Source organism: Secundilactobacillus yichangensis, from assembly GCF_016861565.1.
Taxonomy (GTDB): domain Bacteria; phylum Bacillota; class Bacilli; order Lactobacillales; family Lactobacillaceae; genus Secundilactobacillus; species Secundilactobacillus yichangensis.
The window spans coordinates 287,715-345,385 of record NZ_BOLK01000001.1 but is presented as its reverse complement, the minus strand read 5'-3'; the positions used below and the strand labels follow the sequence as shown (position 1 = coordinate 345,385).

Below are 57,671 nucleotides of genomic sequence, written 5' to 3'. Positions count from 1 at the left end.
CCGCCTTTAACACTTATAAGACGGACGCCAATAACTATAACTCTCAAGTTACAGCGTATAATGCGACGAACCCAGCTCAACAATTAACGCCCGTGGCGCTTGACGCAACTACTGGCACGCCATCTTATAATAACGTTAAACTTGGCCTAACCGCCATGGCAGCTGAGACAACTGCTAACCAAGCAGCTACTAAGGTCAAAGGTGATACTGATGCAGTCAACTCAGCGATGACTGCTTTAAATACTGAGGTCAATGCTTATAACACTTTGATCGGTGGCACACCTACTGCTGATGCATTAACTGCCGAAACTGCGAAAGTCAAAACTGATCAGCAGAATTTAAAAAATACGATTAGTAGTCTGCTCACTGATAACACGGCTTATACTACGGCCATGACCGCCTATCAAACTGCCAGTGATGCTTATGATCCAGCTAAACCAGAAGTTGCTGCTGGGATTAAAACACCAACTGATGCTACTAAAGCTTGGGGCGCTTATCAAAAAGCAGTCACTGATCTTAAGAATAATTACTCAGCCTATACTGGTGATGGTGATACCGCTTCAATCACCCAGTTAGCGAAGAATAATGCAACAATGGCTAAAAACTTAGCTAACGTCAATGGTGCGTCTAGCTTGACTGGTGTTCAGCAAGCTCTTCAAAAGAAGATTGATCAGATCAATACGGCTGCAACTGAACTCAATCAGGATGCTACGGATTGGGCAGCTTTGATTAAAAAAGCCAAAACAGATGGTCGCTGGTCACTTTTCCTCAATGACTATAATGATGATAATAATCAAAAACAGCCAGGACTAGTTACCGAGTATAACAAGTTGATCACTGCAGCTTACAAGTATATCGATGCCATTAATGGGACAACGACCAAGATAACCCCAAAGGATGAATTCAATAATTATGACAACAAGAATGTTATTTATAAGCTGAATACAGTTGATGGTGTTACTCCTAATAGTGCTGATGAGTCATATCAAAAGGTTTACGATGATTATCAAACGGCTTTAACTGCTTATAATCAAAATGCGTCAGATAGTCAAAAGATCACTGCTACAGGATTGATTGCACCGGATCAAATGACAAATTTCCAAACTGATCTAGAAAAAAATGATGGACTGATCAAACAAGTTGCCACAGCTTTCCAGCAGATTAGTGATATGGCACCAGACCCAGTTTATAATCAAGAAATTAGAAACCGTTTGGACCCTAAGTCAACCAGCTATACGGGAACTACCGATGGCGTAACGCCACCTAATAACTACAACTATTTTCCAACTAGTATGAGTGCTTTTCTAGACCCAGTACCAGAAACTGATCCGACCAAAATGTGGCAGACGACCGTGGCAACTGGAACTAATGATTATCTCACTTCAGAATCGCCTTCGACCCCTAATGGACGGGGTGTTCCTACCAGCGATGCTATTAGTTTTAGTGCACATACTGATTATGCTCCAACTGCTACTGATGCAGCAGGAAATTCATATACTCCTTGGAAAAACCCACATACTGTAGCTGATAAAATATTAAGTCCCGACCTTGGATTTTATGATAACCGGCCGGATCATCAAAGTGATCCTGCTGTCGCTAATGGTCTACCTGAAGTCTTTAAATGGGACGGCAAGGACTATTATCTGGCCGGCCTTGCGTTTATGACGCGTGAAAATGATAAAGGAATTCTCCAGCCCGATGATATTTATCAGGTTGACGGTACTTCAATTAAAAACTTTATGTATTCGGAACAATGGAATTTGCCACCGGATAAAGATGATAATGTCCGTTTTGTCTTCTTCTACTTCCCAGAAATTGATTTTTCAAAGTACTTTGTTGATTTACCGAAGGCCGAAACGCCTAGTTTAAAGACAAATAATGTTACTACAACTATGGATAAGATTGTTGGTGGTAATAAGGTTACTGAACCAATCAATCCCTTAACAACTACCCTTAAAGATTATGATGGACCAGTTGGCCAAAAAGTAACGTCACAATTTGAGAGCCGCTTTAAGGCGCCTAAAGTACCAGAATTGTCAGTGACAACACCTAACCAGCCAAATCAAACAAAGCCGGATTTAAAAGGTGCGTCGTTAACCCCAGTTACTGTGCCAAATGTATCTTATAAGAAGACCAATCACTTAACGGGTGTTGGCCAATTATCACTGAACACGCCGGTTCAGCCAACGAAGCCAACAGAGGTTAAGAACCCAACGCCGCCAACAAAACCATCAGTGCCATCCGTACCGTCGATTTTGCCGGGTGGGCCTAAAGATATTAATTTAGCTGTTACTGGTATAACTGATGTCACTGCACCAGCTAAACCTAATATTCAGACTCCGAATAAGCCAGTTGAACCAACGCGGCCAAATATTTCGATTCAGACACCAACGCCACCAGTAGGACCTGAAAAGCCAGCAAATCAGCCGGAAAAGCCGGGCAAAATTCAACCGCTCAATGGTGATGTGCCACCATTGGCATTGAATTCAGTGACACCACCTGATCCAATGGACAAACCGGATCAGCCAGTGACGCCTTGGACGCCACTGAAGGGTGTCGTTCCGCCAACTGAACCAAACCGGCCGACGACACCAACTACGCCACCGGCGACACCTCCTACTGTGCCGCCGACAACGACAACACCACCAACTCCAATCGTTCCGGGGACGCCTGAGCGTTCGCAGGTTCCGCCTGAACCACAAACTCCAAGGAATCCTGAAGAACCTGGTAATCCTATAGAACCAGGTACACCGGAAGAAGGTCGGGTTGTCGAAGAGGACGCTAAGGCCTCAGTAACACCAGCGCAATTGCAGAAAGCTAATGCCGCAAAGACGGCATCAGTTAAACTGCAAGCCGCTCAAAAGGCTCAGCAAAATGCCGCCACTAAGCACTTGCCACAGACGGGTGAAAAGCCTGAAAATGGTTTAGCAGCTCTTGGCTTGGCACTCTTGAGCAGTCTCGGATTGTTTGGCTTTGGCAAGAAGAAGCGTCAAAACTAGGCTATCTGAAATAGCATCAACCCTCAATTTAAGCAGTATCCAAAATCAGATTAGATTTTGGATACTGCTTTTTTGGCTTTTCTAGGGAAATAAAATATAGGTGATTTTAAACGCAGTTACATTTCAGAAATGTTGGTGTAAGCGCTTGACGCGACCATTGCGATGCTTTAACATCTTCCGTAGTACTTTAGGGTGCTACATGTAAATTCGGTTTATTGGTATGTGCTATAAGTACTTTTAACTTTAATATATTGTTAAGGGCATTAACTTAAGGGAAGGGAGAAGCGAAGGTCAGCGGTTATACAGGTAAGGTTGAATTAAGTATTTTAGGGAGAGAGTAGTTTAATGACAGTTAAAGATAAGATTTTGGGAACGCTGTACGGTCAGGCCATAGGGGACGCTATGGGCATGCCGTCAGAGCTCTGGCCGGTGCAGCAGATTCAGCAGCAATTTAACGGCCGGATTACAACCTTTTTAGACGGACCAGAAAACAATGATATCGCTGTGAATTTCACTAAGGGTGAATATACGGATGATACCAATCAAGCGTTAGCCATTTTAGACTCGCTGATTGAGACTGATTGGCAGCCTAATCAGCAAAACCTGGTTCAGCACATTATGAAATGGGCCGATGAAGTGGGTGCCTGGGAGAACAATATTCTGGGACCCAGCAGCAAAGCGGCGTTGACCGCCATTAAAAAGGGTGAAGATCCGCGCCCGGTAACCGACAAGGCATTGACTAACGGTGCCGGCATGCGGATTGCACCCATCGGCGCGCTGTTTGGCCCGCAGGAATTAAGCGGGTTGATCAAAATGGTTTACGAAGTTACCCGAGTGACGCATTCCAGTGACGTAGCAATGAGCGGGGCTTCTATGGTTGCTGGAGCTGTGACGGCAGCGATGGCAGATTATTCATGGGAAGAAATCATTGATTTTGCGCTAAATTGCAATGATCAGGGTTTCAAGATGGGTGCACCGACCTGGGCAGCTAAGACACATGAGCGGCTGAAATTGGGCATTGAACTAGCGAACCGGTATCCAAGCGACGAAGTTCGTTTTAGTCAGGCTATTTACAACGTAGTCGGCACCGGAACCATGATTTCTGAAAGTATCCCTGCAGCTTTATCGATTGCCTATTATGCTAAAACGGTCCGTAGGTCGGCGTTATTGTGCGCAAATTTAGGCGGTGATACCGACACCATTGGCGCCATGGCAACGGCCATTTGCGGTGCCAAGAACGGTGCTTCATCAATCGACCAATCGTGGATCAATTTGATTGATACTAAGAATCCACAGCATCATTTTGACGAGTACGCTGACCAAATGCTGCAGTTTCGGACAACCCAAAAATAGGATGGTATACCATTATGGACGATAAAATTATTAAAATCCCTGAGGCAGATAAGACACTGACACCAAGCAAGTTATTTTATAACTGGTTTGCAGCCAACATTGGCATTATGGGTTTCGTGTACGGTGCCATGATTGTGAGCTATCATTTATCCTTTTTACAAGCCATTGTTGCTTCGTTAGTCGGTTCGCTATCATTTCTGGTTCCCGGCTGGGTAGCTATGATTGGTCAGCGAGAAGGAATTACCACTTTCAAGTTAAGTCGGGCAGCCTACGGGACGTACGGCAATAAGATTCCAAATGCTATCGCCTGGTTTAACATGGTGGGGTGGCTGTCAGTCAATATCATTACCGGGACGTTACTGTTAGTTTCATTATTCAAAGTGATTCACGTTCAAAAAAATCCGCTGACAACCGCCATCGCTTTGATCATCTTTGGTGGTCTCGTCCTGCTTTCCGGTCTGCTGAAGGAAGCAACATTAGCTAAAATTCAAACGTGGCTGAGCTGGATATTCGGGGTTCTCACCGCGGTTATTCTGGTTATTTTTCTGATGAAAGCCAACTGGCACGAAGCGTTAGACTTGCCAAGCGGCAGCTGGATCACCGGTTTTCTGCCCGCTGTCAGCATTGTGGCGGCTGGTTCCGGAATTTCCTGGTCCATGGCGGCGGCTGACTGGGGTGCCTACGTCAAGCCCAACACGAAACCGGCGGCGACTTTTTGGAACACTGCTATGGGCGGTGCTGTGCCACTGTTCATTTTGATGGCAGGCGGGGTCTTGTTAAGCACCATCGAGCCGCAATTAGCAACAACGGGTAATCCCTTTGATGTTATGTACAGTGCTTTACCAAGCTGGCTTGGGGTGATCTATTTCTTGGTGGCAGCTGGCGGTTTGATCCCGCAATGTATCGTTTCACTGCGCTCAGCGCGGATCAATCTGTCGACCATCGGAATCAATGTGTCACAGCGGACTTCGTTGATTGTGCATGGCTTAATCGTTATCTTAATTCCGGTATACGTGCTGTTTATTTCCGGTAATTTTCTCAGCAACTTCGAAATTTTCCTTAACTTCTTAGGTATTTGCCTAGCCAGCTGGGTTGCTATTTTCCTGTGTGATAGTGTGATGTTTCGGGAAAACGGTTATGATACCAAGCTAGTGGATCCGCAATCCAGCACGCACTATAACTGGGGTGGTATTGTCTCGTGGCTGATTGCTACGATCACCGGTTTTCTCTTTACCAATAATGCGGTTTGGACGGGGCCATTTGCTCACGGCATCTTTGCCAACAACAGTTTAGGCGTGTTTGTTTCAGCTATCTTAGCAATTATCTGTATGTTCATTGTGAAACTGATAAAGGGCGGTCATCATGAGAAGGTGGCGTAATGAATAAAGCCTTGATTCTGGGTGCAGCATACGTCGACGTGATTATCAACGTCCCGCAACTGCCGTTTTCCGGTGGTGACGTCACTGGTGATCTGAAGGATTACATCGTTGGCGGATCAGCCTTTAACGTGTATGGCGCCATGCATGCTGCTCAAGCTGACGCAGATTTTTTTGTTCCAGTGGGCAAGGGACAGTATGCGGATATTGTTCGTGGCGAACTGCAGCGCCGCCAGATTCCTGAACTATTACCGGTGACTGACGCAGACAACGGCTGGGATATTTCCATGGTGGAGCCATCTGGTGAGCGAAGTTTTTTAACGATTCCGGGTATTGATCAGGTTTGGCAGGATAATTGGTTTGATTGTATTGATTTAGCGGATTACCGTTACTTCTATATTAGTGGTTACCAAATTGAGAATGAACAGATTGCTGCTCAGATTCTGGGACGATTAGCTCAACGTCGCCCAGACGCCTATATTCTGTTTGACGCCTCGCCGCGAATGAGTCATTTAACTGCTAAAACGGTGCGGCAGCTCTTACAAAACCACGTGATGATTCACTGCAACGAAGATGAAATCGGTTATTTTGGTAAACCTGGTGTTTCAATGGGTGATATTGCCCACGATATTTTTCAGCAAACGCACAGTCCGGTACTGGTGACGCTGGGAGCGCGAGGAACCTATTATTATGATGGTACTCATTCTGATATCGTTCCTGCTGATCAAGTCAGCGTGGTAAACACCATTGGTGCCGGCGACACGCACTGCGGCGGTCTTCTAGCCGGGTTAGCAAGCGGTAAAGATTTAGTTGATGCAATTCACCTGGCCAATCAATTAGCAGCTCAAGTGGTGGGGCAGGAAAAGAGTAGTTTATGAATTAAAGGCACTGTTTTTACAGTGCTTTTTTGATGGCCTAAAATCGGTGAAGAAATGTGTGAGACAGGTAAACAGCACGTCCTCAACAATTACTGCCAAACTGATTTTTAATTGTTCAATTTGTCTGGTAAACTAGAGGTAATACAAATTGCGGAGGCTCTATCAATGACTGAATCAAAACGATTATTACTTATCGATGGCAACAGTGTGGCCTTTCGGGCTTTCTTCGCGCTGTATACGTCATTGAATAGTTTCACGAACGCGGACGGCTTGCATACCAATGCAATCTTTGGTTTCAACCGGATGCTGGATATTATGTTAGAGGAAGTTAAGCCCACCGAAGCCCTAGTGGCTTTTGATGCCGGTAAAGTGACCTTCCGGACGAAGAAATACGCCGATTATAAGGGTGGCCGTGCGAAGACGCCGCCAGAGCTTTCCGAACAGATGCCGGTGATTCGTGAGCTGTTAAAGGCGCGGGGCATCAAGTCTTATGAACTGAAAAATTACGAGGCTGATGACATCATCGGCACCATGGCCAAGCAGGCTGAAGAAGCCAATTATCAAACCACCATTTTTACCGGAGACCGTGATTTGACTCAGCTGACTTCCGACAAGACCAGCGTTGCCGTGTCGAAAAAAGGGGTCACTGAAGTTGAAACCTTTACTCCCGCACACGTGGAAGAAAAGTTAGGCGTGCGGCCAGATCAGATTATTGAAATTAAGGGGCTGCAGGGCGACACCTCTGATAATTACCCGGGTGTCACCGGAGTCGGTCCCAAGACTGCTGTTTCACTGATTCAGAAGTACGGCACCATTGACGGTGTCTACGAAAACATTGATAAAATTACGGCCAAAAAAATGAAGGAACATTTGATTGAAGACAAGGACTCTGCCTTTCAATCACGGGACCTGGCTACTATTCGGCGAGACGCACCAATTGAAATCAAACTCAGTGACCTGACTTACAAGGGTGACCAGCGTGACGAACTGGTCAAATTCTATCAAGACATGAATTTCCAATCCTTCTTAAATAAGATGAACGCTGATTCCGGTGATGAAGATGTTCTCGGGTTAAAACCAGTGGAGTTTACGGTTTTGACTGCAGATAATCTGAGTGACCTGTCACAGTTTAAGGATCACGTCTCGTTTTATCTGGAAATGCCGGATGCTAACTACCACACGTCAACCTTTGCGGGGTTTGTGATTGGTGAAGGTGACAAGTGGTTTGTTTCCCGTGATGTGGAACTACTGAAGCAAGCGCCATTAAAGGATTTATTATCCAGTGATAAAGCTCAAAAAGACGTTTTTGATTTGAAGCGGACCTACGTTGGGCTGAACCGTTTAGGGATTCATTTAACCAACGTTGATTTTGATTTGCTGTTAGCTTCATACCTATTAGATACTAATGAAAATAGTAATGATCTGGGCCGACTGGCGTTTCAGCATGGCTATCATCAGATTCAGTCTGATGAAGAAGTTTACGGTAAGGGTGCCAAGCGGGCCATCCCAGATGATGACCAAACCTTCTTTGAACATTTGACCCGTAAAGGGATCACCATCGAATCCTTAAAGAAATCACTATTTAAACAGTTAGACGAAAACGAGCAGACGAAGCTGTACCGTGACCTTGAAATACCGATGGCTTATGTATTGGCCCACATGGAAATTGCCGGAATCATGGTGGATACCGATCGTTTAACAGCGATGCAAAGCGAGTTTACAGAAATGCTGGCACAAACTCAGCAGACCATTTTCCAAGAAGCCGGCGAAGAATTCAACATTGGTTCGCCAAAACAGCTGCAGCACATTTTGTTTGAAAAATTGGGGTTAACGCCGATTAAGAAGACCAAGACGGGTTACTCCACTTCAGTTGACGTGCTGGAAAAGTTGGCTGCTGAAGCGCCAATCGTGGAGAATATCCTGAAGTACCGTCAGATTTCGAAAATTCAATCGACGTATGTTGAAGGCCTGCTAAAAGTCGTTCACAGTACGGATCAAAAGGTTCATACCCGTTATCTGCAGACGTTGACGCAAACCGGCCGCTTGTCTTCAGTGGATCCGAACTTACAAAACATTCCCATCCGGACTGAAGAGGGCCGACGGATCAGACAGGCGTTTATTCCCAGTCATAAGGGCTGGCAAATCTTTTCATCTGACTACTCGCAAATTGAACTGCGGGTATTAGCACACATTACCCATGATAAGAACCTGCAGGAAGCCTTTAGAGAGGGCGAAGATATTCATGCTTCGACAGCTCGCCGGATCTTCCGGTTAGGGCCGGATGCCGAGGTTGATCCTAACATGCGGCGTCAGGCCAAAGCGGTGAACTTTGGTATTGTGTACGGCATCAGTGATTTTGGCCTGTCACAAAACATCGGTATCACCCGGAAGCAGGCCCGTCAGTTTATTGACACCTACTTCGAGGAATACCCTGGTGTTAAGCAATACATGACGGACATCGTGGCTTCCGCTAAGGATAAGGGCTACGTTGAAACCATTGCTCATCGTCGGCGTTATTTGCCGGATATTAACGCACGGAACTTTAACCAGCGTTCATTTGCCGAACGAACAGCTATGAATACGCCGATTCAAGGCAGTGCCGCCGATATCATCAAAATTGCGATGATTAAAATGGAAGATGCCATTAAAGACTTGCAGGCCACCATGCTGCTGCAAGTCCACGATGAACTGATCTTTGAGGCGCCTGCTGAAGAGATCCCAACATTGGAAAAATTAGTGCCGAGTGTCATGGATTCAGCCGTTAAACTGGAAATTCCGCTGAAAGTAGAATCCCATTACGGCAACACCTGGTACGAAGCAAAGTAACGATACAAGGAGGCTTCGCGGATGCCTGAATTACCCGAAGTGGAAACGGTGCGGCGCGGGCTGACGCGATTAGTTGGTCACGCGAAGATTACGTCCGTTGATGTTTATTACGAAAAAATGGTCTCACCAGAGGCCGCTCAATTTAAAAAAATGCTTGCCGGCAAAACGATTGAACGCATTGACCGGCGGGGAAAGTATCTTCTATTTAGATTCAACGATGAGCTAACCATGGTGTCGCACTTGCGGATGGAAGGCAAGTACGACGTTCAGCCAGCTGGCAACCCCATCACCAAGCACACGCACGTGGTGTTTCATCTTGACGATAACCGCGATTTAAGGTATACCGATACCCGGAAGTTTGGGCGGATGCACCTGTTAAAGACAGGCGAGGAGACTAAGCTGGTTTCCGGTTTGAAAAAGATGGGGCCGGAACCGACTGCCGAAACGCTCACGGTGGACTACATGAAAACCATTTTCAGCAAGAGTAAGAAGGCGATTAAGCCGTTTTTGCTGGATCAAAGTAACATTGCTGGTCTGGGAAACATCTACGTTGACGAAACGCTGTGGTTGAGCCGGATTCATCCCGAACAGCCCACTAATACGATTCCAGAATTTCAGATTCGTCAGCTCCGTGAAAATATTATTGCCGAAATCAAGCGTGCGATTGACGGGCACGGGACTACCGTTCATTCCTTCTCCACCGCATATGGTGAAGCTGGTGAATTTCAGAACCATTTAAACGTATACGGCCGCAAAGGCGAACCCTGTTTCCGCTGCGATACCCCCATTGAAAAAACGAAGGTGGCACAGCGCGGGACGCATTTCTGTCCTGATTGCCAAGTTTTGCGGAAGAATCCGGGAGAAACTATGGTACTAGGCCTTACTGGCGGCATTGCTACTGGTAAATCAACCGTTAGTGAGCTGTTTAAGGCCTATCAGATTCCGGTGATTGATGCTGACGAGGTTGCCCGTAAAGTGGTTGAACCAGGTACCACGGGGTTAAAACAGATTCAAAGTACCTTTGGCTGGCAGATGATTCAGCCGGATGGTACGTTGGATCGGCACGCTTTGGGGACTTTGGTGTTCAGTCAGCCGGATAAGCTGGCACAGCTGAACGCGATTACCAATCCGCTGATCAAGAAAGCCGTGGTTCGCAAGCTGCAGGGCTACCGGCGGCGGAAAACCCGGCTGGTGGTTTACGATGCACCAACGCTGTTTGAAGCGCACGCGGCATCTGGTGTGAATGAAATCATGGTGATTGACGTGCCGGAAAAGGTGCAGTTAGAGCGCTTGATGGCACGTGACCAGCTCACTAAAAAAGAGGCGCTGGAGCGGATCAACGCGCAGTTATCGTTAGCTGAAAAGGCTAAACGGGCTGATGTGGTGATCGATAATAGTCGTTCAGTTGATAAAACGAAAGCGCAAGTGGTAAGATGGCTGAATGAAGCCGGATTTGGCTCATTAATAACGGATAAAGCTAATCAAGTTAAAAAGTAAACAATTCGCAGAAGGATAAGAGGTGAGACTATGCACTGTCCACACTGTCACCACAATGGGTCACGGGTCGTTGACAGCCGGCCGACGGATGAAGGCCGAGTCATTCGACGACGCCGTGAATGTGAAAATTGCGGTTTTCGGTTCACAACGTTCGAGCGAATCGAAGCAACACCATTATTGGTGATTAAGAAAAATGGTACCCGTGAAGAATTCAACCGTGAAAAAATCTTACGGGGAATCATTCGCTCGGCGGAAAAACGGCCGGTTGGCATGGATGTCATGACCAAACTGGTTGACGAAGTTGAAAACGAAGTTCGTTCGCTGGGTGAAAATGAAGTTTCCAGTCAATTGATTGGTGAATACGTGATGAAGCGGTTGGCGGATATCGATGAGATCTCCTACATTCGTTTTGCCAGTGTTTACCGTCAGTTCAAGGATATGAGTGTCTTCCTAGAAGAACTCAAAGATGTGATGAACAAGGATAAGAAAAAAGGGACTTCATCTGATAAAAAGAAATGAAACGGGGCTTAATCATGGCGGAGTCAATGCAACCACTCATGCCCAAAACAGCTGTTGCGATCGTTGCAACAACTCGGCTGCAAGATGAACGGCGACGGGTATTGGACCTTCTATACCAGCCAATTTTAGGCGTTTCAGCATACAGCCTTGCGACAGTCATGTGGCAACAGGTGTCCTTAACAGCTGACTTAAAGGTTGAAGTGACCCATACTGACCTGTTAGCACTGCTTAACATCAGTATGTCGACACTGGAAGACTCCCGTCAGCGGCTGGAAGGTGCCGGGCTATTACGTACGTTTGAAAATCAGCCAGACCGTTTGCCTGAACTGATTTACGAACTGCAGCAGCCAGTCAGCGGTGAAATGTTTTTCAAGGATGATCTGCTGAGCCTGCTATTACTGGAAGTCGTGGGTGAGCGTCAGTTTGACCGGCTGCGGCAAGTCTTTCTGCCGCGGCGACTTAAACGGGAGAAGTGGCACGAAATTTCCAAGTCATTTCTGGACGTTTTTTCGCTGGACAACCGGCTAATTGCGTCACCGCCAAAACTGATTGAAGCCACTAAAGCGGCTTTTGAACAGGAAACAGATACTGCCCAGCACGAGCAGCCCACGGCACCCGACTTTGATTTTGGCCTGCTGTCGGAACTGCTTAAACGCTCGTACATTGATATGAACGATTTGCGGCAGTACCGCCAGCTGATTATCAACGAACACCTGCTGTACGGCATTGATGAAACTGAAATGGCCCGCTACATAGGTGATGCCACGAACTTAGCCACCAATAAACTGGATGCTGATCAGTTTAAACGGGCAATTGCCACGGCTTATCAGTCGGAAACTCAACCGGTAGTGGCGCGGCAAAAGACGGTTACCGCTGAGAAGAGTAGTGAAAGTCAGGAAGAGGCTGCGCTAATCACTGCGGCTAAGCAGTACGAACCGATGGCATTTCTGGCTCAAATTAGGCAGCAGCAGGGCGGCTACGTGGCCAGTGGCGAACAGCGAATCGTCGAACAAATTGCCAATAAGCAGATTTTTTCTAGTGCGGTGATCAATATTTTAATTTATGAAGTGTTGATTGACCTGGATAATTCGACGATCACGCAACGGTTAACCGATACGATTGCTAACCGTTGGGCGCAAGACGGTGTAAAGACACCAGAAGACGCCTTGGCAAGTATTCGTAAATTCAAGGCTGACCGGGACAAGCCAAAGACTACTCGGCGACGAACTGGCACCAAGAACATTAAGGAAACCTTGCCAGACTGGGCTAAAAACGATTATCAGCCAAGACAGAAAAAAACGTTGTCACAGTCTGACCAAGATCAATTTAACGAGCAACTGAATAAACTTAAAAAACTGCGAGATGGAGGTGATTAGTATGGAAAATATCAGTGAGTCTATGAAACGATACATGGACCAACACCAACTCAATGCTAATTACCAGAAGCTGATGAATACCGTGTATCAAGATGCCGATGTTCAGGCTTTTTTGAAGGAACATGCTGACCAGTTAAACGCTGAGCAGATCGACCGGTCGTCAGCTAAGCTGTACGAGTATGTCAACGAACGTAATAAACTAGCCAAGGGGGAAACGACCTTTGCTCCTGGTTACGAACCGAAATTAGTCTTGAACGATCACTTGGTTGAGGTATCTTATCAGCCAACGGATGAGCAAAAAGAGAAGCTGAAGAAGGCGGCCTTAAAACGGCGGGTAAATGCGATCATGATGCCGAAGCTGATCAAAAATGCCACCTTCGATAATTTCATTAATGACCCGGACCGGGCACAGGCTCTCCAGGCTGCCGTGGCCTTTATTGAAGCCTATTCTAAAGATTCCAAGCACTTCCATCAGGGACTCTACCTATATGGCAGTTTTGGTGTGGGCAAGACTTATTTACTTGGTGCCATTGCCAACCAACTGGCGGACATGGGTGTGAAGACGACCTTGGTTCATTTTCCGAGCTTTGCCGTGGAGATGAAGAACGCCATTGCCAGCAATCAAGTTGCCGGACGATTAGACGACGTTAAGCAGGCACAGATCTTGATGATCGATGATATTGGGGCTGATGCCATGTCAGCTTGGGTTCGCGACGACATTCTCGGAGTTATTTTGGAATACCGGATGCAAAACGAATTGCCGACGTTTTTCTCGTCTAATTTCTCCATGCAACAGCTAGAAACTGAGCACTTGGCAGAGACGCAAAAGGGTGACGTGGAGCCGTTGAAAGCCAAGCGACTGATGGAACGGATCCGCTTCTTAGCTCAGGAAATCGAAATGATCGGTGAAAATCGTCGACAAAAATAGAGTTGACACTTATTTTTTAAAGTGGTTTAATGTGAATTGTAATCAATTTCAAAGAATTTTAAATGTCTGAAAGACAAGACTTAGTTAAACTCTCCAAGAGAGAAGCACCACTTCTGGAAGTGCTTTGTGAGCGATTCTAAGTTACCACTTTCTCGAATGTGTGGTGGATAATACCGCATCGGCTGTCCCGTTATCACTGAATGAAGGTTTGGTTCGCAGTGTGAATCAGATGAATTTCGGGTGGAACCGCGTAGAGACGTCCCGGTATGTACAGTAATGTGCATGCCGGGATTTTTTAGTTTCATGAGTTTGTTGGGTTTCAGCATTTAAAAAATGTAAATACGAGGAGAAGAGTAGAATGGCAGATATTACGATTGAGTTCCCAGACGGTAAAAAGAAACAGTTTGATGCCGAAGCAACGACCAAAGACGTCGCACAATCAATCGCTATTAGTTTAGCTAAAAAGGCTGTTGCCGGTAAGTTAGACGGTAAGCTGATTGATTTAAACGCCCCTTTGAAGCACGACGGTAAGATTGAAATCGTTACAAAGGACAGCGAAGATGGTTTGGCAGTGTTACGTCAATCCGTTGCCTTATTAACTAAGGTTGCTTTGAAAGAAACCTATCCAGCAATCCAGTTTGGTGCCGAAGTCGGCGACAAGGACGGTTTTTACGTTGATACCGATAAGGAAGACGGCCAAGTCAGTGCTGATTCATTACCAGCTATTGCCGATAAGGTTCAGGCTTTCATCAACCAGAAATTGGCGATCAAGCACGTCCGTTTGAGCAAAGCTGATGCCTTGAAGAAGCTTGAAGGGACTTCATACGAAGCTAAACTCGTTGAAGACAGCGACGAAGACGAGTTTCCATTTTACGAAATCGATGGCGTTTCCGTCTTGGCCAGCGGTGTTAGCTTTGCCAACACTGGCGACATCAAGTTCTTCCGTTTGCTCTCAGTTGCCGGTGCTTACTTCGAAGGTAAGTCATCCAACCCGATGCTGCAACGGATCTACGGGACCGCATTCTACAAGCAAGCTGATCTTGATGCTGACTTACAAGCCCGTCAAGAAGCCCGCGAACATGATCACCGTGTAATTGGTAACGATTTGGACTTATTCTTTGTTGATCCTAAAGTCGGTGCCGGTTTACCATACTGGATGCCAAACGGTGCTACCATTCGTCGGACTATCGAACGCTACATTATCGATAAAGAAGTTGCCGATGGTTACAAGCACGTTTACACCCCAGTGTTAGCTAACCTGGACCTTTACAAGACTTCTGGTCACTGGGCTCACTACCGTGAAGATATGTTCCCACCAATGGACATGGGTGATGGTGAAATGCTTGAATTACGGCCAATGAACTGCCCAAGCCACATTCAAATTTACAACCACCACATTCGTTCATACCGTGAATTGCCATTACGGATCGCTGAACTGGGTATGATGCACCGTTACGAAAAATCGGGTGCCTTATCAGGGTTACAACGGGTTCGTGAAATGACCTTGAACGATGGCCACACCTTCGTTGCCCTGGATCAAGTTCAAGACGAATTCAAGAAGATTTTGACTTTGATCATGGACGTTTACAAGGACTTCAACATTAACGACTACAGCTTCCGTCTTTCATACCGTGATCCTGAGAACACTGAAAAGTACTTCGATGATGACGAAATGTGGAACCGCAGCCAGACCATGCTGAAGGGTGCCATGGATGACCTTGGCCTTGACTACTACGAGGCTGAAGGGGAAGCTGCCTTCTACGGTCCTAAGCTGGATATTCAAACTAAGACTGCTTTAGGTAACGACGAAACCATGTCAACCATTCAATTGGACTTCATGCTGCCAGAACGCTTCGACTTGAAGTACGTTGGTGCCGATGGTGAAGATCACCGTCCAGTTATGATTCACCGTGGGATCGTGGGTACTATGGAACGGTTCATTGCTTACCTGACTGAAATCTACAAGGGTGCCTTTCCAACTTGGTTAGCACCTAAGCAAGTTAAAATCATCCCAGTTAGCGATGACAAGCACGGCAAGTACGCTGAAAGCCTGTGCAAGCGTTTGATGGCTGCCAATGTTCGTGCCGAAGTTGACCACCGTGGCGAAAAGATGAACTATTTGATCCGCGATGCTCAAACTCACAAGATTCCATACACCTTGGTTGTTGGTGATCAAGAAGTTGCTGATAACGCCGTTAGTGTTCGTAAGTACGGTGAACAGAACAGTGAATCCATGAGTGCCGATGATTTCGAAGCTGAAATCTTAAAGGATATTGCTAATTACAGCAATAACTAATTTGTAAAACCGGCTTGACACACGAATTAAATAGGCTATACTTATTATTCGTGAGCTTAAAGCCAAGTGATTTGACTAATATAGCATGTCATGGTATATTGGTTAAGTTGAATAAATGTAAGTAGAAGCACCCGCTTCTCGCCTCGTGGTTAACACTGCCTGGCTGATACGTAAATAAACTGAACCTGGGAATGGTTCGGGTATTTAACGGGTGCGCATTGCGTGCCCGTTATTTATTTGGGTAAGACTTACACGTTTCATTGTTTTCAAAATCACTCGGAGGTGAATGACCATAGCAAACGATATGATGGTTAACGAAGGAATCCGCGCTCGCGAAGTACGGTTGATCGGTAATAATGGCGAACAACTGGGCATCAAGAGTAAGCGGGATGCGCTTCAACTGGCTGAAGATGCAGACTTGGATCTTGTTTTAGTGGCAGCGAAAGCAAAGCCACCGGTTGCCCGGATCATGGATTACGGGAAGTACCGTTTCGAGATGCAAAAGAAGCAGCGTGAAGCTCGTAAGAAGCAAAAAGTCGTTAGCGTTAAGGAAGTTCGCTTAAGTCCATCAATTGATACGAACGATTTCAATACTAAGCTGAAGAACGCTAAGAAGTTCTTGGGCAAGGGTGAAAAAGTTCGTGTTTCAATTCGATTTAAGGGTCGGGCAATTACCCATAAGGATATTGGTCGTCAAGTCTTGAACCGGATGGCTGAAGAAACAAGCGATGTTGCAACCGTTGAACAGCGTCCTAAGATGGACGGACGGAGCATGTTTCTGATGCTTGCACCAAAAAAAGAAGACTAGTTGTTTAGTATTTGAGGAGGATTTTCGATTATGCCAAAGATGAAGACAAACCGCGCCAGTGCCAAGCGTTTTAAAGTAACTGCTAAGGGCGGCATTAAGAGTGCGAATGCTTACACGAGTCACCGTTTCCACGGTAAGACCAAGAAGCAACGTCGTCAATTACGTGGGACTTCAATGATGAAATCTAACACGATTAAGAAAACTTATCGTCAATTACTGCAAAAGTAATTCGAAAAGTCGTTTCATGAATTTAATCGTTTAAAAACGATGATAACCGTAAGTATTAGGAGGAAATTAATATGCCACGAGTAAAAGGTGGAACAGTTACACGCGCACGTCACAAAAAGATTCTTAAATTAGCTAAGGGCTACCGTGGTTCAAAGCACCGTTTGTTTAAGGTTGCTAAGGATCAAGTAATGAAGGGTCGCCAATACGCTTACCGTGACCGGAAGGCCAACAAGCGTAACTTCCGTCGTCTTTGGATCGCTCGGATCAACGCTGCAGCCCGTATGAACGGTTTAAGCTACAGCAAGATGATGTTTGGTTTGAAGCAAGCCAACGTCGAAGTTAACCGTAAGATGCTAGCTGACTTAGCTGTTAACGATGCTGATGCTTTCAAGGCATTAGCTGACGAAGCAAAAAAGGCATTATAATTTAAACCTAAACGAGGCTGGATGAAGACTTCCAACCTCGTTTTTATTTTATTCGAAGAGATGCGCTATAATCGTAGTAATATCGGCAAAAATCTCGTATAATAAACTCTCAGTACAGGATAAAGGAGCTCGTAATGTTAGCACGATTTACACCAACTTGGATGATCAACGCGACCTATGACATCAACCCTAAGCAGTTAAAGCAGCTAGGGATCAAAGTCGTTTTGACGGACCTGGATAACACCCTGATTGCATGGAACAATCCTTATGGAACCGAAGAGCTCCGGGACTGGATGACATCACTGAAACGTGAGAACATTCAGTTGGTGGTTGTGTCAAACAATTCCCATCGTCGGGTCAAAAAAGCGGTGGCTGCCTTACAGCTTCCCTTTATTTCACGCGCGCTAAAACCATTTTCGGGTGGTATTCGGCGGGCGATGCGTCAATATCGGGTTTCTGAAAATGAAGTTGTGATGGTTGGCGATCAATTGCTAACGGATGTTGCCGCAGCAAACTTTAGTAAGATTCGTAGTATTTTGGTCAGACCCATTATTGAAAGCGACGCGTGGAACACTCGGATCAATCGGTTCTTCGAGCGATTTGTGATGCACGCAATGCTTAGAAAGCACCCAGAACTCAAGTTTCGAAAGGACTTAATTAATGAGCGAAACAAATAAAGATGAAGTATTAGTTGATGGCGAGACCGTTTATTGCATCGGTTGCGGCGCCCAGATTCAGACCACTGACAAAGATCGCCCCGGTTATACGCCAAAGTCCGCGTTAGATAAGGGCTTGGAGACCGGTGAACTGTACTGCCAACGCTGTTTTAGATTACGGCACTACAACGAAATCGTTCCCGTTGGGTTAACCGACGACGATTTTCTGCGGTTATTGACCCAAATTCGTGATGCCAACGCGCTGATCGTTTACGTGGTCGATATTTTCGACTTTAACGGCTCAATTATTCCTGGTTTACACCGGTTCGTTGGAGATAATCCCGTGATGCTGGTGGGGAACAAGGAAGATCTGCTGCCAAGTTCACTGCGCCGTTCGAAGTTGCGCGACTGGTTACGGCAACGGGCTAACGAACAGGGTATTCGGCCAATCGACGTTTCCTTATTATCGGCTAAGACTAATCAATCCGTTGACCAGTTCTTAGATAAGGTTGAAAAACACCGTGGTAACCGCGATGTCTACATCGTTGGCGTTACCAACGTCGGTAAATCAACGTTAATCAATCAAATTATCCGTCGCAGTACCGGAGCTAAGGACGTGATCACGACGTCCCGGTTCCCAGGGACCACGCTGGATAAGATTGAGATTCCGCTGGATGGCGATCATGTTTTGGTGGACACTCCAGGGATCATTCATCCGTCACAAATGGCGCATTACCTATCAGGTAAAGAACTTAAGATCGTGACGCCGCAAAAGCAGATTAAGCCAAAGGTCTATCAGTTAAACGATCAGCAAACGATTTTCCTAGCGGGTGTTGCCCGGTTCGATTACGTTTCGGGACCCAAGCACGGCTTTACGGTCTACGTTGAGAATAATTTGCCGCTGCACCGTACCAAACTGGAAAACGCCGATAACTTTTACGGTAAGCACGTTGGTGATTTACTGACGCCACCGGAAAGTCCGGATAATGACCTGCCACCGCTGACCAGACACGAGTTTAAAATCACCGAAAAAAGTGACCTGGTGTTTGAAGGTTTAGGCTGGATCACCGTTCCTGCAGGGGTAGTCGTTGCCGGCTATGCACCTGAAGGCGTTGGTGTTGTCGTTCGGCGAGCAATGATATAAGGAGAAATTAATTTGAATTTAAAAGGTAAGCAAAAACGGTTTTTACGTGCCCAAGCACACCATTTAAACCCGATCTTTTCGGTCGGCAAAAACGGACTTAACCAAACTTGGTTAGCCCAATTGGACGGTGCTCTTCAAAAGCGTGAACTCATTAAAATCAATCTTCAGCAGAGTGCTGACGAAACGGTTGAAGAAGTTCAAGCCTACATTGAAGACAACACGCCAATTCAGGTTGTCCAAACCATTGGTCGGGTACTGGTTTTATTTCAGCCAGCATCTGAGGAAAAATATCAGGATCTTTCATTACAAGTAAAAAAATTAGCATAATCATTTTGAAGTAAGGGGAAATCACGATGGTTAAGGTAGTTGAACAGACGAAGACAAAGGTTGTTGAACAGCTGGCAGCCACTATCAAGAAAAAAAGAATCGGTATTCTCGGTGGAACGTTCAATCCACCTCACATCGGGCATTTAATTATGGCCGACCAAGTCATGACACAGTTAGGGCTTGACCGGGTCTTATTCATGCCGGATGCCAATCCGCCTCACGTTGACCGGAAGGTAGCGATTGATGCTTCCGACCGGGTCAAAATGGTATCGGCCAGTATTGCGGATAACCCTAATTTTGGGATTGAATTGGCTGAAATTCAGCGGGGCGGCGTCAGTTACACCTATGACACGATGCTGGAGTTGAAACGCAAGCACCCTGAAAATGAATACTACTTTATTATTGGCGGTGACATGGTCGATTACCTGCCCAAATGGCACCGAATTGATGATTTAGTCAAGCTGGTACAATTCGTTGGTATTCGTCGTGAAAACTATCCGGTAACCTCCAAATACCCAGTACTCTGGGTGGATATTCCTTTAATTGATATTAGTTCCACGATGATTCGCAGCCGGGTCAGGCAGGGACAATCTATCAGATACTTTGTGAAGGATCCGGTAGCAAAGTACATTAAGGAGCGACAGCTATATCATGAGTGAAATAGTAACGTATACGGGCCGGTATACCGCTGACAGCCGTGATCAATTACTGACTAAGATTTCCAAACAATTGAAGCCAGGGCGATTTGCTCACGTTCAGAGGGTGGAACAAACGGCAATTAAGTTAGCTAAGGAATACGGTGTTGAGGTCGAAAAAGCTTCAATTGCCGGTTTAGTCCACGATTACGCTAAACAGCGTCCTGATGAGGACTTTATAGCAGCCATTCACCACTATCAGCTAGATCCTGATTTAGTGAACTGGAATAACGCTATTTGGCATGGACTAGTTGGTGCGGAGCTGATTAAGGCCGAGCTGGGAATTGGTGACGAAGACATCCTGGATGCCGTGCGTTATCATACCACTGGGAACCGCTATATGACAAAATTGGCACAGATTATTTACATGGCAGATTACATTGAACCTGCCCGGGACTTTGACGGGGTCGAAAAAGCACGTTTGCTGACCTCGCAAAGTCTTGAACTGGCAGTTGCTTATCAAACGAAGCATACGCTGCTGTATCTACTGGAAAATAATCAGCGGATCTACCCGAAAACAATTGATACTTACAACGCTTGGGTTCCCCAAAGCGGATTGAAAGATTAACGGAGGAATTTAATGAATAGTAAAGATATTTTAGAAGTTGTTGTTAAAGCCGCTTCAGATAAGCGCGCCGAAGATATCGTTGCCTTAGACATGCAAAATGTCAGCCTGATCACAGACTACTTCATGATTACGGATGCGACTTCCGGCCGGCAGGTACAAGCCATTACTGATAACGTTCAGGAGGCTTGTGAAAAGGCTGATATTCCGGTTAAACGGATTGAAGGCCGCGACGCAGCTCGCTGGGTATTGATCGACCTTGGCGACGTCATGGTTCACGTTTTCCAAAAGGACGAACGTGCACACTATAATTTGGAAAAATTGTGGTCAGAAGCACCGCTAGTTAACGTTGATGACTGGGTCGAAGCATGATTTATCAGACTTTTGCCAAATTATACGATGAGCTGTTCGACAGCGAATTGTATCTTGAATGGCGTTCGTTTGTTGAACAGCAAGTAACTGACAAACAGCAGCCACTGCTGGAACTCGCCTGCGGTGCGGGGCGTTTAGCAGTACTGTTAGCGCAGGACGGTTATAATGTGACTGGTTTTGACTTGTCGGATGAAATGCTGAGTCTAGCTGACCAGCACGCCAGAGAAGCTGAGGTTACGCTGCCTCTGATTGAAGGTAACATGCTTGATCTCAGTGATCTGGAAACGTATCAGACGGTCACCTGTTTTGCTGACTCACTGTGTTATTTACCTGACGAAACGTCACTGCTGACAACATTTGAACAAGTTGCACGTCATCTAAACGATGATGGGCAATTTTTGTTTGACGTCATTTCGCCATACCAAACGGATACGGTTTATCCTGGCTATATGTATAATTACCGGGACACTGACCGGGCTTTCATGTGGTCCAGTGAAGCGGGTGAGGAACCCCATTCAGTTGACCATGATTTGACGTTTTTTACCTATAATGAAGGTAAGAATGCTTACGATGAAGTTGCTGAACTGCACCATGAGCGAACTTACGAACTAGCAACTTATCAACGTTTATTAAAGTCAGCTGGGTTTAAGCAGGTCAGGGTCAGTGCTGATTTTGGTAAGACCAGCGTCAAGCCGGATACGACTCGCTGGTTCTTCGTTTGTTCTAAATAGCTGATTGCAGGAGGTGACCATCATCGCAAATGTTTTGGGAATTGTAGCGGAATACAATCCGTTCCATAATGGTCACGCCTATCAGCTGCGGCAGGCTAAGCAGCAAACCCATGCGGATGTGACCGTCGTGGCGATGAGCGGTAACTGGGTTCAGCGGGGAGAGCCGGCACTGCTAGACAAGTGGCAGCGGACTAAGTTAGCCCTTTCAGGCGGCGCTGACTTGGTAGTTGAACTACCGTTTCAGTTTGCCGTGCAGCCGGCGCATTTATTTGCGCAGGGTGCCGTTCAGCTGCTGTCCGAACTAGGCTGTACCAGTCTGGCCTTTGGCGCTGAACATCCTGACTTAGATTTTGATACTTTAGTGGCTAACCAGCCCACCAATGCCAGCAGTCATTTTAAACGGTTTGACGAAACTTACCCAACGTTGTTTAACGACTATCTGCAGAAACAGACGGGGATGGATCTGCGTGCTTCCAACGATATTTTAGGCTTTAGTTATGTAGCTGCCAATCACCAACTAGCGCACCCAATGAAAATGCTGCCGATTCAGCGGCGAGGCAGTTCCCATCAGGATACCCAAGTGGGCACTAAAGCAACGGTTGCCAGCGGGGCAGCAATCCGTAACGCGGTGCAGGAAGGTAACTGGGCAGCGGTTGATCAGCTGGTCCCTAAGGATACAGCCACTGCATTGCGTGAAGATCAGCGAACAACTTGGGCAGATTATTGGCCATATTTGAGATTTCAGTTGCTCTCAACCGCGATTGATAACCTTCATGAAATTTACCAAATGAGTGAGGGGATTGAGTATCGTTTAAAGCAGGCGGCATTAACGAGTGTCAGTTTTGATGATTTTTTGCGCAGTGCAAAAACTAAACGGTTCACCTATGCCCGGCTGCAACGGCTTTGTGTGTATGTTCTGCTGCAGATCGATCAGGTAGAACTGCCAACATCGCTCAGATACGCGCGTGTTCTGGGTTTTAATCGCCGTGGGCAGGAACACTTGAACCAAGTTAAAAAAGCAACTGAGCTGCCTTTAATTGCCCGTGTAACGGATGATTGGATCAATGGACCGTACCGGCTGGATTATCAAGCCGGCTTAATGCGCCAAATGTTGAGCGGGGCTGATCAAGACCGGCTACAGCACCCGGTAATTGTCTAATTCACCTGTTCGTTTGAATAAGTTCGACTTTTAAATATGACTTTGAAGTTGTTTTTAACGTGTCATGTAAATTCCCTTGACATCGTCACAGCCCATAGTTATAATAATAAAGTTGCGTTAGGAGGATACTGAATTGAAGCTGTCGTTATCCGAGTTACAAAAAGAGTACCGGCATGAACCACTCAAATTCGATGAGGCCCTGGATTTAAAAGCAGATCTGATGGAACGTTATCCGGATGAGGTGCTTGACGTAACCCCAGTTCACATCAATGGAATGGTAAGTGTTGAAGGTAGTGGCGACGTGCTGTTTTACGCACACGTAAAAGCTACACTGACAGTACCATCGACGCGTTCATTGACGCCAGTAGAATTACCAACGGCCTTTGACGTTACCGAGTTTTACGTTGCTTCTCAAGCAGCATTAGCTCGGTACGAAAAGACAGACGTGGTCCTGGTTGTTGAAGATGACGTGATTGATGTTGATAAAGCGATTGCTGACAATCTGCTGTTGCAGATTCCGATGCAAGTACTGACGAAAGCAGAACAGTCAGCCGATAAGTTACCTGAAGGTCAAGACTGGGAGGTAACCATTGAAGGTGACCCAGATGCCGAAGAATCAGATTCTAAAACTGTTGATCCACGTCTTGCTAAGTTGAAAAACTTCTTTGATGATTCGTCAAAAGGCGATGAAAAGTAAGACTTTAAAAATCTTTCACTAGTGGATAATTTTAAATTTAAGGAGGTGTTTCCATTGGCTGTACCAGCACGTAAAACTTCTAAGACGAAGAAACGTATGCGTCGAGGAAACATTAAGTTGCAAGTACCTAATTTGAGTGCTTGCCCAAACTGTGGTGAATTACGTAAATCACACGTTGTTTGCCCTAACTGCGGCTTCTATGATGGTCGTCAGGTTGTTAAGACTAACAACTAATTAACTAAAAAAGAAACATCCACGAGAACCGCGGTCTCTGGATGCTTCTTTTTTTTTAATGTCTGAATAGGGGGCTAAGCTGCACCGTAGCGCGCTTTATGCTATTGGCTAGTAGAACACCAGAATAGTAGCGATAGAGTGCCTGAAAAGCAATTATAGCGACCTATTTACTTGAATTCGTAATTGATGTGTTTTAAAGCTAACAAAAAAGAACCAGAGATGATCAACATCCCCAGTTCTTTTTGTTATTTATAGTTGAAAGCGGAAGAGATTATTCCTTAGTAAAATCAACAACCATACGGCCAGTGATCTTACCAGCTTTCATTTCGTCAATAATGTCATTGACTTCACTTAAACGACGGGTCTGAACGATTGGGTGTACCAAACCTTCGGCACCGAATTGGAAAGTTTCAGCTAAGTCTTGACGAGTACCAACAAGTGAACCAGCCACTTGGATACCATCAAGAACAGTCTTAGCAATGTTCAGCTTCATATCACCTTGTGGTAAGGCAACGGCAACTAAACGGCCATCTGGACGAAGGGCATTAACTGATTGGGTAAATGCAGCATCGTTAACGGCAGTAACTTGGGCGTTGTTAACACCACCGACTTGTTTTTGAATTTCTTCAGCGACGTTTTGAGTCTTACGGTTGATTAAGATATCAGCGCCCATTTCCTTGGCAGCCTTTAACTTGTCAGGGTTACCATCAACGGCAACAACGTGTGCACCGAAGACGTGCTTAGCGTATTGGATAGCCAAGTTACCTAAACCACCGGCACCAACAACTTCAACCCATTGGCCAGGCTTAGTTTCACCGACTTTGAGAGCCTTGTACATAGTAACACCGGCACAGGTTAAACTAGTTGCTTCAACGGGATCCAAACCTTCTGGAACTTTAACGGCGTAGTCAGCATCAACGATAACTTGTTGTGCCATAGCACCGTCAACAGTGAAGCCAGAGTTCTTAACGTTGCGGCAAAGTGTTTCGCGGCCAGTCAAGCAATATTCACAGTGGCCACAGCCTTTGTAGAACCAAGCGATAGATACGCGATCGCCAACTTTTAAGTTGGTGACACCCTTACCGAGCTTAGAAACGATTCCGACACCTTCATGACCAATGATACGACCAGGAACTTTACCAAAATCACCAGCAGCAACGTGAAGGTCGGTGTGGCATAGGCCACAGTATTCAACGTCAACTAAAGCTTCGCCATAGTTCAAATCACGAAGTTTAACATCCTTAATATCAACATACCCATCAACTGGGTCGCGTACAACAGCAGCTTTCATTATACAATAACCTCTTTCGTTTATGATTTCACAATGTTATTTAAACACACAGGTTAAAAAAATTCAAGTGACCTTTTGAGCAATCAGGGAATATTTTCAAAACTTTTTATTTTAAGAAAGCGGTTGCTAACCGCGGTTAAGCTGATTTTCGTTTGTTTTTTCGTTTTTTAAAAAGAAAAAAGTTTTTTCACTAGAGAAAAATTACTGAAAATATTCTTCATTCAATTGAGATTAATTCGCCAAATTTTAATTTATATAGTAAGATGGAAAAGTAATTTGATTGACAGTATGGTACACTATTAGCGGTGTATCAGAAGTTTTTCTGAGCGAAAACAAGAATATTATAAATAAGAGGAGTTCGTTAAAAATGAGTCGAATTTTAATTATTGAAGATGAAAAGAACTTAGCTCGCTTTGTTGAGCTGGAATTAAAGCATGAAGGTTACGATACTGAAGTGCAATTTAATGGCCGTACCGGCTTGGATGCTGCCTTAGCGGAAGATTTTGACGTTATACTCCTTGATTTAATGCTGCCTGAACTTAACGGGATCGATGTTGCTCGCCGGATTCGTGAGGTAAAGAGTACGCCAATCATCATGATGACAGCCCGCGATTCTGTCATCGATCGGGTTTCCGGCTTTGATCACGGCGCTGACGATTACATCGTCAAGCCGTTTGCAATCGAAGAATTATTGGCTCGTGTTCGGGCACTGCTTCGTCGAATTCACATCGAAAGTGAACAAAAAGATTTTAAGCAAACCACGGTTACTTATAAAGATTTGACGATTGAAAAGGAAAACCGTGTCGTTCGTCGCGGCGACGAAGTTATCAACTTAACCAAGCGTGAATATGAGTTGCTTTTGACCCTGATGGAAAACGTTAACGTGGTATTAGCTCGTGATGTTTTGTTAAATAAAGTTTGGGGTTATGAATCAGAAGTTGAAACCAACGTGGTTGACGTTTACGTACGTTACTTACGAAACAAAATCGATCGGCCGGGTGAAAAGAGCTACATTCAAACGGTTCGTGGTACTGGGTACGTGATGCGTTCATGAGCGAAACCGAAAATATTGATGAAACAAACTTAAAAAAGCGACATCGGTTATCGATGAAGTGGAAGTGGGCGCTGGGTAGTGCAACCGGCGTCTTTCTTATCTTTGTGGTTTTTTCGGTGCTGATGTTTCAGGGCCTGTCAGGAGTACTGCTTCAACAGGAGCGTACCCACGTTAGCAGTACTATGGATACCGTCATTAGCCGGGTGGATAATTTGCAGGGTCACTTTACGGCAGCTACCGTGGCTACCGCTTTGCAACCTAACTTAAATCAGCCCAGCGGATCGACATCGGGCGGTTCCAACATTTATCAGAACTCGGTCATTACGGATTTGTCCCGTGATAGTACTGGGGTATCTGTTTTTAACGCCCAGAAAAAAGAAATTTTTAATTCCCGAAATACTCATGTGAACAGCAGTCGGCTGTCGGGTAAGCGGGAAATGAAAATGGAAAAGACCCGTAATTTTGATGGGTTAGTTGGGCGTGCGCCAATTTATACACAAAACGGGCATCAGTTGCTGGGCTACGTGCAGGTCTCTAATGCTATGACTGAGTACAAGGCCGCCCGTAACCGATTTTCGTTAATTCTAATTGTGCTGGTAATTTCCGCCGTGTTTGTGGCGTCTATTTTCAGTTACTGCTTAGCGGATCTGTTACTTAAGCCAATCATTGGTCTTAACAAGACCATGCGCGCGGTTCGTTCAGATCCTCAGTCTGATGAACGGGTACCAGTTACCCGTCGAAACGATGAATTGTCTGACCTCAGTGAATTGTTTAACGATATGCTGGACCAGATGCAGCGTTATATAGATCAGCAGCAGCAATTCGTGGGGGATGTTTCTCACGAGTTACGAACACCAGTAGCAGTTATCCAAGGTCACATTGAAATGTTGCAGCGGTGGGGCAAAGATGATCCGGAAGTGTTAAACGAATCCCTTTCTGCGGCCATGCAGGAAAGTAAACGGATGCAGAGTCTGGTCACTGAAATGCTGGACCTGACTCGTGCTGAGCAGATTCAGATCACGATGAATCACGAGACTTCTGATATTAAAGAAGTCGTTAACCAAGTGTTCAATGACTTCAAAATGATTCATCCAGACTTTACGTTTATTTTGGACGATGATGTGAAGAAACATGCTTATTCACAAATCTATCGCAACCACCTTGAACAAGTGCTGATTATTTTGCTGGATAACGCCGTTAAATATTCGGTTAAGCGTAAAGAGATTCATTTATCACTGTCTTCCAGCGGTCACGTTGCACAGATTGCCGTTCAAGACTTTGGTGAGGGGATTTCTGAAGAAAACCGTCAACGCGTCTTTAACCGCTTTTACCGAGTGGACAAAGCACGAAGCCGTAACAAGGGCGGCAACGGTTTAGGCTTATCAATCGCCAAACGGCTGATAGAGGCCTATCATGGTAAAATCAGTATTGAAAGTGCCTTGGGCTACGGTTCAATTTTCCAAATTGAACTGCCATTAATTTCTGAAGACATTAAGATTCAGCTGGACCATGCTAAAGAAGAAGATGAGGAAGAACGGACCGTTAGTGATCCCTTAGCAACTAATTTGGGAGCTGACCCAAGCGATTCCGCCACCGATACTTCTAGTATTCCAGGCGTTTACCGAGCAAGTGATCAGCCAACTTCAGAGCAGTCAGATTCTGATGAACCAGATGACCACGACTCAAATGATGATGCAGATTCATAATTAAAGTGATTTAGGCGGGTTCTCGAATTTAGAGAACTCGCTTTTTTAAATTATTTTAAGTTAAGGGGGTTATCGTTAAAGCTTAAAAGCGATATTATTAAGAGGTGTATTTCGGCGCTGTAATTGAGACCGGCTAATATCAACTAAGTCAGCAGCCGTTAGTCGTGATTTAGTCAGGCGCTCACTGGCTTCATAATTGCGCCGGATACACAAAAATTTCGGATAGTGTTACCATATTTTATATGTTATTTGTAGATTGGAGTGAACGACATGGCAGCCATTATTTGCCCAAACTGCGGTGAATCAATTCCTGCAGATTCTGCTACTTGTCCTAATTGCGGCTACCAATTGAGTCAAGTTAAAACAGGAACCGCCGTACAGGAGCCACAGAAAGATCAAACGCAATCCCGAGGGCAAAGGGTAGTTGCTTATTTCAAAAAGGGTGGTCATTTTTTGCTGAAGCACAAGTGGCTCATAGTGCTCTTGAGCTTCTTCTTTGTTTGGCTGCTGTTCTTTATTTTTCATCAGTACCAAATACACCTGCAAGAGCTTCGTGCTGAACAGCAAACAGTGTCGATGGTGAATAGTCTAAAAGAGCAAAATGAAACCATGGCGGCGCAGGAAGAGCAAATTCAAGAGAGTCCGCAAAAAGGACCGCAAGATTCCAAACGGCCCATTTTGTTATTGCACGGTTATGGCGGGTCTTATAATTCAGAAAAATATATTTCCGCAAGCCTGAATCAAAGCCATTTCGCTAAGCAGCAGTTAATCGTCTACGTGGATAAGCGGAGTCATATCCGGCTGATTGGCAAGTATCAGCCAACGGTTGCCCATCGCGTGATTATTCCAATCGTGATGGCGAGGAATCGCGCCGGTGAGTTCTACTACAGTACGATGCTGGCAAAGATCATGCCAAAACTCCACCGGAAGTATCACATTAAGAGCTACGATGCAATTGGCCATTCAATGGGATCATATGCCTGGATCGACTATTTTGAAACGCATTTGCGTCCAACGAGTCAGATTCAGCCGCATCGGCTAGTCACGATTGCCGGACCATTCGATGGTATTTTGAATTTGCACAAATCTGATCAACCAGCGGATAAAACACCAGTTGGGCGTTTGTGGGATGATCGAGTAGGCGAAAATTCCCTCGAAAAAAATGGCCGTCCGAAAATTGAACACCCGGAGTATCGGCATCTTTTAAAGTACAACCATCGTTTACCAGAAGGACTTTCGATTTTAAATCTCTATGGGAATTTAAAAAACGGGACTGACAGTGATGGTCTCGTGACAACGACGAGTGCCCGCTCATTAGGATACTTGGTTAAAACCAGTCGCGTTAACGTTAAGTATCAGGAAAAACAAATTACCGGTCCTAACGCACAGCACAGTCTTTTACACGTAAATAATGCCAAGGTTAACCGTTTAATTAAAAACTTTTTGCTCTATTAGTAATGTACGATTCTGACAGGCAATGTATGGTGGTGAATGATTTTTTATTATGGATTCTAGTATGGACAGAAAACATCAATATTTATCAGCAAACGATCACAACGGTTCAGCTGAACAGACGGTGAAACCGAAACACAAACGGATTGCCTGGCTGGATATTGCTAAGGGTCTGGGTATGGTTGCGGTGGTTTGCGGTCATAATATGCCGCATTTTATTATGAATAATGACGCAAATCGATACTTGTACAACTTTATTTACTGGTGGCACATGCCATTATTCTTTTTGATTGCTGGCTTTTTTTTAAAACCCATCGATTTATTGGATGTTCAAAAGGTTTTGACCTTTCTCAAGAAACGGGTGTGGCCAATATTCAGCAGTTACTTTGTTGCCGGCTTCTTACTCATTATTGCGTATAAGTTTATTCATAATAAGTCGATCACGTATAGTTTGACTTACGTCTTGGACCTTTTTTATGGTGGTCAGACCTTAAAGCATTACACGACTATCTTCTGGTATCCGGAGACTTATATCCTAGGGATCATTGGTACGGTCGCAATCATTAGCCTCATCCGGTCCAGGTTTTTGCAGCTCGTCATTGCAGCGTATTTCATTTATTGGTCTACCGGGTATGTTCACGAAACGAAATTTCAGTTTTTCGGCGTCGTGACAGCACCCTGGGATATAGACGTTGCCGTGTTAGTCATTGCCTATATGCTGGTGGGCTATAATTTGTTCTACTTCTTTAAACACTATTTAACCAAGTGGTACGTCTTTATACCGTCAGTTGGAATCGTCGGTTGGCTATTCATGCAGTTGAAGGACCAGAAACTGTCGTTCTTACTCTTTATGCGCAGTCACCAAATTTCGGGCACCTACCAAAACGTGCCCGTTACCCATCTTCAATTAGCCTTGATGGTAGGGCTTATTCCGCTCTTATGCAGCTTAGTGGTTTTTGGTATTAGTGACATTATCGCATTTCCTCTGCTATTTACCCGGCAAGCTGCGAAGACTTGGCTATTTCCGGTTCAATTTCTTGCTAAATCTTTGACCATCGCTGGTAAACACACTTTAATTATTATGTATATGCATAAAATGCTTTTGGATGTGCTGCGCCGTATTCAGGTTAATTCCTTTTGGGTACAAGTCCTGATTGCAACAGTGCTGCCGGTACTCATTGGGATGGCATATAAACAGTTCAAAATCCACCACGCTAATGAATGGCAACTTAATTGGTTCAAATGGCCAGTGAAGTTCAAGCAGCAGGAAAAAGATAAATCTTAATCGGTATGGGTATCAAAGGTTCCAGCCAACACGCAATTTTATTTAAAAAATGCCTACTTCGAAAAGAGTTCGAAATAGGCATTTTTTCGTTAAGTTCTAGACTCTAACGAGTTTGTCCCAGACATTGTTGAACAGAGTCTTGCATTTCCCTTAATTTTGCTATTTTTTGCTTCATCCGTGACGTAAATTACGTATAGTAAGTTTAGAGACAAAGACCTTTTTTTCGATCGGAGTGACAAAAATGACAACGATAAATTGTCCAAATTGCGGCCGCTCAATTCCAGCAGGATCAGCTTTCTGTCCGGATTGCGGCTTCAAATTAAACGAGTCTGACCCAGTAGCATCCCGTCTAGTAAATGAAAACGAGACGCAGCTGCGACGGCAGAGACGAACTGCGTATAATTGGCAGCAACGCCTGATCCCTAATTTGATTCATTTGAAACAGGTTGGCCGGTTCATGGTGAATAATGGCGGATTTCTGCTAATTACCTACGCAGCGACCCTTATCCTCAATCAATGGCGCTGGGAAATCCTAGGTTTGTTCCTTTTAACTAGCTATTTATTCCCGCTATTGACCGGTCAAGAAACATTTCGGCGTACTCAACGCCACTTGGTGAATCACGAGGCGCCAGGCCATCAGCAATCCAGTGAGCCCGACCCGTTAACTCGGATACAGCCGGAACCGCGGGTGCAGAAAACAACGTATCAACAACCACCAGTCAAACAAAGGCGCCGTCATTTTACGTCTAATTCGGAGTTTAGAACGGGCAGTATCATGATTATTCCAAGCTTTGTCTGCTACTTGATTGCTCGCCAAGTGATTACAAGACGGGGCATTCAGGTGGATCAAATTTTTAACCAAATTAGCCTGGGACCGACTGCTTACATTTACTTCATTAGTTTAGGCTTATTGGGTATTTCTACGGCAATGGTGCTCGGCGGTTTAGTCAAATCAATAACCCATCATCAAACTGGCGGCCAACGGTCTAAACGCTGGGGGATCGTCATCGCGGCTATAACGATCCTCTTAGCCATAGCCATGTATCAAAATGCGGTTACCGCAACTTCAGCAGGGGCAATTGCCAGTGCTGTGGGGGCTTTTCTAATGCCATTCCTCCCTTGGATAGCGGCAATTTGCTATGGAATAGGTATCATCAAAAATATAATTACGCCTCAAAGGCTATAGTATGCAAAAAAGAGTTTTCCTTAGCGAATAAGGAAAGCTCTTTTGTATGCTTGAATTAATGGTGACGCTGTTTACCAGCATTTCGATTACGATTGCGTTTATCTTGAGAAACCGTGCTTGGCCTAACAGTTGTTTGAGCCGCTGTTGCCGTTGATGTTGGCGTAGCAACAACTGGTTTTGGTTTAACAACCTTAGGTGGATTTTTCTTCATTTCAGCTTCAATTTCCCGCCGGATCCGTGGCCGATACAAATTAATGATCAGCGTTTGGACACAGGCGAAGATCCCACCGATGAAGAAGTAGAGCCCTAAACCGGCAGAGGTTGAAATCGTGAAGAACAAAATCATCACTGGACTGACGACCATTGTCATCCGCATCGCTTTTCGCTGATCGGCAGGCATACCGATCATTGAAAGGTAACCTTGGAGCAAATAAGCTAGGAATGATAAGATAGCCAGTAAAATTGACGATTTCCCTAGTGGAATTCCCATAAAGGTTGACGATGAAAGTTCAGGTGAATACTGAATAGCTGCATACAAGGCTGCAAAAATCGGCATTTGAATCAGCAAAGGTAAACAGCCGATCCCACCGGTCATACTAATTCCGTTTTGGCTATACAGCTGCATTATTTCCTGACCAATCGCATTCTTTTCTTCAGGTGTAGTAGCAGCTTTTTGCCGCTTTTGGATTTCAGTTATTTGTGGTTTAATTGCCGAAATCTTTTCCTGCTGAACGGTTGAACTGCGTAATTGGCGAACCATCAGTGGCAGCAGTACCATCCGAACAACTACCGTAACCACGATAATCGCCCAGCCGTAAGAATGGCCTAACATGCCGGCCAGCCATTCCATGACGTGCTGGCCGGGAATAGCAAGGTAATCATACACTAGACCGTATGGCTTACCGCTCTTGGTCCGTTGCACACAGCCGCTTAGCAGTGGCAGCAGTGCAGCTACCGCAAGTCCCAATTGTAAAGGTTTTTTTGATTTCATTGACTATTATTCAAATCCCTTCTAAACAAATTCATTATTATATAGTAGCGAAGTTCTCAAAAGATGACAACATGATAAATCTTACTTGATATGAAGGGGTTTTTCAATCAGTAATGGTAAATTTTTTAAAGTCTTCAACATTTCGGTTGGTCACGGTGATGTTTCTGACTTTGGCGTAGGGTGTCGGCGACTTTTTTAAGGCTTCAATAAAGGCGTGGAGAGTGGTTTCATCAGCCTGCGCACGAACCGTAACTGAACCATCCGACTCGTTTTTAACCCAGCCTGCGACTTGCAGCCGGTTAGTTAACCGGGCGGTGGTCCAGCGAAAGCCAACTCCTTGGACCCGTCCGTGAATTGAAATTATGACAGATTTCATCTTTATGCTCCTTAATCGTGATATTATAGTCAATAGTATCAAAAATCGGAAGGAAGAGGCAGTTCATGATCGAAGAAATTACATCTACTCAAAACACTAAAGTAAAAAAGTGGCAGCATTTAACCACTAAGAAGGGTCACCAAAAATTTCATCAATATCTGGTGGAGGGCTGGCATATCGTTGGTGACGCCATTGCTGCTGAACAGCCAGTGGTACAAATTATTGCTACTGCTGAACAGTTGAACATTCACCAGCATCAGTTCCCAGAAAACGTAGAAACGTTTGAAATCACGGATGAGATTGCTAAAAAATTATCGGACACGGTCACTCCCCAAGGTATTTTTGCCGTGCTGGACATCTTGGCAGCAGAACACATCGATCCAGAAACGGCGACTGGTGCATGGTTATTGTTAGATCGAATTCAAGACCCGGGTAACATTGGCACTATGGTTCGGACCGCGGACGCTGCCGGATTTAGGGGCGTTGTTTTTGGCGATGGCACCTCCAGCCGGTACACACCAAAAGTGGTTCGGGCAATGCAGGGCAGCCAATTTCATATTCAGCTGACTCACGGTAAGCTTGAAGACTGGATTAGCGCCTTAGAAGCACGGCAGATTCCCGTTTATGGTTCCGCACTGAATGAAGACGCGGTGGATTACAGTACCGTCACGCCCCAGTCAGAGTTCGGCTTGATTTTGGGTAATGAAGGCCAGGGGATGTCCGAAAAGCTGATGACCCAAACTACTACTAATCTGTACATTCCCATTAAGGGCCAAGCGGAATCCCTGAACGTTGCGGTTGCCGCGGGTATACTGATGTTCAAATTGAACCAAAAATTAGCTTAAATCGCCTATTTTAGAGTATTTTGCTTGCAATATAATGTTATATTAAGTATAGTTTATTCAGATAAACTTACAAAAAGTAAAGGAAGCGTTGTATGACACGAAATGATTGGCGCCAAGACTCAGAATACGTTGCTTTAGTCGGTGATCTGTTGGCTAAGCCAGAAGTTCAAAAACTGGCTAATTATACCCAGCACCATCACTCCAATCGGTTAGATCATTCCATCTCCGTTTCTTATGATAGCTACTTAATTGCTAAAAAACATCATCTCAATGTTCGTGCAACGGCACGGGCAGGATTACTGCATGATTTATTTTACTATGATTGGCGGACAACTAAGTTTAACTTGGGTTCTCACGCCTTCATTCATCCACGGGTGGCTTTACGAAATGCAGAGAAACTAACTGAACTTAGCCCAATGGAAAAAGACATCATTCTCAAGCACATGTGGGGTGCAACTGCTGCACTGCCTAAGTATCGCGAGAGTGTGATCGTCAGCTTAGTTGATGATAAGGAAGCCGTTGAAGAATTCTTATCACCGATGAGAAAGCGCGTAACAGCTTGGCGGAAACGTAACGTTGACCGCGTATTGAATTTGTTAGACAAATAGTTGGACTAGATTAGGGGTGTTTACATGGATCAAGTCGTTGACAAGACCACTGACGCCACGAACTTCGAGCTTTGTCCGAAGTTTGAGTGGACGTTTTCGATTTTAGGAAAAAAATGGAACGGTCTTATAATTGACGTATTATTAAATCTCGGGCCTCAACGATTTAAAGACATCGCTAATAAGGTCAGCAAGTGTTCTGACCGGGTGTTAGTTGAACGCCTGAAAGAATTAGAAAGCGACGGCATCGTGATGCGAAAAACCTACTGCGACTCCGCGCTGATTGAATATGCGCTGACGGAAAAAGGTCAGGATTTAGCAAGTGTGATGAAGTCGATTCACGGCTGGTCAGAAAAATGGTGTGACAATCAAACCACACCGGAGGTTGACCAATGCCATCAACCGCTGTAAACTAGTGATTGTGTAAATTGAACAAATGCAATGAGGGAAGATCAGTAGTTCTAATTCAATCACAGAGATGCGGGTATTTAGTGGAAGTTCGCAGTTTGATAAGAATGAATTCACTTTCTGAGCAGAGGTTGGGCGTTACTCACGTAACAAATAATCTTCCGGTTAATTAACCGTTATAAAATTACCGAGTGTACTTTATTAAAGTAAACAAGGGTGGTACCGCGAAAGCTTCGTCCCTTTATTTGGGACGGAGTTTTTTTATTTTGTTAAGGAGGGTCAGACATGACACTGAAAGACCAGCTGGATAAGATCCGGCAAGAACGAAAAGAAGATATCAAAGACGTAGGTGATCTAAAAAAATTAGATTCACTGCGGGTAGAATTATTAGGTAAGAAGGGGCCAATCACACAGGCACTTCGCGGCATGCGTGATTTACCTGCCGACGAGCGGCCAAAGTTTGGTCAGTTCGCTAACAGCGTCAGAGATGAACTGCAATCTGCCATCGAAACTCGCCGGGATGAATTAAAAAAGGCAATGCTTAACAAGCAGTTGCAAAACGAAAAGATTGACGTGACGCTGCCGGGCAAGCCTGTTGCTCAGGGACAGCCGCACGTTATCCAGCAAATTATTGATCAAATCGAAGACCTTTTCATCGGAATGGGCTACCAAGTATTATCTGGTCCTGAAGTTGAAGAAGATAAGTATAACTTTGAGATGATGAACTTGCCCAAGGATCATCCAGCTCGTGATATGCAGGATACGTTCTACATCACTAAGGAAATCTTGATGCGGACACAAACTTCCCCAATGCAAGCCAGAACCTTGGAAAAGCACGATTTCAGTAAGGGACCGTTGAAGATGATCTCACCAGGGGTCGTTTATCGGCGGGATACTGATGATCCAACTCACTCCCACCAGTTCCACCAAGTGGAAGGAATCGTTATCGACAAGCACATCACCATGGCTGATTTAAAGGGTACTCTGGAATTAATTGCCCACGAATTATTTGGTAACCGGTTTGACATTCGTTTGCGGCCCAGCTACTTCCCATTCACGGAACCGTCAGTCGAAGCTGATATTACCTGCTTCAACTGTGGCGGTAAGGGCTGTGCAGTTTGCAAGTACACTGGCTGGATCGAAGTTTTAGGTGCCGGTATGGTACACCCGAACGTGTTAGAAATGGCCGGCGTGGACTCGGAAGTTTATGGCGGTTTTGCCTTTGGTCTTGGCCCAGATCGGTTTGCAATGCTGAAGTACGGTGTGGATGATATTCGGAACTTCTACTTAAACGATGTTCGCTTCCTCAACCAATTCTCAAAGAAAGGATAATCAGCCAAAATGAAAATCTCTTACAGTTGGTTACAAGAATATTTAGATCTTCAAGTCTCACCTAAAGATTTGGGTGAAAAAATTGAACGTTCCTCCGTTGAAGTTGACTCTGTGACTCAGCCCAGCGATGGTTTAAAGAAAATTGTTGTCGGTAAAATTATTTCTATGGAGCCGCATCCAGATTCAGACCATTTGCAGGTTTGCCAAGTGGACGTTGGCGATGATGAATTATCCCAGATCGTCTGCGGTGCGCCTAACGTTGCAACAGATAAGAAAGTCATCGTTGCCTTACCAGGTTCACGAATCGGCGGCAACGTTAAGATCAAGCGTTCTAAGATGCGCGGCGTGGTTTCTAACGGTATGATCTGTGCCCTGGATGAAATTGGCTTTTCGAAGGACGTTGTCCCTAAGGAATGGGCAGACGGGATTTACTTCTTGCAAGACGATGCTAAGGTCGGCGAACCCGTTTTCCCATACTTAGGTATGGACGACTACCTCATCGACGTTGACGTTACGCCTAACCGTGGTGACATGCTGAGTGTTTACGGTGTTGCCCGGGATTTAGGTGCCATTTACGCTCAGACTCCTAAGCTGAATCACCCCAAGGTGGAAGAAGTTGCCACACCAGCATCGGATAAAGTTTCCCTTGATGTTGATGAAGATTTAGCACCCATTTATAAAATGCGGGTCGTTAAAAACGTCAAAATTCAGCCAAGTCCTCGCTGGCTGCAAATCAAGTTGTGGAATGCCGGTATCCGGCCAATCAACAACGTGGTCGATGTCACTAACTACATCTTGCTGAAGTATGGTCAGCCACTGCACGCCTTTGATTACGGCAAGGTTTCCGGTTCCACAATCAAAGCCCGTTATGCTCAAAAGGGCGAAAAGCTGACAACTTTGGACGAAGCAGAACATGATCTTGATGAAAAAGACATTGTGATTGCTGATGATCAAAAGCCGATTGCTTTAGCCGGTGTCATGGGTGGTTTAAACTCTGAAATTGACGATCAAACAACTACGGTAGCCATTGAATCAGCTGTCTTCACACCAACTTTGATTCGGAAAACTGCTCAGCGTCAAAACCTGCATACTGATGCCTCACAGCATTTTGAACGCGGCGTTGACCGTGGCGGCGTTGAAGAAGCAGTTGACGCGGCAGCTCAAATGATGCATGAACTAGCTGACGGTGATGTTTTAAAGGGAATCGTCACAGGTTCAAGCTACGACGTCAAAGACGTGGTTGTTAAGGTAACCTTGCCACGTGTGAACCACGTGTTAGGTACTGAATTGAACTTGGATCAAGTAGCTGATATTTTCAAACAGCTTGGCTTTGGTGTTCAAGTTGATGGCGAAACATACACCGTCAGCGTTCCTTCCACCCGCTGGGACATTCATATTCCAGCCGATCTACTGGAAGAAGTTGCCCGGATCTACGGCTACGACAAGATCCCATCAACGCTGCCAAGCGGCCCAACCACCATCGGTGCGTTGACTGAAAAGCAGAAGTTGATTCGTGATTCTCGTCGTGTGCTGGAAGCGTTGGGACTGAACCAAGCGATTTCCTATGCTTTGACGACTGAATCCAAAGCGGGTCAGTTTATGATGCGGGAAAGTGCTGAGACTCAGCTAAGTTGGCCAATGACGGCTGACCATACGACTTTACGGATGAATTTGATCAGCGGTTTGCTGGACGACGTGGCCTATAATAATGCCCGTCGTGTGAAGGATGTTGCTTTGTACGAACAGGGTCGGGTCTTTTACAAAGATTCAGCCGATCAAGTTCGCCCAAGTGAACACGAGCATATTGCGGGTGCAGTTAGCGGTCAATTAGTGGTCGATCCATTAAAGAACGCCAAGAATAACGCCATTGATTTCTATCAATTAAAGGGAATCGTTGAGAAGTACCTGGATAATTTGGCCATTAAGGGTGACGTCGACTTTGTTGCCACCGACCGTTATCCGGAAATGCACCCTGGCCGGACAGCTGACATCTTGATCCACGGTCACTATATCGGGTTCATTGGTCAGGTTCATCCAACCGTTGCTGAAGCCTACAAGATCAACCAAACCTACGTTTTCGAACTCGACTTGGATGCACTGATCGAAATGCCAAAGGATATGAACCAGTTTGAACCAATTTCCAAATATCCTTCTATCACGCGGGACGTGGCTTTGCTGGTCGACAAGTCCGTTACAAACGCACAGGTTTTAGCCCAGATTCAGAAAAAGGGCGGTGCCTACCTGAAATCCGTTAAACTGTTTGATATTTACGACGGTAAGAACTTACCAGGCGGCAAGCAGTCACTGGCTTACACACTGACGTATCAGAATCCAAATGCGACGTTGACGGATGATGAAGTTAACCAAGCTTTTGAAAAGGTTCAAAAGACGCTGACTAGTGAACTAGGAGCAGAAATTAGATAATTAAATCATCGGTTTGGCGAGATGAATATTCTTTCACCATCGTTCAGATGAATCAGTTATCAAGGGTGATTCAACCCGTTATTCAAAAAACGCTAGAACTTGCAAAATCAAGCTGTTCTAACGTTTTTTGCTTTGAAAAATTGGGCAATTTAGTTGGCTGTTCTGTTTCAATTTTCTTAAGTTCACCAGATTTTTACTGCATTGACACTTAAAATCTTGTATAATGGTGCAGATATTGAAAGAACGGAACGGAGGAAATACTTTGGATAACGACAAACAGCCCACTTCCAAGCGGCCGGGGAAGAAAAAAATGTCGACTGGACAAAAGATTATTACGGGAGTCGTTAGTATTTTGGCAGTTTTGCTGGTTATTAGCGGCATCGTTTTCTATCATTACTTTCAGTCAGCACTTAAACCATTGGATCCTAAAAGTGAGGAAGTTGTGCAGGTAGATATTCCCATGGGGGCTTCCAGCAAGCAGATTGGTTCAATTTTACAGGATAAGAAGATTGTTAAAAATGGGTCAGTCTTTAACTACTATGTCAAATCGCATAACTATTCTGGACTACGGGCCGGTTATTACCAGCTAAAGGCTTCGATGACGCTGAATCAAGTAGCTAAACGGCTTCAGCAGGGCGGTACCAGCGAACCCATCCAAAGTACTAAGGGAAAGGTTTTGATCCCTGAGGGTGCCGGCATTGCGGATGTTGCCAACAAGATTTCCTCAACGACTGATTTTAGTAAGGGTGAATTTTTAAGTTTAATGAAAAACCAGTCGTACATGAAGTCACTGGAAAAACAGTATCCAAACCTATTGTCATCATCAATGGCAGCTAAAGATGTGCGTTATCATTTAGAGGGATATCTCTACCCCGCAACTTATATTGTGAATAAGCATATGTCACTGAAGTCTCTAGTGAATCAGATGGTAGCACATACCAATGACGAATTATCACCGTACTATAAAAAAATCAAGAAACAGAACTTAACGGTTCAGCAAGTATTGACCTTGGCTTCGTTAGTTGAACGTGAAGGTGTCAGCCAGTCCTATCGGCGTCAGATCTCAGGGGTCTTCTTTAACCGAATCGACCAGGGGATGCCGCTTCAATCCGATGTTGCTGTAGAGTACGCTATTGGACACCATAAGCAGCACTTGTCTGCTAAGGATCTGCAGTCCGACTCGCCATATAACCTTTACAAGTTTGCAGGCTATGGCCCGGGACCGTTCAATAATCCTAGTATGTCGGCCATTAAGGCGGTTTTGAACCCTTCTGATCGGAGTAAGGGCTACCTCTATTTTGTGGCCAATACTAAGACTGGCAAGATTTACTTCTCAAAGACGTTAGCAGAACACAATAAACGTGTAGATTCACTATCCAAAGTTAATAATTAGTTATTTTATATTGAAGGGATCAACTTAATCATGTCAGTACAACAGTCAAGACCAGTGATCATCGGTGTTACCGGTGGCTCTAGCAGTGGAAAGACTACTGTTAGCCGTGCGATTTACGACCAATTGCAAAATGAATCAATCATGATTTTGCAGCAAGATGCTTATTATAACGATCAGGCGAATATGACAATGGCTGAACGTAAGGCAGTCAATTACGACCATCCATTAGCGTTCGACACGGATCTGTTGATTGAGCAGTTAAAACAGCTGCGGGATAATCACGCTATTGAAAAACCCGTGTATGATTACACGCAGTATACCCGTAGTGCACAAACGATTCATCAAGAGCCAAAGGACGTTATCATTCTTGAAGGCATCCTGATTTTAGACGATGAGCGTTTGCGTGATTTGATGGATATTAAAGTATTTGTTGATACGGATGATGATATCCGAATCATTCGCCGGATCGAGCGTGATATTAAGGAACGTCAACGTGACCTCGACGGTATTATCAAACAGTATTTGACGACCGTAAAGCCGATGTATCACCAATTTGTGGAACCAACCAAGCGTTATGCTGATTTAATTGTGCCAGAGGGTGGCGAGAATCAAGTTGCAATTGACTTGCTGACGACAAAGATCCGATCGATCCTGGTTCAAAAGAAAAAGGGGCGCCCTAGTAAATAGGTCCCAGTAAAACAGGATTAAAGCTTGCATGAACCACTGTCGCATGATATTGTAGGCGTCAGAAAACTATAAAATGTAATGAGGTGCTATTTTGGCTGAACAAAAAACGTATCCTATGACCGCTGATGGTAAGGTCAAGTTGGAAAAAGAATTAGAAGATTTAAAGATGAACAAGCGCCCGGAAGTCATCAAGCGTATCCAGATTGCCCGTGGTTTCGGGGACCTTTCTGAAAACTCAGAATACGAATCCGCTAAGGACGAACAAAGTATGCTGGAAAGCCGGATCACTACGGTTGAACATATGCTTCAATACGCTGACGTGGTTGATAATAACGGTACGGACGAAGACGAAGTTAACGTCGGCAAGAAGGTCACTTTCAAGGAATTACCTGATGAAGAACCAGAAACCTACACGATTGTTGGTGCAGCTGAAGCTGACCCAATGTCTGGTAAGATTTCCAACGACTCACCAATCGCCAAGGGACTGTTAGGTCACAAGGTAGACGAAGAAGTCACGATTTCGATTCCAGCTGGAGATATGAAAGTTAAGATTTTAAAGGTTGAATCTGCTTCGTAATTTCACAAGTGTCAAATAAAAGAACCACTCCTTTGCGAGTGGTTCTTTTATTTGTTTCTACGCGGTTTAATGAGTTAACGTTTCATACAGGAAGTCCCTAAACTTGCAAATTTGTGAAATCTAAGGTATAAATGAGATAAATGTAAGCGCAAACATCGCTGCAAATAAAGGAGACCGCTATCATGAAAATTATTGTTACTGATCAGGCCAGTAAATGGTTTCAAAGTGAAATGGGTCTATCAGAAGGTCGGGGTGTTCGTTTTTACGGCAAAGTGTATGGCAGTACACCAGTTCACGAAGGCTTTTCTCTGGCAATGACACCAGATGATCACCCTGAGAATCCGTACGCAATTACTAAGAAAGACGGCGTTAACTACTTCGTTCCAGAAGATGATCGCTGGTTCTTTAAGGGTTACGATTTAATCATCAATTATGACCCGGAAGTTGATGGGCCAAAGTATAACTACGTTGAAAATAGTGAATTGTAAGTATTGGCAGTCAGTGCCAGGGGTATAAAAAGCAGCCGAATTATCAATCGTGATAATTCGGCTGCTTTTTGTATTTTAATAATGCTTAACGTTGTCGCTGACGGTAAATTGAGAAACCGCAGATTGCCAGACTAATCAAGGTGATCATCAAGCCAATATTTAGCATTGGCGGCCAGTAACGAAAATGAATCGTATGCTGACCACGTTGAAGCTTTAGCGCTGTAAAGATGCCAGCAACTTTAACTGGCTTAGCGGCATGACCGTCAACAGTGACGTGCCAGCCCTTACTATAAGGAATGGTAGTCATCAGTGTAGCCTGCCTAGGTTTCACGTTAACGGAACCAGTCAAACTGCTTTGACTATGCTGACTGATTCGCAGCGGATTGGCGGCCAGCTTTTTTTGACCAGTAGCAAACTGCTGATTGTTGAACTGATAGAGGGTGAAGTTTTGCAGCCACAAAGTAGATTTTTTCAACGTCAACTGTAATTTGACGGGTTTATCTTTTTGATGATCAGCAACGTTGACTACAATCGTATTGCGGTAGGTTGGATACTGGGCCAGAGGATGGTTATTTAAGCTGATGGCAACATTGTCATCCATCAAATTTGCTCCCAGTGTCAGATAATAGGCGTTATTGGTTTTGGGTGTAAAGTTAAAGGTGATAATACCCGGTTTGATCAAATTATTTTTCTGTAAAATGGCACCCGTAAGTTTAGTTTGCTGTTTAACATTTTGAAAAATCACATGGTCAAAATTTTGAGCACTGAAGAGGTGTTCATCTTGGACGTTTCCCGTGAGACTAGACCAAAGGTTGGCTTGATACTGCGTTGGATCCTTGGTGGTGTTCTCTAAACTCAGCACCTTATTACTAGCGAGAAATCCTACTGGCAAGGCATACGGATTCTTGTAAGTGGCAATCATGCCATCTTTACGAACCCGCTGATAATCAGTCAGGTCTGCCCGATTGGAAACGGGATTAACAACGTTGGTTGCCACCGTGCCAGTATCAGTTTGCCGGTTAACGATGTACTTCATATTGAGTAGTGAATCGCTCAACAGGGTACCATTCGTGTAGGTAACAAAACCGTCGCCATCTGGATTACCCATGTCGCCCATAAAGGTTGGCATACTCTTTTCCAGCGTGGATGAAAAGACGGAGCCACCATTGAATTGACCTGACAGCGGATCGTTTTTAGTTCGCATAAACGTTGGTGTCATTCGGTACCAGCTATGATCATGATTAGTGATATCGGCAGACTGTGCTGATAAGACCTGCTGGTAATTCTGGTATTCCGGCTTGGTCACGTAACTGATGCGGTTCAAGCTGTTGACTGCGCTGCTGGACATTTCAATGGCCGCAAAGAGCACAAAGGCCAGCTGATAAAGCCAAGGCCGCTTATTTGGTAAGGCAATTAAGCAGAACGCAGCGACTAAAAGCAGACTGCCAATCAGCATCTGATTTTGACTCAGGAAGGAGAACTGTTTCAGGTTGAGCCAAACATAAGCCACCGTTGCTCCGCAAATCAGGATCGGTAGGATTAGTTGCTTCAACGTTGGCGTGAATTCTGGTTTAAGGGCATTTGCAGCCAGCCAGATTAACCAGAAGCTTACTACAAAAGAGAAGCGGTAAGGGTACCAAATTGGAAACTGCATGCCATGCCATAAAAGGTCTAAAGGTTCAAAACAGAGTGACAGAGCCAAAATTACGGTAACCCCAAGCGCCAGCCACCTGGTTTTTCGGGTGTGATTTTTCTGCAGAAAATAGAACAGCCCGCCCAGCACCATTAGACTGCCGATAAACAGGTTTGGTGTTCCCTTTGGCATTTGGCTGAAGTTAAAACTACCCAAGAAAAACTTAGCTAACATCTTTGGCGGGAAGTATTCGAACTTCGCTGACCAGTCATTTTGGGTATACTGGTTTTTACTGATTCCTAAAGAGTACCAAGTTGGTAGCAACGTGACTGCCGCAATTCCAGCTGCTAGTAGCGAGCCGCTTACAAAGCGAGCGAGTGAAGGAAGCGCGGTTTTACCTGTGCGGGTCTGCGATAACCAATACCACAGGAAAAACAACCCGGCAAACAGACAAACCATGTAAGCCATGTAATAATTAATGATCAGCAATGCGGCTAGCCAGACGACATACGTTCGCATCTTGCCAGTGTCCACCAGCTGGATAATTCCCCAAATGATCAATGGTAAAATGATGACGGCATCGAGCCACATGAGGTTGAGCTGGTTAGCAATCATCCAGCCCACTAAGGCGTAACTGGTTGAGAAAGCCAGAACTGGCAAGTGGTTTTGCACCTTCGTTTTCATAAGCAGCCAAGCAAAACTTAACCCAGCAGCACCGTATTTGAGGATCGTGATCCAAAAAATGGCACTTGGCAGCGTCTTGTCAGAAAACAGGAGTAGAATCAAGTTAAACGGACTTAACAAGTAGTAGGTCCAAACACCAAACATTTCACCGCCTAAAGCCTTTTGAAAAGTATAGAAGAAACCGCTGGGATGACTCAGCAGCGTGTGGCGAAAGTAAGCAAAAAAGTCAACGTATTGCTGCCCGAGATCCACCGTTAGCAACGTTGAATTACCAAACGGTCCCATGCCGCGATAGCTAAAATAACCTGCCATCACTACTGCCGGAATGAGGAAACTCAAAATCAGCAGTGACAGTTTTTCGTGTTGACGAACCCAGTGAATTAATAGTCTCAAAAATAAAAACCTCCGATAATCCCGTAAAATAGCGATTCACTTCCGGGTTTGATTCTAAGTATTTAGCATATCATAAAAAGTTCATAAAAAGTTTTAAAACCGTTCAGTGTTAATGGTTTCGTTACTAAAATTCTGGTAGAATAATGAAGTTAGATAAGGAGCGTTAGCACATTGAAAAATTTCTTTAGTCGAGTTACTCAACACCGAACGTCTCGCAATAAGACGTCGACTACAGCTCAGATTCCGTTTAGAATGAACTTTCTATTCATTATTGTAGGACTTTTATTTGCGGCGTTGATAGCACAATTAGCATATTTACAAATTCTCCACGGCACACAGCTGAAAGCTGAAGTCAGTCGGACGGATAGTACGGTTGAAACCAATAACGTCCAGCGGGGGATGATTTTTGATTCTACTGGTCGTGTTCTGGTCGGTAATAAGACCCATCAAGCCATCAGCTATACCAAGGGCGTCAACGTGATGGCGCCTGATATGTACCGTACGGCTAACCGGCTAGGGAAGTACCTGACCGTACCAACTGGATCATTGACCCGGCGTAACCGAGCTGATTATTACCTGGCATCACCGAGCCGGGAAAAACGGGTTGATTCCCAAATTCCAGGTATCAAAAACGTCGCGCAATCCGATGTTAATGATAAAGAACTTCAGTACTTGTATTCTCATCCTGCTGAATTTAAGCTAAGCAAGCAGCAGAAAAACGATGCAATGATCTATGCCAGAATGAGCGGTGCTTATTCATTGTCTACCACTTATATTAAAGAAACCGGTGTTACCAGCAAGGAACTAGCCGAAGTCGGCGAACACCTTGGTGAAATGCCCGGTGTCAAGGTTGGTACTAGTTGGACCCGTGACTATCCTTATGGCAGTTCGCTAAAGAGTATTTTAGGAACGGTTTCTTCCGAAAAGATCGGGTTGCCGGATAACAAAGTGAATCAGTATCTGGCACAGGGCTATTCTAGAAACGACTCAGTTGGTCAATCCTACCTTGAGGAACAGTACGAACCCGTTTTGAGAGGGAGCAAGTCACAGACCGACGTGGAAGTTTCCGGGACTAAGATCATGAAGGAAGTTAAACGGTACGGCGGCCAAAAGGGTGATAACCTGCAGCTGACGATCAATGCTGGTTTCCAAAAGAAGCTGCAATCCCTAGTGCGCCAGGCTGAAGGTGGTGCCGGTGGTGTATCCACCGGGACATACGCCGTTGTGATGAACCCGAATAACGGTAATATTATTGGGATGGCCGGTGTCGACCGCAATCCAAGCAACCAAAAGATCACTAACAACGCCTTAGGAGCGATCAATAATTCCATTACTATGGGGTCAGTGGTTAAGGGTGCCATGGTTTCTGGTGCCTTAATGGATGGTGTGATTACGCCAACTAACAATACCTTGACCGATATGCCGATTACCGTCGGTGGGACCAAAAAGGCATCTTGGTTCAACAAAAACGGTGGTCAAAACATGGCAGTTAACGCCTCAACCGCGCTGGAAGTTTCCTCTAACTCCTACATGATGCAATTAGCCATGAAGGAAGCCGGCTTCAAGTACTCTGAAGGCGCGGCGCTGAACATGAATCCCAACATTTTCAATACCATGCGCGGTTACTTTAACCAGTTTGGTTTAGGGGTCAAAACCGGTGTCGATCTGCCCGGTGAAACAACGGGGCTGCAAGGTCCAACTACCAAGAAGCATTTAGGAAATGCGTTGGATGAAGCCTTTGGTAACTATGATGCTTATACAACCATTCAAGTTGCCCAGTACATGTCAACGATCGCTAACGGCGGCTACCGAATTCAGCCGCATATTCTGTCGGCTATTCGTGGAACAAACAAAAACGGTGGTCTTGGCGCTGTTAAAGCTTCTGTGACACCAAAGGTGCTTAACCATATCGATATGACATCCGCCGAACGTAAGTTGGTGACTGAAGGGCTTTATGACGTGGTTCACGGAACGAACACCTGGAAGACCGGTGGGGAAATGGATACGATCAAACCAGAAATTTCAGCTAAAACGGGGACTGCCCAAACCTTCTATAAAGGTACCGAAACCGTTACGTTGAGTCTAGCTTCTTACGCTCCTTCGACCCATCCACAAGTGGTTGTTGCTCTGGCAATGCCTAACTTGGACTACAACGCTGAAGATAACAACATGAAACTGGCTAAATCAATTTACCAGGCCTATTGGAATACGGTTCAGTCAACCTCAACGTTGAAGTCGGACACGAATACTGGTAACACTATCTCATCCAACACCGCTACAGCCGGAAACTAATCTTTTCGAAGGCGCGAATACAGACTGTAAAGTAAAATTACTTAACAAATCTAGTATTTAGGCTGGTAATTGGTTTGAATAAATGATAAAATACTACGAGTTAAGGCTATTTGCCAAATCATAAAAACGTAGGGAGGTCACAAGCCATGCGCGTACACATTACATTGGAATGTACCGAATGTCACGAACAAAACTACTTATCAAGTAAAAACCGTCGTAACAATCCTGACCGGGTAGAGCTTAAGAAGTATTGCCCACGTCAACACAAGGTGACGTTACACAAAGAAACAAAATAAAGGCATAGGCGATGAGCCTGCGCCTTTTTTATTATTTAAGGAGGACGACAAGATGACAACTAAAAAAGCAGTCCGTGAACAAATCATTGCAGCGTTAATTGCAATGCCTGATGATGTGCGCCACTTTCAGGCAGGCACGTTATACGAACGGTTATTTGAGTCTGAAGAATGGAATCGAAGTCAAACGGTGGCGATTACGCTTTCTACTGGTTTTGAGCTGAATACCCAGCCAATTATTGATGCTGCTAAGCAAGCTCGCAAACAGATTGTCGTCCCGAAGACATTTAGTGCTGATCACAGCATGATTTTTTTGCCATTAACTGATGCTACGGTGCTTAAAGAATCAGCTTTCGGCATTATGGAACCTGAAAATGGGATTGCAGTGCCGAAAAGTCAAATTGATCTCGTGGTTGTTCCTGGCCTTGGATTCACCAAGAAGGGTGCTCGGCTTGGGTTCGGCGGCGGTTATTACGATCGATTTTTGGCCGATTATCAAGGACGGACGGTAACCCTTGCATTTGAAGCCCAAATGTTTAAAGAACCAACTTGGCGAGTCATCGATACGGATGTGCTCGTACAGCATGTTATTACGAGCCACTAAGGGGGCCAAAAATGCAACAGCAACTTAAACGCTGGTTAGCTGGGCCATACATCACTATTGGATTAATTATCGTGACGTTTCTAGTGTATGGCGCGATGACACTAGCCGGTGGCAGTCAAAATGCTCAGGTACTGGTTAATTTCGGTGCCAAGTATAATCCCCTAATTTTAGCAGGGCAGTGGTGGCGGTTTATTACGCCCATTTTCCTGCATATGGGGTTTGAACATATTTTGTTCAACATGGTGACACTCTATTTCATTGGCATCCAAATTGAAGCTATCTTTGGACATTGGCGGTATTTGGCGATATTCTTACTGTCAGGAATCGGTGGTAATCTGGCTAGTTTTGCCTTTAACCCAAATGCCATTTCGGCTGGAGCCAGTACCGCTATTTTTGGCCTATTTGGCGCTTTTCTGATGCTGGGTGAATCCTTTTGGGAAAATCCCTATATTCGTCAGATGACCAAAACATTCCTGCTGTTTATTGTTCTTAACCTGGCCTTTGGCCTATTTAGTGTTGGCACTGACATGTGGGGTCATATTGGTGGTTTGATTATTGGTTTTCTATCTGGATACATTGTTGGTGTTCCTAAATTGGGACAGATCAGTTCCGTTAAAAGAATTTTAGCTGTAATCGTTACCATTCTTATTATGATTGGGCTATACTATTATGGCGTAACGTTGTAAAATAGAATGGTAATCGTGTGAATTTTCGGAGGATGTCGAAATGAAAACGCTATATGATGTACAACAGCTGTTAAAACGATTCGACATTTATGTTTATGTCGGCAAACGTTTGTGGGATATTGAAGTAATGGCTTTAGAGTTAGACCATCTCCATGACGCCCACGTTATTGATAATAAAACGTTTGCCCATGCCAAATTAGTTTTGACGCATGAGCATCGTCTCGAAGAAGCACGTGAAAACACGAAATAAGTCTGGAGGAAACAAGTTCATGGCAAAGAGTTTGATTGGTATTGATTTAGGTGGGACAACCACGAAGATTGCGTTCGTCTCCCAAGAAGGCGATATTCTACAAAAGTGGAGTATTCCAACGGATGTAAGTGAAAATGGGAAGCATATTGTGCCGAACATTATTGCTTCACTTAAGAAGACAATGACCGATTCCGGTTATACTAAAGACCAGTTTATGGGTATCGGGATGGGTACTCCAGGTGCTGTAGATATTGAAAATGGGACTGTCATTGGCGCCTACAACTTGAACTGGACGACCACTCAGCGTGTGCGTGATCAGATTCAGGCTGGCGTTGGGTTACAGCTTGTTTTGGAAAATGATGCTAACGTCGCTGCGCTTGGCGAATTCTGGAAGGGCGCTGGCGAAAAAGATTCAGACGTGATCTTCGTTACCCTTGGTACTGGTGTTGGTGGCGGTGTTATTGCCGGCGGTCAATTACTGCATGGTATTAACGGCGGTGCCGGCGAAATTGGCCACATCACGGTTCAACCAAACGGGTACCTGTGTACTTGCGGTAAGCGCGGCTGTCTGGAACAATATTCTTCTGCAACTGGAATCGTCCATGTTGCTAAGGATATGGCAGCTGAATTTACTGGTAAATCCCGTTTGAAGGAACTCTTCGATAACAACGAAGAAGTCACTTCTAAGATGGTGACTTATTTAGCTGACAACGGTGATATTTTGGCTAGCCGAATCATTGACCGAGTTTCATTCTACCTCGGTTTAGCGTTAGCTAACTGTGCTAATATTTTGAACCCTGCAAACATTATTATTGGTGGCGGTGTTTCAGCTGCCGGTAACACGTTATTGCAACCAACGACCCGTTACTTCCAAGAAAACACGTTCCCAGCCGTTCGTGATTCAACTCGGATCAAGCTGGCTCAGCTTGGTAACGATGCTGGTGCAATTGGTGCATCATCATTAGCACTCCGGTTTGAAAATGCAGGCGCATAATTAGTTTGGAAGGACGAGATACATGGCTATTGCAGCAATTTCTACATCGACAGTTTATACGGTAATTTTAGTTATTTTGCTTCTTGGTTACTTGGGTTATTACCTGTACGGTATTTATCAGCGTAATCAGGCTGCAACTTTAATTGATGAAAAAACGTTTAGAGAAGGTATGCGCAAGGCGCAAGTCATTGATGTTAGAGAAAAAAAGGAGTTTGATGCGGGTCATATTCTAGGCGCTCGTAACATGCCTTACTCTACCATGCGGGCTTATTATTCTGGTATCCGTAAGGACCTGCCCGTATACCTTTATGATCAAGGTAAAGCAATGAGTTCACGTGCAGCGATTCTTTTGAAGAAACATGGTTACCAAAATATTTATATTTTGAAGACCGGTTACGCACGGTGGGATGGTAAAACTAAAAAATCTGAATAATCAGGTTAATAAATCGTTTTATCAGCAGTAAAATAACTGAATTTTAGCTTTATTTAAAAATGACTCAAGCACGGTATTGATCAGTGTTTGAGTCATTTTAGTTTGGCAATCTTGCGACGCTAACCGTTTTCTTAGAATCAAATTTCTCTAAATAAAAGTAAGCAAAGGCTTTGCCATTTTTATGAGTTGTGGTACTATAGGTTTTGTTGAAGGAATGTTTCAAATAAGAGCTGATGAATTTAACCTTGGCTCTGATGATTGGAATAATCCGAGTTTCACTTTAATTTTATTTTAATCTTATTTTTAGAGGTTACGGTCAGGAAGAGTAATTAAATCGCTTAGGTGCAGAAAGTCCCGGTTGATGAAAAGGGACCCTAGTGATTTAACGAAGTGCGCTTGATCAGAAGCCCGTTTGCTTAATGGCAGACCGTCAGGATACGTTATCGTCCCAGGCTTGAAAACGAGCCGTAAAACACATGTACAGGGTGGAATAGCGATATTAATCGTCCCTATCAGTTTAGAAATAAACTGATGGGGACTTTTTTATTTGCTCAAACTATTCTGGTTTTAAAATAAGGTTGATTATCAAAGTGAAAATTTTAAATAGGGGGGCAAAATCACATGAGTAGCTGGCAAATTATCCAGCATAGTTTACCGCTTTTTGAAAAGGGGTTCGTGCTGACACTTTGGCTATCATTTATCGGGATCATCGGATCAATTATTGTTGGTCTGATATGCAGCCTGTTAAAGTATTTTCACGTACCGATTCTTGGCAGGATAGCAGCCATCTACGTTGAAATTTCTCGAAATACGCCACTGCTAGTGCAATTATTCTTCTTGTATTACGCATTTCCAGTTTTTGGCTTTAAATTAAACGCCGAAATGTGCGGCATTGTTGGCCTGATTTTCCTAGGCGGCAGTTACATGGCTGAAGGATTCACCGGCGGTTTCGATGGTGTTAGTAAAACCCAAGTGGAAACTGGCAAGGCGATCGGGCTATCCAGGGTGCAACTAGCGCGTTACGTTGTTTTTCCCCAGGGGTTCACATTAAGCGTGCCGGCGTTGGCCGCCAACATTATCTTTTTAATCAAGGAAACCTCAATCTTTACGGTCATTGCCATCCCAGAGTTAACCAACACGGCTTTGGATTTAATCGGTATGTATTACCGATCTAACGAGTACTTATTGATGCTGGTTATCGGGTATGCCATTATTTTGATTCCGTTGTCGATTATACTCACCATTCTAGAAAAGAGGGTTCGTTATGGCGCATTCGGGAATTAATGTTTTATTCGAAGGACGTAACCTGATTCGTTTATTTGGCGGCTTACTGACAACGGTTGAAATTGCGGCAGTTGCGTTAATACTAGGTTTGATTTTGGGCATTGTTTTGGGGGTCTTGCGGACGTTCCCTAACCGTCTGCTGCGTTTCGTTCTCCGATTGTATTTGGAATTTTTCCGCATTATCCCTACGGTGGTACTGCTGTTCTTGTTTTACTACATTTTACCCCGTCAATTGGGCGTGAACTTGCCGGCCAACGAGGTGGCCACATTGGTATTTGCCTTGTGGACGGCTGCTGAAATGAGTGACATTGTCCGTGGTGCTTTAATTTCAGTACCAAAGCATCAGCGCGAATCAGGTCTAGCCATTGGTCTTAGCCGGTGGCAGCTTTACCGGTATGTGCTGATTCCGCAAGCCGTGTCATTGGAATTACCAGCCACCATCAACTTAGTGACCAGGGTCATTAAAACCACGTCACTGCTAATGCTGATCAGCGTGATGGATGTCATCAACGTGGGCCAGCAAGTTGTAGAGGCAAATAATCAAAAATATCCAACTGGCGTCTTCTGGGTCTACGGGATTATTTTCGTGATGTACTTTGCTATCGATTACCCGTTATCCTGGTGGGCAAAACGGATGGATAAGAAGAGATTGGAGCGCGCAAATGGCTAAGGAAATATTAAAAGTTGAACATTTGGAGAAATACTATCAAAAAGACCATATTCTTCATGATATTAATTTTTCAATCGATGAAGGAGAAGTTGTTGCACTGCTGGGACCTTCAGGATCTGGTAAGAGTACGCTGATTCGCTGTTTGAATGGTCTGGAGCCGTATCAAGACGGTACCGTGATGTTTAATGGAGAAACAGTGGTGCCAACCGAAAAAAACTGGCAAATCCTGCGTCAAAAAATTGGCATGGTGTTTCAGTCATATGATCTGTTTCCTAACTTAACGGTGCTGGATAATATTTTACTAGGTCCGGTGAAGGTTCAGCATCAACCGCGCGAAACCGCTAAGGCCAGCGCGGAAAAATTACTTGATCAAGTGGGTTTACGTGAATACGAGAACGTGTACCCACGGCAATTGTCAGGTGGTCAAAAGCAACGGATCGCCATTGTCCGTGCATTAGCTCTGAATCCAGAATTAATGCTGTTTGATGAAGTAACAGCTTCACTGGATCCGGAAATGGTTCGCGGCGTCCTGAACATCATTTCCAAACTAGCAGAAGATTCTAACATGACCATGATCGTAGTGACCCACGAAATGAATTTTGCTCAGCAGATCGCTGATCGAGTCTTGTTTTTGGAAGATGGTAAAATCCTGGAACAAACCAAGGGTCAGCAGTTCTTTGAACACCCTCAAACCGATCGCGCCAAGCAGTTCTTGGAAAGTATGGATTTCTAGTGTCGGCATGATTTAATTAATTTACTAACCAGACTTTAAAAACCAACAAATTTTTAGGAGGAAGTACACATGAAGAAATTTGGGTTTAAGAAACTCGTTTTGTTCCTAGGCATCGCTGCCAGTTTAACGTTGGTCTTAAGTGCTTGCGGCAACAACAAGTCCAGCAAGTCGTCGAATTCAGCAAGCAGTAATCCAAGCACGGTGCAGCAAATTAAGAAACGTGGTACGATTCGTATCGCGGTCTTCGGCGATTTGCCACCTTACGGCTGGGTCAATAAGCAGGGTCAGCGTGTAGGTTATGATCTGACATTGGCACGCCAAATTGCCAAAGACTTAAAGGTTAAACCAAAATTTGTTCAAGTTAATGCCAATAACCGGGTGGATGCTTTGAACTCTAATAAAGTTGACCTGGTTTTAGCTAACTTTACCGTGACGCCAGAACGGAAACAAGTCATCGATTTCGCATCGCCATACATGAAAGTTTCTGTTGGGGTTGTTTCGCCAAAGAATAAGCCAATCACCAAGGCTAGTGAACTGCAAGGTAAAAACCTGATTGTTACCAAGGGGACTACGGCTGAGAACTACTTCACTTCCAAACAGCCCAACGTCAAACTGCTGAAGTTTGATTCTAAGACGCAGCAATTTAACGCTTTAAAGAACAACCGTGGTGTTGCGCTTGCGGACGATAATTCTTATCTCTACGCTTGGGTTAAAAACCAGCCTAAATTCACCGTTGGTATTAAGTCTATTGGACTTAAGCAATATATCGCACCCGCTGTTAAAAAGGGTAACAAGTCGCTCCTAAACTGGACCAACAAGGAGATTAAGACGCTGAACAATAAGGGTTTCTTCGAGAAAGATTACAACTCTCAACTGAAGCCATACTTCGGTAAGGAAGTTAAACCAGAAGATATTATCATTAAATAAATCGTTTGAAGTATAATAAGAGAACCCCCTAAGCAATAGACGTCAGGTCTGTTTCTCAGAGGGTTCTCTTGATGTATAAGTGTTTTTATTACTAGATTATTGGTGAGCTGAACGGCTCTTACGCGCAGCCCGTTTCCGGTTTTCTTCAAACCGTTCTTCTTCGTCTTCGATTGGTTCAACAACCTTTTTCTTGAATGATAAAGCTGCACCTGCGACTGCGCCCAGAGTAGCGACAGTGCCAAATAAAAATCCTTTGATGAAATGCTTCATTGTTAAAGGCCCCCTAACAGGTTAAAATATGATTTGTTACCTACATTATGCAGGTTTTAGGGTTAAAATTCCAGTAATTAACAAAATTATAGCGGAGTGATCAATTTGAAAAAAGTACTGGCCATTATAGGGCCAACGGCGGTTGGCAAGACCGCATTATCCTTAGAACTGGCGAAAAAGTTTCATGGCGAAATTATTTCTGGCGATTCAATGCAGGTGTATCGCGGCTTAGATATTGGCACTGCCAAAATTATGCCAGCGGAACGGCAAAATATTCCGCACTATTTAATCGATATTCGAAATGTTGATCAACGTTACTCGGTGGCTGATTTTGTCAGGGAAAGTCAGCGGCTGATCGACGAAATCACGGCTCGCGGCGGCTTACCGATGATCGTAGGCGGCACCGGCTTTTACCTTAAAGCGCTACTATATAATATGCAGCTAGGTGGCGATCACTTTGAGCAGTCAGAAAAAGTCAGGAAGAAGTGGCACGATTATGCCAAAGTTCACGGGCAGCAAGCACTATGGGAGCATTTAAAGCAAGTTGATCCGGATGCCGCTGAAAAGATCCCAGTGACGAACGAACGGCGGGTGGTTCGGGCACTGGAAGTCTATGAACGAACGGGGAAGCTGTTTTCAAAACAGCAAACAAGCTTGCAGCCTAGATACGATGCCTTTATTGTTGGCTTAAATACGGATCGGGCGAAGGTTTATGAACGAATCAATACCCGGGTCGACCAGATGCTGTACACGGGTTTAATCGACGAAGCCCGACAGCTGTTTGAAGACGGCGGTGAACAGTGGCAATCAGGAAAAGGCATTGGCTACCGGGAGCTCTTCCCATACTTTAAGCACGAGGTGACGAAAGAAGCTGCCATTGAAAAAATCAAACAGGATACTAGGCATTACGCTAAGCGGCAGCTCACGTGGTTCCGGCACCAAGTTCCTGTACACTGGTACGATATTATTACCGATTCAACTGTTAAAAGTGACATTGGTATGGCTGTTTCTGCGTGGCTGGAAAAATGATGTAATAAAACATAACATGAAGTGTTGACAGGCAAACGAATAGTGGTATGATTAAAGCTGTTAGAGGGAGGTGAGTGCAATGGCAGAAAAAGAACTACAACGATCAAAATCAGTTTTGCCAATTGGTACAGTCATGAAGTTAACTGATTTGACGGCCCGTCAGATTCGTTATTATGAGGAACAGCAACTAGTGATTCCGAAACGAACGGAAGGCAATCGGCGAATGTATTCGTTGAATGATATTGATAAGTTACTTGAAATCAAAGATTATCTCAATGATGGCATCAACATGGCTGGCATTAAGGCAATTTATGCCCAGCAGAAAAAGCGGGCAGATGATTTGCAAAATGAGTCGTTGACTGATAATGATGTTCGTCGGATTCTTCATGATGAATTTCTCAATATTAGCGGCCTTGAGCCTAATTCTGGCTCTTCATTGCATCCACAGCGGCCTCTAAAGTAACAACTTCATGTTAACTGTTAATCCAATCTATCATTCAAGGAGCGATTTTATGCCAAAACACGATTACACCAAAGACGACATTCGTCAAATGGCTAAGGCCGAAGATGTCCAGTTTTTACGATTAATGTTTACGGATCTATTTGGAACGATTAAAAACGTTGAAGTCCCTATTTCACAACTGGAAAAGTTACTCGACAACAAGTTAATGTTTGATGGTTCTTCAATCGATGGCTTTGTTCGAATTGAAGAAAGTGATATGTATCTGTATCCTGACTTATCAACTTGGATGATTTTTCCTTGGAGCAGTGATCGCGGTAAAATCGCACGTGTTATCTGTGAAGTTTACACGCCAGATAATAAGCCATTTGAAGGTGATCCTCGGAACAACTTGATTCGTGTCCTGGGTGATATGCGTAAGGCTGGGTTCACCGATTTCAACATTGGACCAGAACCTGAATTCTTCCTATTTAAGATGGATGATAACGGCAAGCCAACCACTGATTTAAACGACCAAGGGTCATACTTCGATATGGCACCAATGGACATGGGTGAAAATTGCCGTCGTGAAATTGTGCTAACCCTTGAAGACATGGGTTTTGACGTTGAAGCAGCTCACCATGAAGTGGCACCAGGCCAACACGAAATTGATTTCAAGTATGCCGATGCACTGCACGCTGCTGATAACATTCAAACCTTCAAGCTGGTTGTTAAAACGGTTGCTCGTAAGTTTGGTTTGTACGCAACCTTCATGCCAAAACCGTTGGCTGGAATTAACGGTTCCGGGATGCATTTGAACATGTCACTCTTCCATGATAAGGGCAATGCCTTTTACGATGAAAAGGGTGATATTCAACTATCACAAGATGCTTACTACTTCTTAGGCGGTTTGTTAAAGCATGCTCGCAGCTTTACCGCAATTTGCAACCCAACGGTCAACTCATACAAGCGGTTAGTTCCAGGTTACGAAGCCCCTGTTTACGTTGCTTGGTCAGGTTCGAACCGTTCGCCATTGATTCGGGTACCAAGCTCTCGCGGCTTATCTACTCGACTTGAACTTCGGAGTGTTGATCCTACTGCTAACCCATACTTAGCCATTGCTGCTGTTTTGGAAGCCGGCTTAGACGGCTTGAAGAATAAGATCGTACCCGAAAAGAGTGTTGACCGTAACATCTACCGGATGGATGACAAGGAACGTACTGAAAGCCACATTACCAACTTGCCTGATACGTTGCACAATGCACTTAAGGACTTGACGGCTGATGAAGTGATGCGCAAAGCTATGGGTCCGCATCTTTACGCCAGCTTCATTGAAGCCAAGAATTTGGAATACGATGCTTACCGTACCCAAGTTTCAAAGTGGGAACGCGATCAGTACCTTGAGTTATACTAAACTAAACAATTTTTAAAAAGTGAATCATAAATAGTCTGTTGACCAGTTAATTACCGGTAAACAGGCTATTTTAGTCGTTTAAAAAATATTAATCTTGCAGTTATACAGGCGGCGCCATGATAACCTCAAAGATTTCTTTTAAATATCAACTTTTTCTTTAAAACCGCTTTATTAATCATAAATTATCATTTAAGATTAAAGTATATACAGTGAGAAATAACAATCGAGGGATTATATATGCCGAATAATAATGAAGAAGCAAATCAAGAAGTAACGCCAGGTCAGGCTCAGCTTGACTCATCTATTACCCAAAAAATAGATTATTTACAGACGCTGCAATCAGCTTTACACGATCATGATGATCGTCAGATCTATGAACTGATCGATAAAACACGTTATGATCGGGAGGTTAAGAAATCTCGTTCGACAACTAAGACCCAGCACTTAGCCGATT

At 44.6% G+C, this 57,671-nt stretch carries 57 protein-coding genes, 1 pseudogene and 2 other annotated features (2 of these 60 cut by a window edge); of the genes and pseudogenes, 53 read left to right on the top strand and 5 right to left on the bottom strand.

Features of this window, described 5'->3' with window-relative positions; all coding sequences use genetic code 11:
• The 24 genes and pseudogenes from JUE95_RS01645 to rpmF all read left to right on the top strand — a co-directional run.
• Window positions 1-2,999, top strand: partial view of an LPXTG cell wall anchor domain-containing protein gene (locus JUE95_RS01645; RefSeq protein ID WP_203648704.1) — the 3' end only. The gene continues 3,274 nt to the left of window position 1, outside the view; only the last 2,999 of its 6,273 coding nucleotides appear in the window; its start codon lies off the left edge, out of view; the stop codon is at window positions 2,997-2,999.
• A gap of 345 nt (window positions 3,000-3,344) precedes the next feature.
• Entirely contained in the window at window positions 3,345-4,352 is a 1,008-nt protein-coding gene (locus tag JUE95_RS01640; protein ID WP_203648703.1) for an ADP-ribosylglycohydrolase family protein, read from the top strand.
• A gap of 14 nt (window positions 4,353-4,366) precedes the next feature.
• Complete coding sequence (locus JUE95_RS01635; protein WP_203648702.1) at window positions 4,367-5,731, top strand: purine-cytosine permease family protein; 1,365 nt, start codon at window positions 4,367-4,369, stop codon at window positions 5,729-5,731.
• Window positions 5,731-6,606 (top strand): PfkB family carbohydrate kinase, encoded by an 876-nt coding sequence (locus JUE95_RS01630; RefSeq protein ID WP_203648701.1) that lies wholly within the window; start codon window positions 5,731-5,733, stop codon window positions 6,604-6,606. Before JUE95_RS01635 ends, JUE95_RS01630 begins: the two co-directional genes overlap by 1 nt.
• A gap of 165 nt (window positions 6,607-6,771) precedes the next feature.
• Window positions 6,772-9,432, top strand: a complete 2,661-nt coding sequence (polA, locus tag JUE95_RS01625; protein WP_203648700.1) for a DNA polymerase I — start codon at window positions 6,772-6,774, stop codon at window positions 9,430-9,432.
• A gap of 21 nt (window positions 9,433-9,453) precedes the next feature.
• A pseudogene (gene mutM, locus JUE95_RS12720) lies at window positions 9,454-10,263 on the top strand (DNA-formamidopyrimidine glycosylase); the annotation flags it as partial.
• Between the two features lie 36 nt (window positions 10,264-10,299).
• A complete protein-coding gene (coaE, locus tag JUE95_RS12715; protein WP_235995078.1) occupies window positions 10,300-10,929 on the top strand; it encodes a dephospho-CoA kinase in 630 nt (209 codons plus the stop codon).
• Between the two features lie 30 nt (window positions 10,930-10,959).
• On the top strand, window positions 10,960-11,448 hold the full coding sequence (gene nrdR / locus JUE95_RS01615) for a transcriptional regulator NrdR (protein WP_089108219.1): 489 nt from the start codon (window positions 10,960-10,962) through the stop codon (window positions 11,446-11,448).
• 14 nt (window positions 11,449-11,462) lie between these two features.
• Window positions 11,463-12,824 (top strand): DnaD domain protein, encoded by a 1,362-nt coding sequence (locus JUE95_RS01610; protein ID WP_203648697.1) that lies wholly within the window; start codon window positions 11,463-11,465, stop codon window positions 12,822-12,824.
• A 1-nt stretch (window position 12,825) separates the two neighbouring features.
• A complete protein-coding gene (gene dnaI / locus JUE95_RS01605) occupies window positions 12,826-13,752 on the top strand; it encodes a primosomal protein DnaI (RefSeq protein ID WP_203648693.1) in 927 nt (308 codons plus the stop codon).
• A 358-nt stretch (window positions 13,753-14,110) separates the two neighbouring features.
• Window positions 14,111-16,048: a threonine--tRNA ligase gene (gene thrS / locus JUE95_RS01600; protein WP_203648692.1), complete on the top strand. Its 1,938-nt coding sequence runs from the start codon at window positions 14,111-14,113 to the stop codon at window positions 16,046-16,048.
• Between the two features lie 113 nt (window positions 16,049-16,161).
• Window positions 16,162-16,292 (top strand) — a sequence feature (ribosomal protein L20 leader region).
• 60 nt (window positions 16,293-16,352) lie between these two features.
• The gene (gene infC / locus JUE95_RS01595) at window positions 16,353-16,856 is read left to right on the top strand and encodes a translation initiation factor IF-3 (protein ID WP_203648758.1); all 504 of its coding nucleotides are present in this window, start codon (window positions 16,353-16,355) and stop codon (window positions 16,854-16,856) included.
• Between the two features lie 30 nt (window positions 16,857-16,886).
• The gene (gene rpmI, locus JUE95_RS01590; RefSeq protein WP_054654993.1) at window positions 16,887-17,084 is read left to right on the top strand and encodes a 50S ribosomal protein L35; all 198 of its coding nucleotides are present in this window, start codon (window positions 16,887-16,889) and stop codon (window positions 17,082-17,084) included.
• A 71-nt stretch (window positions 17,085-17,155) separates the two neighbouring features.
• Window positions 17,156-17,509, top strand: a complete 354-nt coding sequence (gene rplT / locus JUE95_RS01585; protein ID WP_203648691.1) for a 50S ribosomal protein L20 — start codon at window positions 17,156-17,158, stop codon at window positions 17,507-17,509.
• Between the two features lie 134 nt (window positions 17,510-17,643).
• Entirely contained in the window at window positions 17,644-18,186 is a 543-nt protein-coding gene (locus JUE95_RS01580; RefSeq protein WP_203648690.1) for a YqeG family HAD IIIA-type phosphatase, read from the top strand.
• Window positions 18,170-19,309, top strand: a complete 1,140-nt coding sequence (gene yqeH, locus JUE95_RS01575; protein WP_203648689.1) for a ribosome biogenesis GTPase YqeH — start codon at window positions 18,170-18,172, stop codon at window positions 19,307-19,309. The genes JUE95_RS01580 and yqeH overlap by 17 nt, the downstream gene beginning before the upstream one ends.
• Window positions 19,310-19,321: 12 nt before the next feature.
• Complete coding sequence (yhbY, locus tag JUE95_RS01570; RefSeq protein ID WP_203648688.1) at window positions 19,322-19,636, top strand: ribosome assembly RNA-binding protein YhbY; 315 nt, start codon at window positions 19,322-19,324, stop codon at window positions 19,634-19,636.
• Between the two features lie 26 nt (window positions 19,637-19,662).
• Window positions 19,663-20,295 (top strand): nicotinate-nucleotide adenylyltransferase, encoded by a 633-nt coding sequence (locus JUE95_RS01565; protein WP_203648687.1) that lies wholly within the window; start codon window positions 19,663-19,665, stop codon window positions 20,293-20,295.
• Entirely contained in the window at window positions 20,288-20,899 is a 612-nt protein-coding gene (gene yqeK / locus JUE95_RS01560) for a bis(5'-nucleosyl)-tetraphosphatase (symmetrical) YqeK (protein WP_203648686.1), read from the top strand. Before JUE95_RS01565 ends, yqeK begins: the two co-directional genes overlap by 8 nt.
• Before the next feature lie 12 nt (window positions 20,900-20,911).
• Complete coding sequence (gene rsfS / locus JUE95_RS01555) at window positions 20,912-21,268, top strand: ribosome silencing factor (protein ID WP_203648684.1); 357 nt, start codon at window positions 20,912-20,914, stop codon at window positions 21,266-21,268.
• Window positions 21,265-21,999 (top strand): class I SAM-dependent DNA methyltransferase, encoded by a 735-nt coding sequence (locus tag JUE95_RS01550; RefSeq protein ID WP_203648683.1) that lies wholly within the window; start codon window positions 21,265-21,267, stop codon window positions 21,997-21,999. The genes rsfS and JUE95_RS01550 overlap by 4 nt, the downstream gene beginning before the upstream one ends.
• A 19-nt stretch (window positions 22,000-22,018) precedes the next feature.
• Entirely contained in the window at window positions 22,019-23,158 is a 1,140-nt protein-coding gene (locus JUE95_RS01545; protein ID WP_373305657.1) for a nucleotidyltransferase, read from the top strand.
• A 133-nt stretch (window positions 23,159-23,291) separates the two neighbouring features.
• Window positions 23,292-23,855, top strand: coding sequence for a YceD family protein (locus JUE95_RS01540; protein WP_203648682.1), 564 nt, complete (start codon window positions 23,292-23,294; stop codon window positions 23,853-23,855).
• A gap of 54 nt (window positions 23,856-23,909) precedes the next feature.
• On the top strand, window positions 23,910-24,089 hold the full coding sequence (gene rpmF, locus JUE95_RS01535) for a 50S ribosomal protein L32 (protein ID WP_054655005.1): 180 nt from the start codon (window positions 23,910-23,912) through the stop codon (window positions 24,087-24,089).
• Window positions 24,090-24,360: 271 nt separating this feature from the next.
• Here rpmF and adhP read toward each other — a convergent pair whose 3' ends face one another.
• Window positions 24,361-25,380, bottom strand: coding sequence for an alcohol dehydrogenase AdhP (gene adhP / locus JUE95_RS01530; RefSeq protein WP_203648681.1), 1,020 nt, complete (start codon window positions 25,378-25,380; stop codon window positions 24,361-24,363).
• Between the two features lie 367 nt (window positions 25,381-25,747).
• Between adhP and JUE95_RS01525 the strand changes: the two genes are divergently transcribed.
• From JUE95_RS01525 to JUE95_RS01505, 5 genes are all read left to right on the top strand, one after another.
• The gene (locus tag JUE95_RS01525) at window positions 25,748-26,434 is read left to right on the top strand and encodes a response regulator transcription factor (protein WP_054655009.1); all 687 of its coding nucleotides are present in this window, start codon (window positions 25,748-25,750) and stop codon (window positions 26,432-26,434) included.
• Window positions 26,431-28,140, top strand: a complete 1,710-nt coding sequence (locus JUE95_RS01520; protein ID WP_203648680.1) for a HAMP domain-containing sensor histidine kinase — start codon at window positions 26,431-26,433, stop codon at window positions 28,138-28,140. The genes JUE95_RS01525 and JUE95_RS01520 overlap by 4 nt, the downstream gene beginning before the upstream one ends.
• A 270-nt stretch (window positions 28,141-28,410) precedes the next feature.
• On the top strand, window positions 28,411-29,595 hold the full coding sequence (locus tag JUE95_RS01515; protein ID WP_203648755.1) for an alpha/beta hydrolase: 1,185 nt from the start codon (window positions 28,411-28,413) through the stop codon (window positions 29,593-29,595).
• Between the two features lie 61 nt (window positions 29,596-29,656).
• Window positions 29,657-30,877: an acyltransferase family protein gene (locus JUE95_RS01510; protein ID WP_203648679.1), complete on the top strand. Its 1,221-nt coding sequence runs from the start codon at window positions 29,657-29,659 to the stop codon at window positions 30,875-30,877.
• 241 nt (window positions 30,878-31,118) lie between these two features.
• On the top strand, window positions 31,119-32,063 hold the full coding sequence (locus JUE95_RS01505; protein ID WP_203648678.1) for a zinc ribbon domain-containing protein: 945 nt from the start codon (window positions 31,119-31,121) through the stop codon (window positions 32,061-32,063).
• A gap of 55 nt (window positions 32,064-32,118) precedes the next feature.
• Here the strand turns inward: JUE95_RS01505 and yidC are convergent, their stop codons facing one another.
• The gene (gene yidC / locus JUE95_RS01500) at window positions 32,119-33,054 is read right to left on the bottom strand and encodes a membrane protein insertase YidC (protein WP_203648676.1); all 936 of its coding nucleotides are present in this window, start codon (window positions 33,052-33,054) and stop codon (window positions 32,119-32,121) included.
• Between the two features lie 103 nt (window positions 33,055-33,157).
• On the bottom strand, window positions 33,158-33,430 hold the full coding sequence (locus JUE95_RS01495; RefSeq protein WP_203648674.1) for an acylphosphatase: 273 nt from the start codon (window positions 33,428-33,430) through the stop codon (window positions 33,158-33,160).
• Between the two features lie 68 nt (window positions 33,431-33,498).
• On the opposite strand from JUE95_RS01495, the gene JUE95_RS01490 reads away from it, so the two are divergent.
• The 9 genes from JUE95_RS01490 (at window position 33,499) to JUE95_RS01450 (ending at window position 42,189) form a co-directional block, all read left to right on the top strand.
• On the top strand, window positions 33,499-34,275 hold the full coding sequence (locus tag JUE95_RS01490; RefSeq protein WP_203648753.1) for a TrmH family RNA methyltransferase: 777 nt from the start codon (window positions 33,499-33,501) through the stop codon (window positions 34,273-34,275).
• 92 nt (window positions 34,276-34,367) lie between these two features.
• Window positions 34,368-34,883, top strand: a complete 516-nt coding sequence (locus JUE95_RS01485) for an HD domain-containing protein (RefSeq protein ID WP_203648673.1) — start codon at window positions 34,368-34,370, stop codon at window positions 34,881-34,883.
• A gap of 24 nt (window positions 34,884-34,907) precedes the next feature.
• Window positions 34,908-35,291 carry a winged helix-turn-helix transcriptional regulator gene (locus JUE95_RS01480; protein ID WP_203648672.1) on the top strand — a complete coding sequence of 128 codons (384 nt, stop codon included), beginning with the start codon at window positions 34,908-34,910 and terminating at the stop codon, window positions 35,289-35,291.
• Window positions 35,292-35,312: 21 nt separating this feature from the next.
• Window positions 35,313-35,532: a binding site (T-box leader), on the top strand.
• A gap of 41 nt (window positions 35,533-35,573) precedes the next feature.
• Window positions 35,574-36,620, top strand: coding sequence for a phenylalanine--tRNA ligase subunit alpha (gene pheS, locus JUE95_RS01475; protein ID WP_308440879.1), 1,047 nt, complete (start codon window positions 35,574-35,576; stop codon window positions 36,618-36,620).
• A 9-nt stretch (window positions 36,621-36,629) separates the two neighbouring features.
• Window positions 36,630-39,044, top strand: a complete 2,415-nt coding sequence (gene pheT / locus JUE95_RS01470; protein WP_203648671.1) for a phenylalanine--tRNA ligase subunit beta — start codon at window positions 36,630-36,632, stop codon at window positions 39,042-39,044.
• 223 nt (window positions 39,045-39,267) lie between these two features.
• Window positions 39,268-40,437 (top strand): endolytic transglycosylase MltG, encoded by a 1,170-nt coding sequence (gene mltG / locus JUE95_RS01465; protein WP_203648670.1) that lies wholly within the window; start codon window positions 39,268-39,270, stop codon window positions 40,435-40,437.
• 30 nt (window positions 40,438-40,467) lie between these two features.
• The gene (udk, locus tag JUE95_RS01460) at window positions 40,468-41,124 is read left to right on the top strand and encodes a uridine kinase (protein WP_203648669.1); all 657 of its coding nucleotides are present in this window, start codon (window positions 40,468-40,470) and stop codon (window positions 41,122-41,124) included.
• A gap of 91 nt (window positions 41,125-41,215) precedes the next feature.
• Window positions 41,216-41,701, top strand: coding sequence for a transcription elongation factor GreA (gene greA / locus JUE95_RS01455; protein WP_203648668.1), 486 nt, complete (start codon window positions 41,216-41,218; stop codon window positions 41,699-41,701).
• A 182-nt stretch (window positions 41,702-41,883) separates the two neighbouring features.
• Entirely contained in the window at window positions 41,884-42,189 is a 306-nt protein-coding gene (locus JUE95_RS01450) for a HesB/YadR/YfhF family protein (protein ID WP_203648666.1), read from the top strand.
• 85 nt (window positions 42,190-42,274) lie between these two features.
• Here the strand turns inward: JUE95_RS01450 and JUE95_RS01445 are convergent, their stop codons facing one another.
• The gene (locus tag JUE95_RS01445) at window positions 42,275-44,899 is read right to left on the bottom strand and encodes a YfhO family protein (RefSeq protein ID WP_235995058.1); all 2,625 of its coding nucleotides are present in this window, start codon (window positions 44,897-44,899) and stop codon (window positions 42,275-42,277) included.
• A gap of 252 nt (window positions 44,900-45,151) precedes the next feature.
• Between JUE95_RS01445 and JUE95_RS01440 the strand changes: the two genes are divergently transcribed.
• The 11 genes from JUE95_RS01440 (at window position 45,152) to JUE95_RS01390 (ending at window position 54,065) form a co-directional block, all read left to right on the top strand.
• A complete protein-coding gene (locus JUE95_RS01440) occupies window positions 45,152-47,191 on the top strand; it encodes a peptidoglycan D,D-transpeptidase FtsI family protein (protein WP_203648747.1) in 2,040 nt (679 codons plus the stop codon).
• 146 nt (window positions 47,192-47,337) lie between these two features.
• Window positions 47,338-47,487, top strand: a complete 150-nt coding sequence (gene rpmG, locus JUE95_RS01435; protein WP_082593127.1) for a 50S ribosomal protein L33 — start codon at window positions 47,338-47,340, stop codon at window positions 47,485-47,487.
• Window positions 47,488-47,539: 52 nt separating this feature from the next.
• Window positions 47,540-48,088: a 5-formyltetrahydrofolate cyclo-ligase gene (locus JUE95_RS01430; RefSeq protein ID WP_203648665.1), complete on the top strand. Its 549-nt coding sequence runs from the start codon at window positions 47,540-47,542 to the stop codon at window positions 48,086-48,088.
• A gap of 11 nt (window positions 48,089-48,099) precedes the next feature.
• On the top strand, window positions 48,100-48,774 hold the full coding sequence (locus tag JUE95_RS01425) for a rhomboid family intramembrane serine protease (RefSeq protein ID WP_203648663.1): 675 nt from the start codon (window positions 48,100-48,102) through the stop codon (window positions 48,772-48,774).
• 40 nt (window positions 48,775-48,814) lie between these two features.
• Entirely contained in the window at window positions 48,815-49,024 is a 210-nt protein-coding gene (locus JUE95_RS01420; protein ID WP_203648661.1) for a YqgQ family protein, read from the top strand.
• Window positions 49,025-49,043: 19 nt separating this feature from the next.
• On the top strand, window positions 49,044-50,018 hold the full coding sequence (locus JUE95_RS01415; RefSeq protein WP_203648659.1) for an ROK family glucokinase: 975 nt from the start codon (window positions 49,044-49,046) through the stop codon (window positions 50,016-50,018).
• 22 nt (window positions 50,019-50,040) lie between these two features.
• Entirely contained in the window at window positions 50,041-50,451 is a 411-nt protein-coding gene (locus tag JUE95_RS01410) for a rhodanese-like domain-containing protein (protein WP_203648658.1), read from the top strand.
• Between the two features lie 621 nt (window positions 50,452-51,072).
• Window positions 51,073-51,735, top strand: a complete 663-nt coding sequence (locus JUE95_RS01405) for an amino acid ABC transporter permease (RefSeq protein ID WP_203648657.1) — start codon at window positions 51,073-51,075, stop codon at window positions 51,733-51,735.
• Window positions 51,716-52,405, top strand: a complete 690-nt coding sequence (locus JUE95_RS01400; RefSeq protein ID WP_203648656.1) for an amino acid ABC transporter permease — start codon at window positions 51,716-51,718, stop codon at window positions 52,403-52,405. Before JUE95_RS01405 ends, JUE95_RS01400 begins: the two co-directional genes overlap by 20 nt.
• Entirely contained in the window at window positions 52,398-53,138 is a 741-nt protein-coding gene (locus tag JUE95_RS01395; protein WP_203648655.1) for an amino acid ABC transporter ATP-binding protein, read from the top strand. The genes JUE95_RS01400 and JUE95_RS01395 overlap by 8 nt, the downstream gene beginning before the upstream one ends.
• Window positions 53,139-53,207: 69 nt before the next feature.
• Window positions 53,208-54,065 (top strand): transporter substrate-binding domain-containing protein, encoded by an 858-nt coding sequence (locus tag JUE95_RS01390; RefSeq protein WP_203648654.1) that lies wholly within the window; start codon window positions 53,208-53,210, stop codon window positions 54,063-54,065.
• Window positions 54,066-54,161: 96 nt separating this feature from the next.
• Here JUE95_RS01390 and JUE95_RS01385 read toward each other — a convergent pair whose 3' ends face one another.
• On the bottom strand, window positions 54,162-54,335 hold the full coding sequence (locus JUE95_RS01385; RefSeq protein ID WP_203648653.1) for a DUF3042 family protein: 174 nt from the start codon (window positions 54,333-54,335) through the stop codon (window positions 54,162-54,164).
• 105 nt (window positions 54,336-54,440) lie between these two features.
• Here JUE95_RS01385 and miaA point away from each other — a divergent pair, with 105 nt between their 5' ends.
• The 4 genes from miaA to JUE95_RS01365 all read left to right on the top strand — a co-directional run.
• Window positions 54,441-55,364, top strand: a complete 924-nt coding sequence (miaA, locus tag JUE95_RS01380) for a tRNA (adenosine(37)-N6)-dimethylallyltransferase MiaA (RefSeq protein WP_203648651.1) — start codon at window positions 54,441-54,443, stop codon at window positions 55,362-55,364.
• Between the two features lie 79 nt (window positions 55,365-55,443).
• Window positions 55,444-55,827: a MerR family transcriptional regulator gene (locus JUE95_RS01375; protein ID WP_203648649.1), complete on the top strand. Its 384-nt coding sequence runs from the start codon at window positions 55,444-55,446 to the stop codon at window positions 55,825-55,827.
• 49 nt (window positions 55,828-55,876) lie between these two features.
• Entirely contained in the window at window positions 55,877-57,217 is a 1,341-nt protein-coding gene (gene glnA / locus JUE95_RS01370; RefSeq protein WP_203648647.1) for a type I glutamate--ammonia ligase, read from the top strand.
• Between the two features lie 237 nt (window positions 57,218-57,454).
• On the top strand, window positions 57,455-57,671 hold the beginning of the coding sequence (locus JUE95_RS01365; protein WP_203648645.1) for an exonuclease SbcC. 671 nt of this gene lie beyond the right edge of the window; the window shows 217 of its 888 coding nt (coding positions 1-217); its start codon is at window positions 57,455-57,457; its stop codon lies beyond the right edge, outside the window.

Coding starts and splice junctions, on each gene's coding strand:
- JUE95_RS01520 (WP_203648680.1), top strand. CDS start 26,431: ATGAGCGAAACCGAAAATATTGATGAAACAAACTTAAAAAAGCGACAT.
- JUE95_RS01480 (WP_203648672.1), top strand. CDS start 34,908: ATGGATCAAGTCGTTGACAAGACCACTGACGCCACGAACTTCGAGCTT.
- JUE95_RS01425 (WP_203648663.1), top strand. CDS start 48,100: ATGCAACAGCAACTTAAACGCTGGTTAGCTGGGCCATACATCACTATT.
- yqeK (WP_203648686.1), top strand. CDS start 20,288: ATGAGTGAAATAGTAACGTATACGGGCCGGTATACCGCTGACAGCCGT.
- glnA (WP_203648647.1), top strand. CDS start 55,877: ATGCCAAAACACGATTACACCAAAGACGACATTCGTCAAATGGCTAAG.
- JUE95_RS01640 (WP_203648703.1), top strand. CDS start 3,345: ATGACAGTTAAAGATAAGATTTTGGGAACGCTGTACGGTCAGGCCATA.
- JUE95_RS01390 (WP_203648654.1), top strand. CDS start 53,208: ATGAAGAAATTTGGGTTTAAGAAACTCGTTTTGTTCCTAGGCATCGCT.
- mltG (WP_203648670.1), top strand. CDS start 39,268: ATGGTGCAGATATTGAAAGAACGGAACGGAGGAAATACTTTGGATAAC.
- dnaI (WP_203648693.1), top strand. CDS start 12,826: ATGGAAAATATCAGTGAGTCTATGAAACGATACATGGACCAACACCAA.
- JUE95_RS01375 (WP_203648649.1), top strand. CDS start 55,444: ATGGCAGAAAAAGAACTACAACGATCAAAATCAGTTTTGCCAATTGGT.
- JUE95_RS01525 (WP_054655009.1), top strand. CDS start 25,748: ATGAGTCGAATTTTAATTATTGAAGATGAAAAGAACTTAGCTCGCTTT.
- yidC (WP_203648676.1), bottom strand. CDS start 33,054: ATGAAATCAAAAAAACCTTTACAATTGGGACTTGCGGTAGCTGCACTG.
- JUE95_RS01415 (WP_203648659.1), top strand. CDS start 49,044: ATGGCAAAGAGTTTGATTGGTATTGATTTAGGTGGGACAACCACGAAG.
- udk (WP_203648669.1), top strand. CDS start 40,468: ATGTCAGTACAACAGTCAAGACCAGTGATCATCGGTGTTACCGGTGGC.
- polA (WP_203648700.1), top strand. CDS start 6,772: ATGACTGAATCAAAACGATTATTACTTATCGATGGCAACAGTGTGGCC.
- JUE95_RS01385 (WP_203648653.1), bottom strand. CDS start 54,335: ATGAAGCATTTCATCAAAGGATTTTTATTTGGCACTGTCGCTACTCTG.
- JUE95_RS01635 (WP_203648702.1), top strand. CDS start 4,367: ATGGACGATAAAATTATTAAAATCCCTGAGGCAGATAAGACACTGACA.
- JUE95_RS01440 (WP_203648747.1), top strand. CDS start 45,152: ATGAACTTTCTATTCATTATTGTAGGACTTTTATTTGCGGCGTTGATA.
- JUE95_RS01515 (WP_203648755.1), top strand. CDS start 28,411: ATGGCAGCCATTATTTGCCCAAACTGCGGTGAATCAATTCCTGCAGAT.
- rpmG (WP_082593127.1), top strand. CDS start 47,338: ATGCGCGTACACATTACATTGGAATGTACCGAATGTCACGAACAAAAC.
- JUE95_RS01580 (WP_203648690.1), top strand. CDS start 17,644: ATGTTAGCACGATTTACACCAACTTGGATGATCAACGCGACCTATGAC.
- rplT (WP_203648691.1), top strand. CDS start 17,156: ATGCCACGAGTAAAAGGTGGAACAGTTACACGCGCACGTCACAAAAAG.
- JUE95_RS01505 (WP_203648678.1), top strand. CDS start 31,119: ATGACAACGATAAATTGTCCAAATTGCGGCCGCTCAATTCCAGCAGGA.
- JUE95_RS01395 (WP_203648655.1), top strand. CDS start 52,398: ATGGCTAAGGAAATATTAAAAGTTGAACATTTGGAGAAATACTATCAA.
- JUE95_RS01565 (WP_203648687.1), top strand. CDS start 19,663: ATGGTTAAGGTAGTTGAACAGACGAAGACAAAGGTTGTTGAACAGCTG.
- infC (WP_203648758.1), top strand. CDS start 16,353: ATGATGGTTAACGAAGGAATCCGCGCTCGCGAAGTACGGTTGATCGGT.
- JUE95_RS01510 (WP_203648679.1), top strand. CDS start 29,657: ATGGACAGAAAACATCAATATTTATCAGCAAACGATCACAACGGTTCA.
- thrS (WP_203648692.1), top strand. CDS start 14,111: ATGGCAGATATTACGATTGAGTTCCCAGACGGTAAAAAGAAACAGTTT.
- JUE95_RS01550 (WP_203648683.1), top strand. CDS start 21,265: ATGATTTATCAGACTTTTGCCAAATTATACGATGAGCTGTTCGACAGC.
- yqeH (WP_203648689.1), top strand. CDS start 18,170: ATGAGCGAAACAAATAAAGATGAAGTATTAGTTGATGGCGAGACCGTT.
- JUE95_RS01450 (WP_203648666.1), top strand. CDS start 41,884: ATGAAAATTATTGTTACTGATCAGGCCAGTAAATGGTTTCAAAGTGAA.
- pheS (WP_308440879.1), top strand. CDS start 35,574: ATGACACTGAAAGACCAGCTGGATAAGATCCGGCAAGAACGAAAAGAA.
- JUE95_RS01405 (WP_203648657.1), top strand. CDS start 51,073: ATGAGTAGCTGGCAAATTATCCAGCATAGTTTACCGCTTTTTGAAAAG.
- JUE95_RS01430 (WP_203648665.1), top strand. CDS start 47,540: ATGACAACTAAAAAAGCAGTCCGTGAACAAATCATTGCAGCGTTAATT.
- adhP (WP_203648681.1), bottom strand. CDS start 25,380: ATGAAAGCTGCTGTTGTACGCGACCCAGTTGATGGGTATGTTGATATT.
- pheT (WP_203648671.1), top strand. CDS start 36,630: ATGAAAATCTCTTACAGTTGGTTACAAGAATATTTAGATCTTCAAGTC.
- JUE95_RS01485 (WP_203648673.1), top strand. CDS start 34,368: ATGACACGAAATGATTGGCGCCAAGACTCAGAATACGTTGCTTTAGTC.
- nrdR (WP_089108219.1), top strand. CDS start 10,960: ATGCACTGTCCACACTGTCACCACAATGGGTCACGGGTCGTTGACAGC.
- JUE95_RS01495 (WP_203648674.1), bottom strand. CDS start 33,430: ATGAAATCTGTCATAATTTCAATTCACGGACGGGTCCAAGGAGTTGGC.
- JUE95_RS01420 (WP_203648661.1), top strand. CDS start 48,815: ATGAAAACGCTATATGATGTACAACAGCTGTTAAAACGATTCGACATT.
- JUE95_RS01400 (WP_203648656.1), top strand. CDS start 51,716: ATGGCGCATTCGGGAATTAATGTTTTATTCGAAGGACGTAACCTGATT.
- JUE95_RS01610 (WP_203648697.1), top strand. CDS start 11,463: ATGGCGGAGTCAATGCAACCACTCATGCCCAAAACAGCTGTTGCGATC.
- JUE95_RS01630 (WP_203648701.1), top strand. CDS start 5,731: ATGAATAAAGCCTTGATTCTGGGTGCAGCATACGTCGACGTGATTATC.
- coaE (WP_235995078.1), top strand. CDS start 10,300: ATGGTACTAGGCCTTACTGGCGGCATTGCTACTGGTAAATCAACCGTT.
- JUE95_RS01410 (WP_203648658.1), top strand. CDS start 50,041: ATGGCTATTGCAGCAATTTCTACATCGACAGTTTATACGGTAATTTTA.
- rsfS (WP_203648684.1), top strand. CDS start 20,912: ATGAATAGTAAAGATATTTTAGAAGTTGTTGTTAAAGCCGCTTCAGAT.
- rpmI (WP_054654993.1), top strand. CDS start 16,887: ATGCCAAAGATGAAGACAAACCGCGCCAGTGCCAAGCGTTTTAAAGTA.